The sequence below is a fragment of the Geodermatophilus sp. TF02-6 genome (assembly GCF_003319115.1).
GTDB lineage: Bacteria > Actinomycetota > Actinomycetes > Mycobacteriales > Geodermatophilaceae > Geodermatophilus.
Genome location: NZ_QOHF01000001.1, coordinates 113,624 through 170,450, shown reverse-complemented (window position 1 = coordinate 170,450; position 56,827 = coordinate 113,624). Strand labels below are relative to the sequence as shown.

At 74.1% G+C, this 56,827-nt stretch carries 52 protein-coding genes (2 of these 52 cut by a window edge); 28 read left to right on the top strand and 24 right to left on the bottom strand.

The annotated features are described in order from the left end of the window. From DQ238_RS00805 to DQ238_RS00790, 4 genes are all read right to left on the bottom strand, one after another. A protein-coding gene (locus DQ238_RS00805; protein ID WP_113779399.1) for an SMP-30/gluconolactonase/LRE family protein crosses the window boundary here: on the bottom strand, positions 1 to 807 show its 5' portion. It extends 252 nt beyond the left edge of the window; the window shows 807 of its 1,059 coding nt (coding positions 1-807); the start codon lies at positions 805 to 807; its stop codon lies off the left edge, out of view. A 43-nt stretch (positions 808 to 850) separates the two neighbouring features. Beyond that, positions 851 to 2,107 carry a cytochrome P450 gene (locus DQ238_RS00800; RefSeq protein WP_113779398.1) on the bottom strand — a complete coding sequence of 419 codons (1,257 nt, stop codon included), beginning with the start codon at positions 2,105 to 2,107 and terminating at the stop codon, positions 851 to 853. 10 nt (positions 2,108 to 2,117) lie between these two features. Then, positions 2,118 to 2,945: a mycofactocin-coupled SDR family oxidoreductase gene (locus tag DQ238_RS00795; protein ID WP_305037548.1), complete on the bottom strand. Its 828-nt coding sequence runs from the start codon at positions 2,943 to 2,945 to the stop codon at positions 2,118 to 2,120. A gap of 85 nt (positions 2,946 to 3,030) precedes the next feature. Then, positions 3,031 to 4,308 carry a cytochrome P450 gene (locus DQ238_RS00790; protein WP_113779396.1) on the bottom strand — a complete coding sequence of 426 codons (1,278 nt, stop codon included), beginning with the start codon at positions 4,306 to 4,308 and terminating at the stop codon, positions 3,031 to 3,033. A gap of 112 nt (positions 4,309 to 4,420) precedes the next feature. On the opposite strand from DQ238_RS00790, the gene DQ238_RS00785 reads away from it, so the two are divergent. From DQ238_RS00785 to DQ238_RS00745, 9 genes are all read left to right on the top strand, one after another. Next, entirely contained in the window at positions 4,421 to 4,633 is a 213-nt protein-coding gene (locus tag DQ238_RS00785) for a ferredoxin (protein ID WP_113779395.1), read from the top strand. Positions 4,634 to 4,768: 135 nt separating this feature from the next. After that, complete coding sequence (locus DQ238_RS00780) at positions 4,769 to 6,427, top strand: AMP-binding protein (protein ID WP_113779394.1); 1,659 nt, start codon at positions 4,769 to 4,771, stop codon at positions 6,425 to 6,427. A 55-nt stretch (positions 6,428 to 6,482) separates the two neighbouring features. Beyond that, on the top strand, positions 6,483 to 7,418 hold the full coding sequence (locus DQ238_RS00775; protein WP_113779393.1) for a CoA ester lyase: 936 nt from the start codon (positions 6,483 to 6,485) through the stop codon (positions 7,416 to 7,418). Position 7,419: 1 nt separating this feature from the next. Then, the gene (locus DQ238_RS00770; RefSeq protein ID WP_113779392.1) at positions 7,420 to 8,946 is read left to right on the top strand and encodes an aldehyde dehydrogenase family protein; all 1,527 of its coding nucleotides are present in this window, start codon (positions 7,420 to 7,422) and stop codon (positions 8,944 to 8,946) included. Beyond that, positions 8,943 to 10,220, top strand: a complete 1,278-nt coding sequence (locus DQ238_RS00765; RefSeq protein WP_199506046.1) for a CaiB/BaiF CoA-transferase family protein — start codon at positions 8,943 to 8,945, stop codon at positions 10,218 to 10,220. Before DQ238_RS00770 ends, DQ238_RS00765 begins: the two co-directional genes overlap by 4 nt. Continuing rightward, positions 10,208 to 10,990, top strand: coding sequence for an SDR family NAD(P)-dependent oxidoreductase (locus tag DQ238_RS00760; RefSeq protein ID WP_233495605.1), 783 nt, complete (start codon positions 10,208 to 10,210; stop codon positions 10,988 to 10,990). The genes DQ238_RS00765 and DQ238_RS00760 overlap by 13 nt, the downstream gene beginning before the upstream one ends. Next, complete coding sequence (locus DQ238_RS00755) at positions 10,987 to 11,823, top strand: amidohydrolase family protein (RefSeq protein WP_113779390.1); 837 nt, start codon at positions 10,987 to 10,989, stop codon at positions 11,821 to 11,823. The genes DQ238_RS00760 and DQ238_RS00755 overlap by 4 nt, the downstream gene beginning before the upstream one ends. After that, complete coding sequence (locus tag DQ238_RS00750) at positions 11,816 to 12,616, top strand: enoyl-CoA hydratase/isomerase family protein (protein WP_199506045.1); 801 nt, start codon at positions 11,816 to 11,818, stop codon at positions 12,614 to 12,616. Before DQ238_RS00755 ends, DQ238_RS00750 begins: the two co-directional genes overlap by 8 nt. A 14-nt stretch (positions 12,617 to 12,630) precedes the next feature. After that, positions 12,631 to 13,818 carry an NAD(P)/FAD-dependent oxidoreductase gene (locus DQ238_RS00745; protein WP_158550669.1) on the top strand — a complete coding sequence of 396 codons (1,188 nt, stop codon included), beginning with the start codon at positions 12,631 to 12,633 and terminating at the stop codon, positions 13,816 to 13,818. Between the two features lie 80 nt (positions 13,819 to 13,898). On the opposite strand, the gene DQ238_RS00740 is transcribed toward DQ238_RS00745, so the two are convergent. Beyond that, the gene (locus DQ238_RS00740; RefSeq protein ID WP_113779388.1) at positions 13,899 to 15,101 is read right to left on the bottom strand and encodes an MFS transporter; all 1,203 of its coding nucleotides are present in this window, start codon (positions 15,099 to 15,101) and stop codon (positions 13,899 to 13,901) included. 140 nt (positions 15,102 to 15,241) lie between these two features. Here DQ238_RS00740 and DQ238_RS00735 point away from each other — a divergent pair, with 140 nt between their 5' ends. After that, positions 15,242 to 16,264, top strand: a complete 1,023-nt coding sequence (locus DQ238_RS00735; protein ID WP_158550668.1) for a class I adenylate-forming enzyme family protein — start codon at positions 15,242 to 15,244, stop codon at positions 16,262 to 16,264. Positions 16,265 to 16,270: 6 nt separating this feature from the next. On the opposite strand, the gene DQ238_RS00730 is transcribed toward DQ238_RS00735, so the two are convergent. Next, the gene (locus DQ238_RS00730) at positions 16,271 to 18,058 is read right to left on the bottom strand and encodes a glycoside hydrolase family 15 protein (RefSeq protein WP_113779386.1); all 1,788 of its coding nucleotides are present in this window, start codon (positions 18,056 to 18,058) and stop codon (positions 16,271 to 16,273) included. Between the two features lie 101 nt (positions 18,059 to 18,159). Between DQ238_RS00730 and DQ238_RS00725 the strand changes: the two genes are divergently transcribed. Then, on the top strand, positions 18,160 to 19,302 hold the full coding sequence (locus DQ238_RS00725; RefSeq protein WP_233495604.1) for a thiolase family protein: 1,143 nt from the start codon (positions 18,160 to 18,162) through the stop codon (positions 19,300 to 19,302). Between the two features lie 57 nt (positions 19,303 to 19,359). Here DQ238_RS00725 and DQ238_RS00720 read toward each other — a convergent pair whose 3' ends face one another. Further along, complete coding sequence (locus DQ238_RS00720) at positions 19,360 to 20,376, bottom strand: LacI family DNA-binding transcriptional regulator (protein WP_199506044.1); 1,017 nt, start codon at positions 20,374 to 20,376, stop codon at positions 19,360 to 19,362. Positions 20,377 to 20,550: 174 nt separating this feature from the next. Between DQ238_RS00720 and DQ238_RS00715 the strand changes: the two genes are divergently transcribed. The 5 genes from DQ238_RS00715 (at position 20,551) to DQ238_RS00695 (ending at position 27,707) form a co-directional block, all read left to right on the top strand. Beyond that, on the top strand, positions 20,551 to 21,798 hold the full coding sequence (locus tag DQ238_RS00715) for an extracellular solute-binding protein (protein ID WP_158550667.1): 1,248 nt from the start codon (positions 20,551 to 20,553) through the stop codon (positions 21,796 to 21,798). A gap of 100 nt (positions 21,799 to 21,898) precedes the next feature. Further along, complete coding sequence (locus DQ238_RS00710; RefSeq protein WP_113779384.1) at positions 21,899 to 23,527, top strand: ABC transporter permease subunit; 1,629 nt, start codon at positions 21,899 to 21,901, stop codon at positions 23,525 to 23,527. Continuing rightward, positions 23,527 to 24,465, top strand: coding sequence for a sugar ABC transporter permease (locus DQ238_RS00705; protein WP_113779383.1), 939 nt, complete (start codon positions 23,527 to 23,529; stop codon positions 24,463 to 24,465). The genes DQ238_RS00710 and DQ238_RS00705 overlap by 1 nt, the downstream gene beginning before the upstream one ends. A 111-nt stretch (positions 24,466 to 24,576) precedes the next feature. Beyond that, entirely contained in the window at positions 24,577 to 25,770 is a 1,194-nt protein-coding gene (locus DQ238_RS00700; protein ID WP_113779382.1) for an ABC transporter ATP-binding protein, read from the top strand. Positions 25,771 to 25,850: 80 nt separating this feature from the next. After that, positions 25,851 to 27,707, top strand: coding sequence for a glycoside hydrolase family 13 protein (locus DQ238_RS00695; protein ID WP_199506043.1), 1,857 nt, complete (start codon positions 25,851 to 25,853; stop codon positions 27,705 to 27,707). A gap of 9 nt (positions 27,708 to 27,716) precedes the next feature. On the opposite strand, the gene DQ238_RS22620 is transcribed toward DQ238_RS00695, so the two are convergent. After that, positions 27,717 to 28,622, bottom strand: coding sequence for a hypothetical protein (locus tag DQ238_RS22620; protein WP_158550666.1), 906 nt, complete (start codon positions 28,620 to 28,622; stop codon positions 27,717 to 27,719). Between the two features lie 100 nt (positions 28,623 to 28,722). On the opposite strand from DQ238_RS22620, the gene DQ238_RS00685 reads away from it, so the two are divergent. The 3 genes from DQ238_RS00685 to DQ238_RS00675 all read left to right on the top strand — a co-directional run bounded on the left by DQ238_RS00685 (position 28,723) and on the right by DQ238_RS00675 (position 33,299). Further along, positions 28,723 to 29,565, top strand: a complete 843-nt coding sequence (locus DQ238_RS00685) for an SDR family oxidoreductase (protein ID WP_113779381.1) — start codon at positions 28,723 to 28,725, stop codon at positions 29,563 to 29,565. A 304-nt stretch (positions 29,566 to 29,869) separates the two neighbouring features. Continuing rightward, on the top strand, positions 29,870 to 31,516 hold the full coding sequence (pgi, locus tag DQ238_RS00680) for a glucose-6-phosphate isomerase (protein ID WP_233495603.1): 1,647 nt from the start codon (positions 29,870 to 29,872) through the stop codon (positions 31,514 to 31,516). A gap of 274 nt (positions 31,517 to 31,790) precedes the next feature. Next, a complete protein-coding gene (locus DQ238_RS00675; RefSeq protein WP_233495602.1) occupies positions 31,791 to 33,299 on the top strand; it encodes an MFS transporter in 1,509 nt (502 codons plus the stop codon). Between the two features lie 65 nt (positions 33,300 to 33,364). On the opposite strand, the gene DQ238_RS00670 is transcribed toward DQ238_RS00675, so the two are convergent. Then, positions 33,365 to 33,907 (bottom strand): MFS transporter, encoded by a 543-nt coding sequence (locus DQ238_RS00670; protein ID WP_113779380.1) that lies wholly within the window; start codon positions 33,905 to 33,907, stop codon positions 33,365 to 33,367. Continuing rightward, positions 33,886 to 34,500 (bottom strand): MFS transporter, encoded by a 615-nt coding sequence (locus DQ238_RS00665; RefSeq protein ID WP_113779379.1) that lies wholly within the window; start codon positions 34,498 to 34,500, stop codon positions 33,886 to 33,888. Before DQ238_RS00665 ends, DQ238_RS00670 begins: the two co-directional genes overlap by 22 nt. A gap of 230 nt (positions 34,501 to 34,730) precedes the next feature. Here DQ238_RS00665 and DQ238_RS24310 point away from each other — a divergent pair, with 230 nt between their 5' ends. Further along, a complete protein-coding gene (locus DQ238_RS24310; protein WP_113779378.1) occupies positions 34,731 to 35,687 on the top strand; it encodes an FAD-dependent monooxygenase in 957 nt (318 codons plus the stop codon). On the opposite strand, the gene DQ238_RS00655 is transcribed toward DQ238_RS24310, so the two are convergent. The 8 genes from DQ238_RS00655 to DQ238_RS00620 form a co-directional block, all read right to left on the bottom strand. Then, the gene (locus tag DQ238_RS00655; RefSeq protein ID WP_113779377.1) at positions 35,624 to 36,019 is read right to left on the bottom strand and encodes a type II toxin-antitoxin system VapC family toxin; all 396 of its coding nucleotides are present in this window, start codon (positions 36,017 to 36,019) and stop codon (positions 35,624 to 35,626) included. The two genes, DQ238_RS24310 and DQ238_RS00655, sit on opposite strands and share 64 nt — an antisense overlap. Before the next feature lies 1 nt (position 36,020). Then, complete coding sequence (locus tag DQ238_RS00650) at positions 36,021 to 36,269, bottom strand: type II toxin-antitoxin system Phd/YefM family antitoxin (protein WP_113779376.1); 249 nt, start codon at positions 36,267 to 36,269, stop codon at positions 36,021 to 36,023. A 148-nt stretch (positions 36,270 to 36,417) separates the two neighbouring features. Next, entirely contained in the window at positions 36,418 to 36,813 is a 396-nt protein-coding gene (locus tag DQ238_RS00645) for a VOC family protein (protein ID WP_233495634.1), read from the bottom strand. 32 nt (positions 36,814 to 36,845) lie between these two features. Beyond that, the gene (locus tag DQ238_RS00640; RefSeq protein WP_113779374.1) at positions 36,846 to 38,033 is read right to left on the bottom strand and encodes a S9 family peptidase; all 1,188 of its coding nucleotides are present in this window, start codon (positions 38,031 to 38,033) and stop codon (positions 36,846 to 36,848) included. 112 nt (positions 38,034 to 38,145) lie between these two features. After that, positions 38,146 to 39,114 carry a fumarylacetoacetate hydrolase family protein gene (locus tag DQ238_RS00635; RefSeq protein WP_113779373.1) on the bottom strand — a complete coding sequence of 323 codons (969 nt, stop codon included), beginning with the start codon at positions 39,112 to 39,114 and terminating at the stop codon, positions 38,146 to 38,148. 16 nt (positions 39,115 to 39,130) lie between these two features. Then, the gene (locus tag DQ238_RS00630; protein ID WP_113779372.1) at positions 39,131 to 40,069 is read right to left on the bottom strand and encodes a VOC family protein; all 939 of its coding nucleotides are present in this window, start codon (positions 40,067 to 40,069) and stop codon (positions 39,131 to 39,133) included. 110 nt (positions 40,070 to 40,179) lie between these two features. Beyond that, positions 40,180 to 41,325: an FAD-dependent oxidoreductase gene (locus DQ238_RS00625; protein WP_233495601.1), complete on the bottom strand. Its 1,146-nt coding sequence runs from the start codon at positions 41,323 to 41,325 to the stop codon at positions 40,180 to 40,182. Positions 41,326 to 41,345: 20 nt separating this feature from the next. Continuing rightward, positions 41,346 to 42,338, bottom strand: a complete 993-nt coding sequence (locus DQ238_RS00620; RefSeq protein WP_113779371.1) for a cyclase family protein — start codon at positions 42,336 to 42,338, stop codon at positions 41,346 to 41,348. 84 nt (positions 42,339 to 42,422) lie between these two features. Here DQ238_RS00620 and DQ238_RS00615 point away from each other — a divergent pair, with 84 nt between their 5' ends. Further along, a complete protein-coding gene (locus DQ238_RS00615) occupies positions 42,423 to 43,409 on the top strand; it encodes a LysR family transcriptional regulator (RefSeq protein WP_113779370.1) in 987 nt (328 codons plus the stop codon). A gap of 226 nt (positions 43,410 to 43,635) precedes the next feature. Here the strand turns inward: DQ238_RS00615 and DQ238_RS00610 are convergent, their stop codons facing one another. Then, entirely contained in the window at positions 43,636 to 45,462 is a 1,827-nt protein-coding gene (locus DQ238_RS00610) for a diguanylate cyclase domain-containing protein (RefSeq protein ID WP_113779369.1), read from the bottom strand. A gap of 436 nt (positions 45,463 to 45,898) precedes the next feature. Here DQ238_RS00610 and ppk2 point away from each other — a divergent pair, with 436 nt between their 5' ends. Next, a complete protein-coding gene (gene ppk2, locus DQ238_RS00605) occupies positions 45,899 to 46,756 on the top strand; it encodes a polyphosphate kinase 2 (protein WP_199506042.1) in 858 nt (285 codons plus the stop codon). Positions 46,757 to 46,765: 9 nt separating this feature from the next. Here the strand turns inward: ppk2 and DQ238_RS00600 are convergent, their stop codons facing one another. Together DQ238_RS00600 and DQ238_RS00595 are read right to left on the bottom strand one after the other, a co-directional pair. Then, positions 46,766 to 47,776, bottom strand: a complete 1,011-nt coding sequence (locus DQ238_RS00600) for a TerC family protein (RefSeq protein WP_113779368.1) — start codon at positions 47,774 to 47,776, stop codon at positions 46,766 to 46,768. A gap of 205 nt (positions 47,777 to 47,981) precedes the next feature. Beyond that, positions 47,982 to 48,281, bottom strand: a complete 300-nt coding sequence (locus tag DQ238_RS00595; protein WP_113779367.1) for a hypothetical protein — start codon at positions 48,279 to 48,281, stop codon at positions 47,982 to 47,984. A 149-nt stretch (positions 48,282 to 48,430) separates the two neighbouring features. On the opposite strand from DQ238_RS00595, the gene DQ238_RS00590 reads away from it, so the two are divergent. From DQ238_RS00590 to DQ238_RS00575, 4 genes are all read left to right on the top strand, one after another. Continuing rightward, positions 48,431 to 49,651, top strand: coding sequence for a Gfo/Idh/MocA family protein (locus tag DQ238_RS00590; protein ID WP_113779366.1), 1,221 nt, complete (start codon positions 48,431 to 48,433; stop codon positions 49,649 to 49,651). A gap of 184 nt (positions 49,652 to 49,835) precedes the next feature. Beyond that, the gene (locus DQ238_RS00585; RefSeq protein WP_113779365.1) at positions 49,836 to 50,825 is read left to right on the top strand and encodes a substrate-binding domain-containing protein; all 990 of its coding nucleotides are present in this window, start codon (positions 49,836 to 49,838) and stop codon (positions 50,823 to 50,825) included. Between the two features lie 65 nt (positions 50,826 to 50,890). Further along, positions 50,891 to 51,970, top strand: a complete 1,080-nt coding sequence (locus tag DQ238_RS00580; protein ID WP_113779364.1) for an ABC transporter permease — start codon at positions 50,891 to 50,893, stop codon at positions 51,968 to 51,970. 1 nt (position 51,971) lies between these two features. Then, on the top strand, positions 51,972 to 52,787 hold the full coding sequence (locus tag DQ238_RS00575) for an ATP-binding cassette domain-containing protein (RefSeq protein WP_113779363.1): 816 nt from the start codon (positions 51,972 to 51,974) through the stop codon (positions 52,785 to 52,787). A gap of 69 nt (positions 52,788 to 52,856) precedes the next feature. On the opposite strand, the gene DQ238_RS00570 is transcribed toward DQ238_RS00575, so the two are convergent. The 3 genes from DQ238_RS00570 to DQ238_RS00560 form a co-directional block, all read right to left on the bottom strand. Next, the gene (locus DQ238_RS00570; RefSeq protein WP_199506041.1) at positions 52,857 to 53,336 is read right to left on the bottom strand and encodes a histidine phosphatase family protein; all 480 of its coding nucleotides are present in this window, start codon (positions 53,334 to 53,336) and stop codon (positions 52,857 to 52,859) included. Then, positions 53,270 to 54,457, bottom strand: coding sequence for a phytanoyl-CoA dioxygenase family protein (locus DQ238_RS00565; RefSeq protein WP_113779362.1), 1,188 nt, complete (start codon positions 54,455 to 54,457; stop codon positions 53,270 to 53,272). The genes DQ238_RS00570 and DQ238_RS00565 overlap by 67 nt, the downstream gene beginning before the upstream one ends. A 113-nt stretch (positions 54,458 to 54,570) precedes the next feature. Continuing rightward, positions 54,571 to 55,407 (bottom strand): aldo/keto reductase, encoded by an 837-nt coding sequence (locus tag DQ238_RS00560; RefSeq protein WP_113779361.1) that lies wholly within the window; start codon positions 55,405 to 55,407, stop codon positions 54,571 to 54,573. Between the two features lie 74 nt (positions 55,408 to 55,481). Here DQ238_RS00560 and DQ238_RS00555 point away from each other — a divergent pair, with 74 nt between their 5' ends. Further along, positions 55,482 to 56,531 (top strand): LacI family DNA-binding transcriptional regulator, encoded by a 1,050-nt coding sequence (locus DQ238_RS00555; RefSeq protein WP_113779360.1) that lies wholly within the window; start codon positions 55,482 to 55,484, stop codon positions 56,529 to 56,531. A 98-nt stretch (positions 56,532 to 56,629) separates the two neighbouring features. Then, positions 56,630 to 56,827, top strand: the beginning of a protein-coding gene (locus DQ238_RS00550) for a Gfo/Idh/MocA family protein (RefSeq protein WP_113779359.1). It continues 825 nt past the right edge of the window; 198 of the gene's 1,023 nt are visible here — the first part of the coding sequence; it begins with the start codon at positions 56,630 to 56,632; its stop codon lies off the right edge, out of view.

Sequence of the window (56,827 nt, the reverse complement as noted above, 5' to 3'; positions counted from 1 at the left end):
CGTGAGAGAGTCCGCCAGCCCGCCGCTGTAGTGCGCGTACACGCTCACACCCGTGCCGGGTGCCCACTCGTCGACGGCGACGCCGGACTCGTCGAGGTCGAAGGTCAGCAGCCGGTTGGCGAGGTGTTCGCTCACCCACAGGCGCGAGCCGTCCGGGCTGAGGGCGATGCCGTTGGGGTGGGCCAGCCCGCCGCTGACGAGGGTCTGCGCTCCGGACGCGTCCACGTGGACGACCCGCCCCGTGGGCTCCAGGACGTTGCCCTGCATGTCGGTGTAGAAGAACCCGCCGTCGCCGTCCATCACCAGGTCGTCCGGGTAGATGGGCGTGCCCTCGAAGGCGTCGATCAGGGTGCGCACGTCGGTCCCGTCGGGGGCCATCGTGAGGATCCGTCCTGATCCGCCGGGTCCGCCGTTGTAGTCCGACAGGTAGAAGCGCCCGTCCGCGGCGACGTCGAGCGAGGCGATCACGCTCGTGTCATCGCCGTACAGCGGCCTCACCTGCTTGGTGTCCAGGTCCACCTCGTAGACCTTGTTGCCCTCGGCGTCCCCGAAGGCGCTGACGAAGACGAGGTCGCCGTCGGGCGTGAAGGCGGGACCCTCCGGGACCGGTGGCGGTGCCCCCTCGGCCGGGGCGCCGAGGATGCCGCGGATCCACGGGGTCGCGACGACCTCGGTGGGGCTCCCGGACGACGGATCCGCGGGCTGGGCCCGGCCCGGGAGGCCGGTGAGCAGGACGAGGAGGCCGGCGGCCGCCGCGACACCCAGGACGGTGCCCGTCGACCGCCGTCGTACCGAGGATGTCGTCATGGCTGGGCCCACCTCTCGTGCGGGGTCGGGGAACCGGCCGACGTCAGCCGGCCGAGGCGTCGAACTCGACCAGCAGGCGGGGGACGCTGCGGGTGTAGAGGCCCGCCTCGTGCGGGACGAAGCCCTCCTGGTACCGGAGGTTCGGCAGCCGGTCGAGGACGAGGTCGAGCGCGACGGTCATCTCGGTGCGGGCCAGCAGCGAGCCGACGCAGAAGTGCCGGCCCAGGATGAACTGGACGTGGTTGGCCGCGCCGCTGAACGCCTTCGCCACGTCGAGGTCGGGCCGGTGGACGTCGAAGGTGTCCGGGTCGCGGAAGTGCCGCTCGTCGCGGTTGGCCGCAGCGAGCATCAGGATGCAGGTGGCGCCGGCCGGGATCGTCGTCCCGGAGACCTCCACCTCCTCCTCGGTCTGGCGCATGATCATGTGCACCGGGCCGGAGTGCCGCAGCGTCTCGGCGATGACGGCGTCGGCCAGGCTCCGGTCGGCCCGCACCTCGGCCATCTGCTCGGGGTGGTCGAGGAGCTGGCGGACCATGCTGGCGATCGCCTTGTCGGTGGTCTCGCCACCGGCGACCAGGAGCAGGCTGACGAACGCCTTGATCTCCTCGTCGGACATCCGCTGACCGTCGACCTCGGCGCGGCACAGGCGGGAGAGCAGGTCGTCGCCGTCCCCGTCGCGGCGCTCGCGGATGATCGGCAGCACGTACTCGCGCAGCTCCTCGCGCGTCTGGTCGGCCCGGGCGGTGACCGCCGGGTCGCCGGCGAGGTTGTTCAGGTGCGCCATGATCGAGTGGTACCAGCGGTGGAACCGCTCGTGGTCGCTCCTGGGCAGGCCGAGCATGTCGACCATGACGTTGATCGGGAACCACGTCGTGAACTCGGCGACCAGGTCGGCCCGGCCACGGCCGGCGATGCCGTCGATCAGCTCGCCGCCGGCCCGCCGCACCACCCCGTCCACCAGCTCCGCGGCGTTGCGCGTGATGACCGGCAGAAAGGCCTCCAGCCCCTTGCCCCGGAAGAACGGGTTGAGCAGCGCCCGGTGGGTGGCGTGCTCCTTGCCCTCCATCTGCAGGATCGTCCGCCCGTGGATCGGCTCGAGCTGCCAGTCGTAGTTGCGGCTGGAGAAGGCCGGGTTCCGGAACGCGCCGGCGACGTCGGCGTAGCGGCTGATCAACCAGCTCTGCGTGGCCTCGTGGTAGACGGCCGGGTGGTGGTCGCGCAGCACCCGGTGGAAGGGGTACGGGTCGTCGATGAACTCCGGCGAGAGGATGTCCGGCGTCGGGGGGTTCAGCGTGGTCATCGGACCGTCCTCACTTGACGTAGGCGCCGGCGTCGACCGGGAAGGTCACGCCGGTGACGTAGCGGGCCTCGTCGCTGGCCAGGAAGAGCACCGCGTTGCTGATGTCGACCGGCTCGACCCAGGGCACGGGCAGCGTGTTCAGCGACAGGAACCCCGGCATCGCCTTCTCCTGGCTGGGCTCCGGGTCGCCGGGGGAGAACATCGCCCAGGTGCCGGGGTTCTGGATCATGATGGTGTCGACGTTGGTCGGGTGGATGGTGTTGACCCGGATCGAGTACGGCCCCAGCTCGTTGGCCAGGGTCCGCATCAGGCCGACGATGCCGTGCTTGCAGGCGACGTAGTGCCCGACGTTCTGGATCCCCTTGAGACCACCGATGGAGCTGGTGAACAGGATCGAGCCGCCGCGGCCGGCCTCGATCATCGCCGGGATCGCCACCTTGGCCGTGTGGAAGACGCCGGTCAGGTTGACGTCGATCATGTCCTTCCACTGCTCGCCGGTGAGCTCCCACGCCCGGCCGTAGGTGGCGATGCCGGCGTTGGCGACGACGGTGTCGACGCGGCCCAGCTCGGCCAGGCCCGCGTCGAAGGCGGCCTGCAGCCCGGCCAGGTCGCGGACGTCGGCCTTCCGCGCCACGATCCGCCGGTCGAGCGCCTCGACCTCCTTGACCGTCTCGGCCAGCTCCTCCTCGGTGGCCAGCGGGTAGTACGGCGTCACCGTGTCGATGTCGGCGCAGATGTCGACCGCGATGATGTCGGCGCCCTCCTGGGCCAGCCGGACCGCGTGGCTGCGCCCCTGCCCGCGCGCGGCGCCGGTGACGAACGCGACCTTGCCTGCCATGCGTCCTGCCATGGTCGATCCCCTCCAGGTTGCTCGCTCGGGCTGCTCTAGTCGGGTGGCTGTGTCTAGTCGGGTGGTCGTGCGGTCAGGAGCGCGCGGCCGCCGCCGAGACGCCCTCGGGCACCGCGCCCGGCGGCAGCCGGCGCTTCCCCGGGGTGAAGGTGGCCGGGATGCGCTGCCACCCGGTGTTGACCCCCTGCCGGGGATAGCGCTTCAGCGCCGACACGTCCACGACGTAGTCGGGCATGCGCTCGAGCACCTGACGCAGCATCTCCTTGGCCATCCGCTTGCCCAGGTGAGAACCCGCGCAGCGGTGGATGCCGACGCCGAAGGCCAGGTGCCGGTTCGGCCAGCGGTGGATGTCCACCTCGTCGGGGTCGTCGAACTGGGTCTGGTCCCGGTTCGCCGAGGACCACGACAGCAGCGCGCGGTCGCCCACCGAGACCGGGCAGCCGTGGAACTCGGTCTCCCCGATCACGGTGCGGGCCAGCGCCTGCGTGGGGGAGAAGTAGCGCAGGAACTCCTCCAGCGCCCGGTCGACCAAGGAGGGGTCGTCGATCAGCTCCTGGCGGACGTCGGGGTGCTGGTAGAGCCACACGAGCGTCTGGCTCACCAGCGAGGCCGTCGTCCCCACGCCGCCGCTGATGAGCAGCTCGACGATGGAGAAGGTCTCCTCCTCGGTGATCGGCCGCCCGTCGACCTCGGAGTGCACCAGGTAGCTGATGACGTCGTCGCGCGGCTCGGCCTTGCGGGCGGAGATGGTCTCGCGCATCTGCTCGGAGCACCACGGCAGGTCGACCTCGACGGCCTGCTTGTAGACCGGGCTGTCGGTGGGCTCGGCCAGCGTGGCCTGGTGCGACCGGGCGTAGACCTGCCAGTGCTCGACCGGCAGGCCCAGCCAGTCGATGGTGACGATCGACGGGACGCCGATGACCTGGGCGAGGTCGGCGTCACCGCTCTCGATGAGCTCGTCGATGAACCACGTCGTCCACTTGACGATCATGTCCTCGACCTTCTCCACCGCGGCGGGGGAGGCGATCGGGTTGACCACCTTGCGGAAGCTGCGGAACTCCGGCGGGTCGAGCTCGATCGGGATGTGCTTGTGCATGGGCGTCTTCGGGATGACCACCGACAGCCCCGGGCCGCCGTACTGGTCCAGCCGCTGCGAGGAGAAGACGTCGTCGTCGCGCGCGGCCTCGAAGACCGCGTCGTAGCTCGACAGCACCCAGAAGCCGCCGTGGGCGTCGCTCCAGGCGACCGGGGAGGTGGTCCGCAGCCGGCGGTAGGCCCCGGCCGGGTCGTCGGCGTGCTCCTGCGAGTGGTGGTCGAAGTGGACGACCGGGCAGCGGCGCTCAGCGGTCATGAGTGGTCCTCGCTCGTCTCCGTGGCCTCGATCATGTGTGATGATGCTTATCCTGTTTTGGACCTGTCAACGCTCGGGTGCGCCCCGGGCGCGGCCGACCCGAGGGGGAGCGATGCGCGTCTCTGTCGACCTGGACGTCTGCCAGGGGCACGGCGTCTGCCACATGACCGCTCCGGACGTCTTCGCGCTGGACGAGGAGGACGGCCACGCCATCGTCCAGGTGGACCCGGTGCCGGCCGAGCTCGAGGCCGACGCCCAGCTGGCGGCCGACAGCTGTCCCGAGCGGGCGATCAGCGTGCACGACTCCGAGCCCGCCGACGTCTGACCCCCGCGGCGGGCGTGGGCTGCTCCCCCGGGCCGTCCGTCGCCGCACCCGCCGAAGTGCTTGACGTCCCGGGGGTCCATGCGAAACATGTGCATGGATAGTTGGGCGGGGACAGCTCGCGAACAGGAGGGGCCCATGCGGACCTACACGGAGCTGGTACCCGCCTTCCACGACCAGGGGGACTGGACGCTGGCCGCGGTGCTGCGGCACCAGGCCGCCTCCCGCCCGGACGCGGTCTTCCTCGACCTGCCGGAGGAGGGGCTCACCCTCACCTACGCCGAGTCGCTGCAGCAGGCCGAGTCGGTCGCCGACCGGCTGGCCGAGGCGGGTGCCGCCCCGGGGGACCGCGTCCTGGTCATGGCCGCCAACTCCTCCCAGTTCCTGCGGACCTGGCTGGGCACGGGCGTCGGCGGCACGGTCGAGGTGCCGGTCAACACCGCCTACGAGGGCGTCTTCCTGGAACACCAGCTGGTCACCGCGGCTCCGCGGTGGGCGGTGGTCGACGACGTGCAGGCGGCCAAGTTCGTCGTCCTCGGCGAGTCCGCGCGGGTCGTCGAGGCGTTCTGGGTCGTCGACACCGGCAGCCGGGCCGAGGCCCTGCGGCTGCTGCGGGACGCCGGCTGGACGGCCGAGCCGTGGGAGGAGCTGGCCCGCGGCGCCCGGCCGGGGGCGCGCTCGGACCCGCCGCCACCCCACGCGCTGGCTTCGATCTTCTTCACCTCCGGGACGACCGGGCCCTCCAAGGGCGTGGCCATGCCGCACGCGCAGATGTACTTCTTCGGCCAGGAGGTGGTCAGCCTGCAGCGGCTGACCCCGGACGACGTCTACTTCACCTGCACGCCGCTGTTCCACGGCAACGCCCAGTTCATGGCCGCCTACCCGGCGCTCATCGCCGGCGCCCGGCTGGTCTGCCGGCCGCGCTTCTCCGCCAGCCGCTGGGTCGACCACCTGCGCGCCTCCGGCGTCACGGCCACCAACCTCATCGGCGTGATGATGGACTTCATCTGGAAGTCCCCGGCCCGCCCGGACGACGCCGACAACGTGCTGCGCACGGTCTTCGCGGCGCCCACGGCGACCTCGATCCTCGCCGGCTTCAAGGAGCGGTTCGCCATCGAGGCGTTCACCGAGGTCTTCGGGCTGACCGAGACCAGCGCGCCGATCCTGTCGCCCTACGGCGAGGACCGGCCCGCCGGGGCCGCCGGGCTGCAGGCCGCCGACTGGTTCGACGTCCGGCTGGTCGACCCCGACACCGACCGCGAGGTGCCGGTCGGCGAGGTGGGCGAGCTCGTCGTCCGCCCGCGGCACCCGTGGACCTGCTCGCTGGGGTACTTCGGCATGCCGGAGAAGACCGTCGAGGCCTGGCGCAACCTGTGGTTCCACACCGGCGACGCGCTGCGCCGGGACGCCGACGGCTGGTTCTACTTCGTCGACCGGTACAAGGACGCGCTGCGCCGGCGCGGGGAGAACATCAGCTCCTACGAGGTGGAGCAGGGGCTGCTCGGCCACGACGCCGTGGTCGAGTGCGCCGTCGTCGCCGTCGCCGCCGAGTCCGAGGCCGGTGAGGACGAGGTCATGGCCTACGTCGTCACCGACCGCTCCGTCGACCCCGCCGAGCTGTGGGCCTGGTGCGAGGGCCGGATCCCCGCCTTCGCCACCCCCCGGTTCCTGCGGTTCGTCGACGCGCTGCCCAAGACACCCTCGGAGAAGGTGCAGAAGGCGCAGCTGCGGGCGGCCGGGGTCACCGCGGACACCCACGACCGGCTGGCCGCCCCGGCGCCGGCCGGCGCCCGCTGAGGGGCAGGGTCGTGGACCGCCCCGCTGCCCGGCTGCTGACGGTGGAGCGCCGCTGATGGTCCCGTACCGCACCGTCCTCTTCGTCCCCGGCCACAAGCCGGCCTGGGTCGACAAGGCGCTGTCCGCCGGCGCCGACTGCGTCGTGCTCGACCTCGAGGACTCGGTGCCCGCCGACCTCAAGGAGGGGGCGCGGCGGACCGTGGCCGACTCGATCCGGGCGGTCCGCCGGGCGGAGCCCCGGGTCGGGCTGTTCGTCCGGGTCAACCCGCTGGACACCCGGACGACCGGCGCGGACCTCGAGGCCGTCGTCGTCCCCGGGTTGACCGGCGTCTTCGCACCCAAGGTGGGCGCGGCCACCGACGTCCTCCGCTACGACGCGCTGCTGGACCACTTCGAGGACCGCAACGGCGTCTCCGGCCTGGAGTACATCGTCCCGGTCGAGACGATCGGCGCCATCCAGGACGCCCGGGAGATCGCGCAGGCCTCCCCGCGGGTGGGCGCGATGATCGGGCCGACCGCCGAGCACGCCGACATCGCCCGCGCGGTCGGCTACCGGTGGACGCCGGAGGGGGAGGAGACCCTCTACCTGCGCAGCCGCGTCCTGCTGGCCTGCCGGGAGGCCGGCATCCACCCGCTCACCGGGCTGTGGGAGCGGCTGGACGACCTGGCCGGGCTCGCGGCGTTCGCCGAGCACGGCCGCCAGCTCGGCTTCCGCGGCATGGTCGTCATCCACCCCGGCCACGTGCCGGTGGTCAACGACGCCTTCACCCCGTCGGCCGAGGACGTCGCCTTCCACGAAGGCCTCGTCGCCGCCTACGAGCGCGCCGCGGCCGAGGGGTCCGGCGCGGTCCGCTACCGCGGCGTGCACATCGACAAGGCGCACGTCGACACCGCCCGCGAGTGGCTGGCCCACGCCCGCGCCCTGCCCGGCGGCGGCGGTCCGGCGCCGGCAGACGCGCTCGGCATCGACGCACCCGAAGGGGGCCACTGACATGACCGGCACCGACACGGCCAACACCGACACGACCAGCACCGACACGACCAGCACCGACACCACCGGCACCGACCTGCGGACCTGGGTCCCCGGCACCCGCGAGCTGCTCGTCGACGGCCGGCTGGTCCCCGGCGAGGGGCCGGCCGTCGAGGCGGTCAACCCGGCCACCGAGCAGGTGACCGCGACCGTGCCCACCGCCACGATCGAGCAGGTGGACCGGGCCGTCGCCGCCGCCCGGCGGGCGTTCCCGGCCTGGGCGGCGGCCAGCCCGCAGGAGCGCAGCGCGGCGATCTCCCGGCTCGCCGACGTCTTCGCGGCCCACACCGAGCGGCTGACCGCCTCGATCGTCAACGAGGTCGGCACCCCCGCCGCCTTCGCCGAGGTCATGCAGGTGAAGCTGGGGATCGCCCACCTGCGCTGGCAGGCCGAGGCGGCGCTGGTCGACCGCACCGTGCAGCTCGGCGCCTGGCACGACCCGGTGCTCAGCTACTCCGAGGTGGCCTACCGGCCGGCCGGCGTGGTGGCCTGCATCACCGGCTACAACTACCCGATCAACCTGGCGGTCTTCAAGTTCGGCGCCGCCCTCGCCGCCGGGTGCACCGCGGTGCTGCTGCCCTCCCCGCGCACGCCGCTGACCACGCTGTGGATGGGCGAGCTCTTCCGCGAGGCGGGCATCCCCGACGGCGTCCTCAACGTCGTGATCGGCGACGGGCCGTCCGTCGGGCAGCACCTGACCACCCACCCCGGCGTCGACCGGGTGTCCTTCACCGGGTCGGACGCGGTCGGCGCCCGGATCATGGAGCAGGCCGCCCGCGGGTTGAAGGGCGTCACCCTGGAGCTCGGCGGCAAGTCGCCGAACATCCTGCTGCCCGGCGTGGACGCCGCCGGGCTGGCCCGCGACATCCACCTGCGCTGGGCCCGCAACGGCGGCCAGGGCTGCGCCGCGCTGGCCCGGATGCTGGTGCACGAGAGCCTGGTCGACGAGTTCCTCGCCGCGTCCAAGGACGCGTTCACCGCGCTCAAGGTCGGCGACCCCTGGGACCGCGGCGTCAACATCGGGCCGATGATCCGCGAGGACCACCGGGCCCGGGTCCAGGGGTTCATCGACGACGCGCTGGCCGACGGCGGCGAGATCGTGCTCTCCCTGGACGCGCCGGTGCCGGACCGGGGGTACTTCGTCAACCCCGTGGTCTTCGCCGGCCTGCCGCACGACAACCGGCTGGTGCAGAACGAGGTGTTCGGGCCGGTCGGCGTCGTCGTCCCCTTCGCCACCGAGGAGGAGGCGGTCCGGCTGGCCAACGACACCGCCTACGGGCTGGCGGCCAACGTCTACACCCCCGACGTGGAGCACGGCCGGGCACTGGCCGCGCGGATCCGCGCCGGGACGGTGTGGGTCAACGGCGGCGGCAACATGCGCCCCGACGCGCCCTTCGGCGGCTTCGGGCTCTCCGGGGTCGGCCGGGAGATCGGCGAGTGGGGCATCCGCGAGTACCTCGAGCCGCAGCACGTGCAGTGGCGGCCGTGACCGGGCAGGGGGAGACGATGACCGGCACCGCAGGAGGCGCCCCGCCGTTGGCGGGGGTCACCGTCCTGGAATTGGGCACCATGTACGCCGCGCCGACCGCGGGGCGGATGCTGCGGGACTTCGGCGCGCGGGTGGTCAAGGTCGAGGACCCGGGGACCGGCGACTTCGCCCGCCAGTGGACCCCGCACCACGAGGGGCTCTCCATCGGCTTCGCCCGGCTCAACGCGGGCAAGGAGTCGATCGGCATCGACCTGCGCCGGCCGGAGGGGCGCGACCTGGTCCGCCGGCTGGCCGCCCGGGTCGACGTCGTCGTGGAGTCCTTCCGGCCCGGCCGGCTGGAGGACTGGGGGCTGGGCTACGACGTCCTGTCCGCCGACAACCCGGGGCTGGTGCTCGCCCGGGTGTCCGGGTTCGGGCAGACCGGGCCCTACCGGCAGCGGCCGGGCTTCGGCACGGTCGCCGAGACCGCCAGCGGGTACGCCTACGTCAACGGCTGGCCGGACACCCCGCCGACGTCGCCACCGTTCGGCTTCGCCGACTCCATCGCCGGCCTGTCGGCGGCGTTCGGGACGACGACGGCGCTGTTCAACCGCTCGCGCACCGGCCGCGGGGACGTCGTCGACGTGGCGCTGTACGAGCCGCTCATGTTCATCCTCGGCGACCTGGTGCTCAACTACACCGCCACCGGCCACGTCCAGCAGCGGGTGGGCAACGGCTCGGGTGCGGCGTCCCCCCGCGGCATCTACCAGGCCGCCGACGGCGGGTGGCTGTCCATCGCGGCGTCCAACCAGACCATCGCGCTGCGGCTGTTCGAGGCGATGGGCCGCCCGGAGTTCACGGACGACCCGAAGTTCGCCACGAACGTCGCCCGCATGGCCAACAACGACGAGCTGCAGGAGCACGTCAAGGCGTGGGTGGCCCAGCGGCCCCGCGACGAGGTGCTGGCCGACCTCGAGGCGCACGAGGTCGTCGCCGCCCCGGTCAACGACGCCCGCGACATCGTCGCCGACCCGCACTTCCTCGAGCGCACGCTGGTCGAGCTCACCGGGACGGCGCTGGGCCGGGTGCTCGTGCCCGGTCCGGTGCTGCACATGGGCAGCTACGCCGGCCCGCTCTACGGCGGCGTCCCGGCGATCGGCGAGCACACCGACGCCGTCCTGGCCGACCTCCTGGGGATGTCGCCGGCCGAGATCGCCGCGCTCGACGGCGTCGTCGCCTCCGCTACCGGCGACGCGAAGCCGGCCAGGACGCTGAGCTCGGCGTGGGCGGAGTGACCGGGCCGGGGCGCCGACCCGGCCCCTCCGTCGACCTGGCGGGCAAGGTCGCGCTGGTCACCGGCGGCAGCCGGGGGCTGGGGCGGGAGATGGTGCTCGGCCTGGCCGCCGCCGGCGCCGACGTGGTCATCGCCAGCCGGGACCTGGACAGCTGCGAGAAGGCGGCCGCCGAGGTGCGCGAGACCACCGGCCGGCGTGCCCTGCCGGTGTCGGCGCACGTGGGCCGCTGGGACGCCCTCGACGGGCTCGTGGACGCCGCCTACGCCGAGTTCGGGCAGGTCGACGTGCTGGTCAACAACGCCGGGATGTCGCCGCGCTACGACACCGTCGCCGACGTCAGCGAGGCGCTGTTCGACAAGGTGATCGGGGTCAACCTCAAGGGCCCGTTCCGGTTGGCCGCGCTGATCGGCACCCGGATGGCCGCCGGGGACGGCGGTTCGATCATCAACGTGTCCAGCGCCGCGGCGGCCCGGCCGCGGGCCGACGTGGTGCCCTACGCCGCGGCCAAGGCCGGGCTCAACGCGGTGACCGTCGGCCTGGCGCACGCGTTCGGACCCACGGTGCGGGTCAACGCGATCATGTGCGGCACCTTCCTCACCGACGTGTCCGCCGCCTGGGACATGGACGCCTTCGCCCGGCGGGCGGCGACCTTCGCGCTGCGCCGGGGCGGTCAGCCGGCCGAGGTCGTCGGGACGGCGCTGTACCTGGCCGGCGACTGGTCGTCGTTCACCACCGGTTCCATCATCACCGTCGACGGAGGGCAGCCGTGATCATCGACGTGCACTGCCACGCGTGGCCCGACGCCATCGCCGAGCGCGCCCTCGGGCCGCGGGTGCCGCAGCTGCCCCGGGTCGGCGACGGGAAGATCTCCTCCCTGCCCGGCGTGCTCGAGCGGGCCGGCGTCGACCGCGGCGTCCTGCTGGGCATCGCCGACACCGCCAAGTACGTCGACGGCGTCAACCGGTTCGTGGCCCGCTCCCGCGGTGGGCCGCTGTACGGCTTCGGCACCGTGCACCCCGACCTGCCGGTCGAGGACAACCTCGCCTCGCTGCGCCGCAACGGCATCCCCGGGGTGAAGCTGCACTCGCTGTTCCAGGGGTTCGCCTACGACGACCCCCGGGTGTGGGAGCTGCTGGAGGCGTTCGGCTCGGACATCGCCGTCATCGCGCACGTCGGCCGGGGCGGGGACGCCGAGAGCAACGAGCGGGCCACGCCGCGGATGGTCCGCGACATCGTCCGGCGCTTCCCCGACCTGCGGCTGGTCGCCTGCCACTTCGGCGGCTACCACCGGCTGGAGGAGGCCGAGGAGGAGCTGCTCGGCGAGGACGTGCACCTGGAGACCTCCTGGCCGCCGACGATGGCCGAGCTGGCGCCCGAGCGGGTCCGCGCGATCGTCGACCGGCACGGCGCCGACCGGATCGTGTTCGGCTCGGACTGGCCGATGGCCGACCCGGGCCGGGAGATCGCCGCGGTCCGGGGGCTCGGCTACGACGAGCAGACCACCGCCGGCATCCTCGGCGGCAACTTCGCCCGGCTCATGGGCTGGGACCTCGGCGCGCCCACCCCCGGCCCGCTCGTCGCGGAGGAGGCCCCGCGTGGCTGAGCCGGCCGCGGGGGGCCCCACCCTCGGGGACGACGTCCTGGTCGACCAGCGCGGGGACGCCACCTGGATCACGCTCAACCGGCCCGACCGGCGCAACGCCTACGACCCGCAGATGGCCGAGGCGCTCGTCGCGGCCCTCGACGGCAGCACCCGGAGCCGGGCGGTGGTGATCACCGGGGTGCCGGGCAGCTTCTGCGCCGGCGGGGCGCTGGGCACCCTCTCCGAGCCCGACGTCACCACCATGCGCGGGCTCTACCGCGGCTCGCTGCGCCTGTTCGACGCGGTCCGCAACCACCCGCGGCCGGTGATCGCCGCGGTCAACGGCCCGGCCGCCGGCGGCGGCAACGAGCTGGTGATCGCCTGCGACCTGGCCATCGCCGCGCAGTCGGCGACCTTCGGACAGACCGGCCCGCGGGTGGGCAGCGCCCCGGTCACCGGTGCCACCAACGTGCTCGGGGTGCAGATCGGCGAGAAGCGGGCCAAGGAGATGGCCTTCCTCTGCCGCCGCTACACCGCCGCCCAGGCGCTGGAGCTGGGCCTGGTCAACACCGTCGTCCCCGACGACGAGCTGGTGGGCGCGGTCGACGCGCTGGTCGCCGAGCTGGCCGCCCTCTCCCCGCGCTACCTGGAGATCGCCAAGGTCAGCTCCAACGTCTGGTGGAACGCCGCCCGGGACTCCTTCACGACCGGCCTGGGCATGCTCGTGCAGGCCATCGGCAGCCCCGACATGGCCGAGGGCGCCCAGGCGTTCCTGGAGAAGCGCCGCCCGCGGTTCCCGCCGCCGGACGCCTGAGCGGGAGGGACGACGTGCGGATCGTGGTGGTGGGGGCCTCGCTGGCCGGCGTCCGGACCGTGCAGGCGCTGCGCCGGCGGGGGAGCACCGACGAGGTCGTGCTCGTGGGCGCCGAACCGGGCGCCGAGGACGGCGTGGCCACCGACCGCCCCCCGCTGTCGAAGAAGTTCCTCGCCGACCCCGCGACTCCCGCGCCCCCGCTGGTCTCCGCCGCCGACCTCGCCGGCCTGGACGTGCGGCTGGTGACCGCACGGGCCACCGACCTCGACCTGGACGCGCGCCGGGTGCTGCTGCACGGCGGCGACGAGCTGCCCTTCGACGCCCTGGTGGTCGCCACCGGGTCGACACCGCGGTCGGTGCCCGGCCTCGAGCCGCGGCCGGGCGTGTACCAGCTGCGCGGCGCCGCCGACGCCGCCGCGATCCGGGCGGCGGGCGCCGACGGCGCCCGGGTCGTGGTCGTGGGCGGCGGGTTCATCGGCGCCGAGGTGGCCTGGACGCTGCACCGGCTCGGGCGGGAGGTGGCCGTCGTCGAGCCGCTGCCGACGTTGATGGTGCGCGGGCTGGGCCCGGAGGTCGGCGCCGCCCTCACCCGGCGGCACGCCGCGGCGGGGGTCGCCCTGCACCTGGGCGCCGGGGTCGCCGGCATCGAGGGCGCCGAGCGGGTGAGCGCGGTCCGGCTGACCGACGGGTCGGCCCTGCCCGCCGACGTCGTCGTCCTGGGCCTGGGCGCGGCGCCGGAGACCGGCTGGCTGACCGGGTCGGGGCTGGACCTGCGCGACGGCGTGGTGTGCGACGAGCACCTGGCCGCGCGCGGCGCCGAGGGCGTGTACGCCGTCGGCGACGTCGCCCGCTGGTACCACCCGCGCTACGGCGAGGACGTCCGGGTCGAGCACTGGACCAACGCCGTGGAGACGGCCACGGTCGCCGCGGCCAACCTGACCGGGTCGCCGACCGTGCACGAGGCGGTGCCCTACGTGTGGACCGAGCAGCTCGACGGGCGGCTGCAGGTCTTCGGCCGGGTGCGTCCCCAGGACGAGCTGCGGGTGGTGCACGGCGACCTGACGGGCGACTTCGTGGCCCTGACCGGCGGGGACGGCCTCCTGCAGGGGGTCGTCGGGTTCGGGGCGGTGCGGCCCACCATCGCGTTCCGCAAGCTGCTCGGCGCCGGCGTCACCTGGGACGAGGCCCTCGCCGCCGCCTGAAGGAGGACCCCGTCCTCCCCACCCCTCGCGCGCTCGGGGCGGTGCCCTGGACGGGGCCGGGCGGGCGCAGGGGGTCCTTTCTACGGTGACGCCGCCACCGGCACGGGCGGGCGCACCCAGCGGTCCACGGCGAGGAAGCACAGCCCGCAGCAGGCCAGCGCGGCCACCGTCGCCGCCCAGGACGCGTCGTAGCCGCCGGTGAGGTCGGCCAGCACGCCGAACACCAGCGGGGAGACCAGCGCGCCGGCGTAGTAGCCGCTGGACATCACCGCCGTCGCCCGGCCGACCGCGAGCGGGGCCCGGTCGATCGCCACGCCGTGGGTGAAACCCGCGCCGACCAGGTTGGCCAGCAGGCCCACCACCGCGCCGCCGGCCAGGACGGCCAGGCCGACGTGGGAGCCCAGCCACACCAGGAGCGTCCCGGTCAGCGAGGTCGCCACCACGCCCGCCGCCAGCAGGGCGCGCCGGCCGGGACCGGCCCGGTCGGCGCGGCGGGCGGCCAGGACCATGGCCGCCGCGCCGAGCGCCGTCCCGGCGGCCGACACCGCACCCGCGGTCCCGCGCGGGACGCCGGCGTCGACGAGGCTGAGCACCAGCCAGGACATCAGCGGCTGCGAGCCCAGCACGTAGAGGAACGCGGCCAGGACCACCCACGGGAACCGGCGGGGGAGGACCTGCCCGCCGCTCCGCCCGGCGACCGCCGCGCGCCCGCGTGCGGAGGGCAGCAGGAGCGCGCCCGCCCCCGCGTTGACGGCGGCCAGGACGGCGAGCCCGAGCGCCACCCCCTCCCAGCCGACCGCTGCCGCGGCCGGTGGGCCGGCGAGGGCCAGCACGGTGGCCCCGATCGGCACCCCGGCCGTCTTGACCGCCACCGCCGTCCCCGCCTGCTGCGGCCGGGACACCGCGGTGACCGCGAGGCTCGTGCCGGCGTTGGCCAGGGCGTAGGCCGCTCCGCAGAGCACGCTGGCCAGGCCGAGGGTGGCCAGGGCCGGCCAGCACGCGACCGCGGCGAGGGCGAGCGCCACGAGCAGCTGGTCCCCGGCGACGCACCAGCGGGCCCCCAGCGGCTCGACCATCCGCGAGGCCAGCAGCGACACCGCTCCCGTGGCGCCGTAGAACAGGCCGACCAGCAGCCCGAGCTGGGCCCCCGACAGGTCCAGCGCCGCCCGCACGTCCGGCCCCAGGTAGGCGAGCAGGAAGGGCGGCGCCGCGCCAAGCCCCATGGCGGCGGTGCTCACCACCAGGACCGGTGGACGGACCGCGCGGCCGCGGGTGCCCAGCACCGAAAATGCTTAGCATGTTTTCGGCCCCGCGGGAACTCGGTCGCCCGAGCTCCCGCCGCAGACCCCTGCCCGGCCCTGCGGCGCCCCGGCCGGGTGCTAGCGTGCCGGCGCCGGTGCTCCGGACCCGTGCGGGAGGTGCGATGCCGGACGCGGTCTGCGACGTCGCCGCGGCCGCCGACCCGGTCGCCGCGGTGCTCGAGGCGCACGCCCGCGGCGGGCTGATCGCGCTGCGCACGTCGGGTACCACGAGCCGGCCCCGGTCGGTGGTGCGGACGGTGGCCTCGTGGGTGGACTCCTTCCCGGCGGTCTCCCGGCTCACCGGGATCGGCGCGGCGTCGCGGGTGTGGGTCCCCGGCCCGCTGTCGGCGACGATGAACCTGTTCGCGGCGGTGCACGCCCGCGCCGCCGGGGCCGCCCTCACCCCGGTCCCCGACGACGCCACCCACGCGCACCTGACCCCGGCGGTGCTGGCCCGCTGCCTGGACGCCGGGACCGACCTGCGCGGGCGGCACGTGGTGGTGGCCGGCGACCGGCTGGCCGACGCGCTGGCCCGCCGGGCGGCCGCGGCCGGCGTCCGCACCAGCCACTACTACGGCGCGGCCGAGCTGTCCTTCGTGGCGTGGGGCAGCCACGCGTCGGACCTGCGGGTGTTCCCCGGCGTGGCGGTCCGCGTCCGCGGCGGGGAGATCTGGGCGCGCTCGCCGTTCCTCGCCCGGGGCTACGCCGGGCGGCCCGGGCCGCTGCGGGTCGCCGCGGACGGGTTCGCCACGGTCGGTGACCGCGGGTCCCTGGCCGGCGGCGTCCTCACCGTGGCCGGCCGCGGCGGCGGCGCCCTGGTGACGGCCGGGGCGACGGTGCTGCTCGCCGACGTCGAGCAGGTCCTGGGGCGGGCGACGGGCGGGGAGGTGGTCGTCGTCGGCGTCGAGCACCCTCGGCTGGGCGCGGTCGTCGCCGCCGTCCTGCCCCACCCCGGCGTCCTCCGGCGGGCCCGCGCCGCGGCGCGGGCCGAGCTGTCGCGGGCCCAGCGGCCGGTGCTGTGGTTCGTTGAGCCGGACCCGCCGCTCACCGCGGCCGGCAAGGTGGACCGGGCGGCGCTGGGCGAGCGGGCGGCAGCCGGCCGCCTGGCCCGTCTGCCGGGGGCGGAGCCGCCGGTCGAGCGGTGAGGGCCCTCACGGTCCCGCGGCCGCCGCGGGGGCGCCGGAGAGGTGGCGGGCGGTGTTGACCAGGCCGACGTGGCTGAAGGCCTGCGGCGTGTTGCCGACCTGGCGCCCGGCGGTGACGTCGTACTCCTCGCTGAGCAGCCCGAGGTCGTTGCGCAGCCCGAGCAGCCGCTCGAACAGCCGCTCGGCCTCCGCCGTCCGGTGCAGGCCGGCCAGCGCGTCGGCCAGCCAGAACGAGCAGGCGAGGAACGCCCCCTCGCCACCGGGGAGCCCGTCGACGCCGCCGTCGGCGTCGGGCCGGTAGCGCAGCAGGAACCCGTTCTCGGTGAGCTCGCGGGCGACGGCGTCCACGGTGCCCCGGACCCGCGGGTCGTCCCAGGGGAGGAACCCCACCCGGGGGATGAGCAGCAGCGCGGCGTCGAGGCCGCGGGAGCCGTAGAACTGGGTGAAGGTGCCGCGGTCGGCGTCGTAGCCCTTGGCGCAGACGTCGTCGTGGACCTCCTGGCGCAGCCGGCGCCAGCGGTCCACCGGGCCGGGCAGGCCGAAGCGCTCGACGGCCTGGACGGCGCGGTCCAGCCCCGCCCAGGCCATCACCTTCGAGTGCACGAACGGCCGGCGCGGCCCCCGGACCTCCCACAGGCTGTTGTCGTCGGAGTCCCAGGCGCCCTCGAGGAAGTCCAGCAGGGCGCGCTGCACGTCCCAGGCGTCCTGCTCGGCCGGCAGCCCGGCCAGCCGGGCCAGGTGCAGCCCGACGAGCACCTCACCCCACACGTCGAGCTGGAACTGGCCGGCCGCGGCGTTGCCCACCCGCACCGGGGCGGAGCCCGCGTAGCCGGGCAGCCAGGGCAGCGAGGACTCCGGGATGCGCCGGGCGCCGTCGAGCGCGTACACGATCTGCAGGTCGGCGGGGTCGCCGGCGACGGCCCGCAGCAGCCAGTCCCGCCAGGCGCGGGCCTCCTGCAGGTACCCCGTGCCGAGCAGGGCCTGCAGCGTGAAGGTCGCGTCGCGCAGCCAGCAGAAGCGGTAGTCCCAGTTGCGCGAGCCGCCCAGCTGCTCCGGCAGGGACGTGGTGGCGGCGGCGAGGATGCCGCCGGTCGGGGCGTAGGTCAGCGCCTTGAGGGTCACCAGCGAGCGGCGCACCGCGTCGGCGTAGCGGCCCCGGTAGGTGCACCGGCGCGTCCAGTCGGCCCCGGCCCGCACCGTGTCGGCCAGCGCGCGCTCGGCGTCGGTCGGCCGGGGACGGCGCAGGTGGGAGGCGGCGTAGGTGAGCGCGAACGGCACCCGCTGCCCGGCCGTCACCTCGAACCGCGCCTCGATCCGCTGGTCCCGGTGCGTGACCCGGGCCGGGGTGGTCAGCCAGACCGCATCGGGGCCGGCCAGGGCGGCGAGGTCGCCGTCCACCGTCCGGATCCACGGCGCGACGTGCCCGTAGTCGAACCGCAGGACCAGCTCCATCTCGACCGGCACCCGCCCGGAGACGCCCTCCACCACGCGGACCACGACCGGCGCCTCACCCCGCGGCGGCATCAGGTCGACCACCCGCACCGTCCCGTGCCGGGTCTCCCACTCCGACTCCAGGACCAGCGAGTCCCCCTGGTAGCGCCGGCGGGTGCAGGGCCCGGCCCCGGCCGGCGCGAGCAGCCAGCGGCCGGCGGTCTCGTCGGCCAGCAGCGCGGCGAAGCAGGCCGGGGAGTCGAACCGCGGCAGGCACAGCCAGTCGATCGACCCGTCCCGGCCGACCAGCGCCGCGGTCTGCAGGTCCCCGAGCAGGCCGTAGTCCTCGATCCTGCCGACCATGCCGGTCCTCCTGTCGCGGGGATGGCACCATACGCCTCCGGTCCGCCGTCGCCGGCCGGTCGCGCGCCGGCCGCCGGACCGGTGCGCGGGAGGGAGTGCGGGTGCCGGACGTCGACCTGCCGGTGGTCGTGGCCGCCCGCCGCACGCCGATCGGCACGGCGGGGATGTCGCTGGCGGCCCTGACCGCGGCCGACCTGGCCGCACCGGTCCTCACCACCGTCGCCGCAGACCTCGCCGGGCGGGCCGGACCGGTGCGCGAGGTCGTCCTCGGCAACTGCACCGGCCCCGGCGGGGACGTGGCCCGGGTCGCCGCGCTGCAGGCCGGCCTGCCCGTCGACGTCCCCGGCCTGACCGTCGACCGGCAGTGCGGCAGCGGGCTGGCCGCGATCGTGCTGGCCTGCTCGGTGCTGCGCGGCGAGGAGGGGGTGGTCCTGGCCGGCGGGGTCGAGTCGGCGTCCACCGCGCCCTGGCGGTTCTGGCCGCCGGCGCCGGGCGGGGAACCGACCCGCTACACCCGGGCCCCCTTCGCCCCGGCCGCGCTCGGGGACCCGGACATGGGGCCGGCCGCCGACCGCCTCGCCGCCGACCTCGCCGTCCCCCGCGCCCGTCAGGACGAGTACGCCGCCCGCTCGCACGCCCGCGCGGTGGCCACCCGGCGCGCCGGCGGCTACGCCGCGGAGATCGTCCCGGTCGGCGGGGTGGACCGCGACGAGCGGCCGCGCGACCGGCTCACCGTCGAGCGGCTGGCCCGGCTGCGCCCCGCCTTCGGCCCCGGCGGCACGGTGACCGCCGGCAACTCGTGCGGGGTCAACGACGGAGCCGCCGTCGTCGCGGTCACCGACGCCGCCACCCACCGGCGCACGGGGCTGCCGGGGCTGCGGGTCCTGGCAACCGCGACCGCCGGGGTGGACCCGGCCCGGCCGGGCCTGGGCATCGTGCCCGCCACCCGGGCGGCCCTCGCCCGCGCCGGGCTGACCCTCGACGACCTCGACGTCGTCGAGTTCACCGAGGCCTTCGCCGGGCAGGTGCTGGCCTGCTGCGCCGTCCTGGGCCTGGCGCCCGAGCGGGTCTGCCCCGAGGGCGGGGCGCTCGCGCTCGGCCACCCCTGGGGCGCGTCGGGCGCCGTCCTCGCCGTCCGGCTGTTCTCCCAGCTGGTCCGCCGGCCGGGCGGCCGGTACGGCCTGGCCGCCGTCGCGGTCGGCGGCGGGCAGGGCGTGGCCGTGGTGGTCGAGGCCTGCCGCTGAGCAGCCCGCAAGCGCGGGCACCGACCGGGCGCGGGCGTGGTCCGCGGCGGCGTCGGGTCAGGCGCTCGCCGCCGGCCGGACGGACTCGCGCAGCCGGACCGGCATGGGCACCCGGACCTCGAGCTCGGTCGGGGTCTGCCGGCCGAGCAGGAGCCGGACGGCCCGCGCGGCCATCTCCCGGTGCGGCAGGGCGACGCTGGTGAGCGGCGGCTGCAGCCAGACGGCGAGGTCGGAGTCGTCGAAGGACACCACCGAGACGTCCCCGGGCACGGACAGGCCCCGCGCGGTCAACGCCTGGTACACGCCCATCGCCACGCGGTCGTTGAGGCAGATCACGGCCGACGCGCGTCCCCCGCCGTCGAGGAAGGCGCCGAACTCCTCGTACGCGGACTCGGGCCACCAGGTGCAGTGGACGGTGCCGGCGAGCGCCGTACCGGCGGCGCGCAGCGTCTCCTGGATGCCCGCGGTCCGCTCCAGGCCGGCGACCACCTGCTCGTTCGGTTCCCCGACCAGCCAGATGCCCTCGCGGTGCCCGGTCTCCAGCAGGATTCGGGCGGCGTCGCGCCCTCCGCGGCGCTCGTCGGGCACCACCCACGGGCACTTGCGCTGCGAGGTGCGGCAGTTGAGCAGGGCCACGCGCTGGGTGCGCAGCCCCGCGGGCAGGGAGACGTCCCGGGTGAACATGCTCGCGTAGAGGTAGGCGTCGACGTGCCGGTCGGCCAGCTCCCCGACCAGGCGCTCCTCGAGCGCCGGGTCCTCCTCGGTCTCGCACACGAACAGCAGGTGACCGTGCCCGGCCGCGGCGGCCAGCGCGCCGTGGACCAGCCCGCCGGCGTAGGCCTCCGTGGCGATCGTGTCGGTGATCAACGCGATGGTGCGGGTCACGCGGGTGCGCAGGCCGCGGGCCATGAGGTCGGGCCGGTAGCGCAGCTCGTTGGCCGCACGCAGCACCCGCCGGCGGGTCTCCTCGGCGATGCGCATCTCGCGGTCCCGTCCGGTCAGCACGTAGTGCGCCGTCGTCCGCGAGGTGTCGGCGCGAACCGCGACGTCCTGCAGAGTGACCCGGCTGGGCACGGCGGGAGTCTGCCATGGAGGTCCCGGTCCCCGCAGCCGCGACGAGCCGGGCGCGGCCCGTGCTTGACAGGGGGGCCGCGAGCCCGTTGACTGCTGCTGAATCCATCCAGTTGTGACCCAGGTCACGGTCTCCGTCGAGGCGCACCGATGGCCGGCGGTCCCCGAGGGGGTCCGATGCGCGGGTGCAGGTGGAAGCTGGCGGTCGGTGCGATCGTCGCCACGACGACGCTCGGCGCCTGCGGGGGCGGCACCGGGGACGCCGGCGGTGGGGGGGACTCCGGCCTGCTCATCTGGGCCGGGTCCGGCACCGGCGGTGACGCCCTGAAGCAGGTCGCCCAGAGGTTCGGCGAGGAGAACGGCGTTCCGGTCGACGTCGAGCTCCTGCCCGGGGACGAGCTGCAGACCAACTTCGTCACCGCGTCGCAGGGCAACAACGCACCCGACGTCGTGTGCGGAGCGCACGACTGGATCGGCAACCTGGTGCAGAACGGCACCATCGACCCGATCCAGCTGCTCCCGGCGGTCCGGGAGGACCTGCAGCCCCTGGCCGTCCAGGCCGTGACCTACAACGGCCAGGTCTACGGCATGCCCTTCACCATGAACAGCCTGGTGCTGTACCGGAACACCGACCTCGCTCCCGACGCGCCCGCGACCATCGAGGACCTGGTGGCCACGGGGCAGCAGCTGCAGGCGGCCGGGCGGGTCACCGAGGTCCTCGCCCTGCCGGTCAGCGACACGGGCAACGCCTACTTCATGTACCCGCTGTTCACCTCCGCCGGGGGCTACGTCTTCGGGACCGCGCCGGACGGCAGCTTCGACAGCACCGACCTCGGCCTGGCCGCGCCCCAGGCGGTGACGGCCTACCAGCAGATCGGGGCCCTCGGCGAGAAGGGCCAGGGCGTGCTCAAGCGCTCGATCAGCGCCGAGAACGACCTGAGCCTGTTCACCGACGGGCACACGGCCTTCATGGTCGAGGGGCCGTGGCAGCTGCCGAACCTGGCCAAGAGCAGCGTGCCCTACGACATCTCCCCGGTTCCGGGTTTCGCCGACGGCGGGCCGGCGTCCCCCTTCATCACCGTCGACGCCTGCTACGTGGCCAGCCGCGGAGAGCACCGGACGCTGGGTCAGGAGTACGTGGCCAACTTCTGGTCGCGGCCCGACGTCCAGGCCGCCTACCAGAAGGCGGCCGAGGCCGTGCCCGCCTCCCTGACCGTCCTCGACCAGATCCGGGACACCCAGCCGCTGGTCGCGGAGGCGGCCGACATCGCCGCCCAGTCCGGCCAGATCATGCCCAGCATCCCCGAGATGGCGGCGGTGTGGGACCCGTGGGGCAAGGCCGAGGCGGCGGTCGTCGCCGGCGCGGACCCCCGGACGACGATCACCGCGGCGGCCACCACCATCCGGGGGGCCATCGGCGGGTGACGCGGGCAGCGGCGGGTCGACGCGCGGGCGCAGCCGCCGTCCCTTCCGCCGGCCTCCCCCTTCCGCCCGACACAGCCAGCCCCAACCCGAGGAGGTCGACATGGCCCGCTCCACCGTGGACGTCGACACGGCCCGCCCCACCGGCAGCCCGCCCGGCGGCCGGGGCAGGGCGGGGCTGGGGGTCGGCTCGGACGGGACCAGCAGCCCGCTCGGCCTGGTCCTCAAGATCGCCGCGCTGGCGCTGCTGGCCGCCGTGGCCGTGTGGGGCGCCGTGCCGCTGGTCAGGACGCAGAACTGGATCGGGCTGGCGGTCCTGGTCGCGGTCACCCTGCTCGGCTTCTACGTCTACCTCTCGCCGCGGACGATCCCGTTGAAGTACCTGCTGCCGGGCACGCTGTTCCTGATCGCCTTCCAGATCCTGCCCATCGTGTACACCGTCGCCACCGCCTTCACCAACTTCAGCGACGGGCACCGCGGCAGCAAGGAGGAGGCGATCGCCGCCATCGAGGGCGCCTCGGTCCAGCAGGTCCCCGGCTCCCCGGTCTACGACCTGACCATCGCCGCCGACGGGGACCCCTCGACGGGGGACCTGGTGTTCCTGCTCGCCGACCCGACCACGGACCAGGTGTTCGCCGGCACGTCCGACGGGCTGGCGCCGCTGTCCGCGGCCGACGTGCAGCGGTCCGACGCGGGGCGGATCACCGCGGCCGAGGGGTACACCGTGCTGGACGTCGCGCAGATCAGCGACCGGCAGGACGACCTCACCGCCTTCACCGTGCCGACCGACGACGGCGCCATCCGCAACCAGGGGCTGTCGTCGGCGTTCGACGGGGCTCCGCAACGCGCCTACGACGCGGGCTGCGACTGCATCACCGACGCCGCGTCGGGCCGGACGTGGACCGCCGACGACGGCAACGGCGCGTTCGTGGCCGACGACGGCCAGACCCTGGCGCAGGGGTGGCGGGTCGGCGTGGGCCTGCGCAACTTCGGCGCCATCTTCACCAACGACGTCATCCGCAGCTCGTTCCTGCGGATCGTGGTCTGGAACTTCGCCTTCGCGTTCCTGACCGTGCTCATCACCTTCGGGCTGGGGCTGCTCGTCGCCCTGGCCCTGAACAACCCGATGCTCAAGGGGAAGACGTTCTACCGGTCGCTGATCATCCTGCCCTACGCGATGCCGGCCGTGGCGATGTACCTGGTCTGGCGAAACATGTTCAACACCGACTTCGGGCTGATCAACCGCATCCTGGGCACCCACGTCAACTGGCTGGGCAACACCGCCAGCTCGATGGTGGCCATCCTGCTGGTCCAGCTGTGGCTCGGCTACAACTACATGTTCCTGGTGATCACCGGGGCGCTGCAGTCGATCCCCAAGGACCTCACCGAAGCCGCGGGTGTGGACGGCGCCAAGCCGTTCTACGCGTTCCGCACCATCACGTTCCCGCTGCTGCTGGTGGCCCTCGCGCCCCTGCTGATCTCGTCGTTCGCCTTCAACTTCAACAACTTCAACGCGATCTACCTGGTGACCCAGGGCGGCCCGTTCTCGCCGGACAACCCGTCCGCCGGGGGCACCGACCTGCTCATCACCTACACCTACCGGCTGGCGTTCGGCGGCGCGGGCGCCGACTACGGGTTCGCGGCGGCGATCTCGGTGGTCATCTTCCTGATCGTCGGGGTCATCTCGGTCCTCGCCTTCCGCCGCACCCGCGCTCTGGAGGAGGTCAACTGATGGCCATCACAGGCAACCAGGCCGGCCCGCAGACGATCGCGGCCGTGGGGGAGGGCCCACCGACCGAGGTGGTGCGGCTGGGCACGGCCAAGGGCAACTGGTTCCGCCGCGTGGGGTGGAGCCACCTGGTCGGCGTCCTCGCCCTGGTGTTCTCCCTCTTCCCGATTCTCTTCGTGGTCTCCGCGGCGCTCAACCCGGTCGGCACGCTGAGCTCGTCGCAGCTGCTGCCGACCAGGATGAGCCTGGACAACTTCGGCGCCATCCTGTCGGGGTCGTTCCCGCGGTGGTTCTGGAACAGCCTGCTCATTGGCGTCCTGTCCGCGGCGCTGTCGATGTTCATCTCCGCCTGCGCCGCCTTCGCCTTCTCGCGGTTCCGGTTCACCGGGCGCCGTGCCGGCCTGCTCGCCGTGCTGCTGATCCAGCTGTTCCCGCAGTTCCTGGCCATCGTGGCCCTCTACCTGATCTTCGCCGACATCACCAACCTGTGGCCGGCCATCGGCCTCAACTCGATCTGGGGCCTGCTGCTGCTCTACCTCGGCGGTGCCCTGGGGGTGAACACCTGGCTGATGAAGGGCTTCTTCGACACCATCCCCAAGGACCTCGACGAGTCCGCCAAGGTCGACGGGGCCAGCCACGCGCAGGTGTTCTTCGGCATCATCCTGCCGCTGGTCCGGCCGATCCTCGCCGTCACCGGCCTGCTGGGCTTCATCGCCGCGGTCAACGAGTTCCTCATCGCCAGCGTCTTCCTGACCGACGACTCGGTGAAGACCGCCGCGGTGGGCCTCTACGGCCTGGTGGCCGACCCGCAGACGGCGAACGCCAACTTCGGCCTGTTCGCGGCGGGCGCGGTCATCCTCGCCGTCCCCACCGTGGCCCTGTTCCAGTTCCTCCAGCGCTACATCGTCGGCGGGCTCACCGCCGGTGCGGTGAAGGGCTGAACGAAGGACCCCCTGCCCCCCACCGCTCGCGAGCTCGCGGCGGGACCCTGCAGGGGGCCAGCGTCCCCGGGTCGCGCGGCGACCCGTCCCTACGAGCACGGAGGAGTGCCGGTGGCCGAGGTGGTCCTGGACAAGGTCAACAAGCTCTACGAGAACGGGTTCCACGCCGTCCAGGACCTCGACCTGGACATCGCCGACGGCGAGTTCCTGGTGCTCGTCGGGCCGTCTGGGTGCGGGAAGAGCACCGCGTTGCGCATGGTGGCCGGGTTGGAGGACATCACCACCGGCACCCTGCGCATCGGTGACCGGGTGGTGAACACGCTCTCCTCCCGGGACCGCGACATCGCCATGGTGTTCCAGTCCTACGCGCTCTACCCGCACATGAGCGTCGCCGACAACATCGCCTACGGGCTCAAGCTGCGCCGGATGGACAAGCAGGAGATCGAGCAGCGGGTCCACCGGGCCGCCGGCATGCTCGAGCTCGGTCACCTGCTCGACCGCAAGCCCAAGCAGCTGTCCGGCGGTCAGCGGCAGCGGGTGGCGATGGGGCGGGCCATCGTCCGGGAGCCTCAGGTGTTCCTCATGGACGAGCCGCTGTCCAACCTGGACGCCAAGCTGCGGGTGCAGATGCGCGCCGAGATCGCGCAGATCCAGCGCGACCTGGACGTCACCACCATCTACGTGACCCACGACCAGACCGAGGCGATGACCATGGGGGACCGCATCGCCCTGATGAAGGCCGGCGTCCTGCAGCAGGTCGGCAACCCCCAGCACATCTACGACTCCCCGGACAACATCTTCGTGGCCGGTTTCATCGGCTCCCCGCCGATGAACATGGCGATCGGTTCCGTCGAGCGCGGCGCGACCGGCTACCTGCTGCGGCTGGGCAGCGCGGTCCTGTCCCTGCCGGAGTCCGTGCTCGCCGACCGCCCGGCTCTGGCCGGGTACGCGGGGCGCGACGTCGCCGTCGGCGTCCGCAGCGAGGACATGGAGGACGCCTCGCTGGCCCGTGACGCCGCACCCGACGCGCGCATCCGGGCACGGGTGACCTTGACCGAGGCGCTCGGGTCGGAGATCGTGGTGCACTTCTGCGTCGACGCGCCCAAGGTCGAGACGGCCGACACCAAGGAGCTCGAGCGCGACGCCCGCACCGAGGACCTGCCGGCGTCGCAGCAGGGGACCCCCTTCGTCGCGGCCTTCGCGCCCCGGTCGCGGGTCCGCCCCGGCGACGACATCGAGATCGCGGTCGACCGGGAGCGGCTGCACTTCTTCGACCCGCAGACCAACCTCGCCATCCGGTCGTAGTCGCCGGCGGTGCCCCCGTCCGGTGCGGCTCGGGAGCGGCGTCCCGGCCCGTACCGGACCCGAGCAGCGGAGGTGACCGTGTGAGCGAGGTCGTCCCGGAACAGGCCCTGTCGTGCCCGCACCACGACGGCTCGGCCCTCTACGTCCCCGACGACGCCCCGGAGCTCGGCCGGACGGTGCCGGTCTTCCTCCGCGTCCCGCACGCCGACGGGGCGACCGACGTCCACGTGCGCTCCACCCCCGACGCCGAGGCCGAGCTCTTCCCCGGCGTCGTCGACCGCAAGACCGAGACCGAGACGTGGTGGCGCTGCGAGGTACCGGTGCGCAACCCGGGGACGCACTACCGGTTCCTGCTGATGGGGGGCCCGCGGGGGTACCGCTGGCTCGACGGGGCGGGGCTGCACGCGCACGAGGTGACCGACGCCGCCGACTTCCGCCTCACCGCCGCGGCGACGCCGCCGGAGTGGACCCGGGACGCGTTCGTCTACCAGGTCTTCCCGGACCGCTTCGCCCGGTCGGCCGCCGCGGACGGCCGGGCCACGCCGCCGTGGGCGCACCCGGCGGGCTGGGACGACCCGGTGGACGCGCTGGGCCCCACCGTCGCCACCCAGTTCTACGGCGGGGACCTCGACGGCATCGCCCTGCACCTCGACCACGTCGCCGGCCTGGGCGCGGACACCCTCTACCTGACCCCGTTCTTCCCGGCCGAGTCCAACCACCGCTACAACGCCACGGACTTCACCGTGGTCGACCCGCTGCTCGGCGGGGACGAGGCGCTGGTCCGGTTGTCCGCGGCCTGCCACCGCCGCGGGCTGCGCCTGCTCGGCGACCTCACCACCAACCACTCGGGGGACACCCACACCTGGTTCCGGACGGCGCTGGCCGACCGCACCTCGCCGGAGCGCACGTTCTACTACTTCGCCGGCCCGGACTCCGACGTCTACGAGACGTGGCTCGGGTACTCCACGCTGCCCAAGTTCGACCTCGGGTCGGCCGAGCTGCGCCGCCGGCTGGTCGATGGCCCGGATAGCGTGGCCGGCCGCTGGCTGCGGCCGCCGTTTGCGCTGGACGGCTGGCGGGTCGACGTCGCCCACATGACCGGGCGGCGCGGCGCCGACGACCACAACGCCGAGGTCGCGCGGACGCTGCGGCGCACCCTCGCCGGCGTCGGCGGGCAGCCGGCCCTCATCGCCGAGCACAGCTTCGACGCCACCGCCGACCTCGGGGGCGAGGGCTGGCACGGGGTCATGGACTACGCAGCGTTCACCACCCCGGTGCGCTCCTGGCTGCGCGACCCCTGCAGCGACGAGCACCGCCACCCCGGTCTGCCACCGCTGGTGCCGCGCCTGCCGGCCGAGGCCGCGGTGGCCACGGTGCAGGCCTACGTGGGGACGCGGCCGTGGCGGGCGACGGCGACGTCCTGGTCGATCCTGTCCAGCCACGACACCGCCCGGATCCGCACGATCGTGCGGTCCCGGGAGGGGCACGAGGTGGCGGCCGGGCTGCTGTTCACCATGCCGGGCGTCCCGATGGTCTTCGCCGGGGACGAGATCGGCCTGCGGGGGACGTTCGGGGAGGACGCGCGCACGCCCTTCCCGTGGAACCGCCCCGACAGCTGGGACCGGCATACCCTGGCGACCTACCGGGAGCTCGCCGCCCTGCGCCGCGGCTCGCCGGCCCTGCGCCGCGGCGGGCTGCGCTGGGTCGCCGCCGCCGGGGACACCCTGTGCTACCTGCGGGAGAGCGCCGACGAGCGGCTGCTCGTGCTGGCCCGCCGCGCCGCCGCCCCGCCGCTGCGCGTGCCGGCCGACCTGCTCGGATTGGCCGGGGAGGCGCCCAACGTGTCCGGTGGCGGGGCGCCGCTGCGGGTGCGCGACGGCAGGGACGTCGTCCTACCCGGGGACGGGCCCACCTTCCAGGTGTGGCGTCTGCCCTGACCCGGCCGGTCAGCCGCTGGCCCGCTTGTAGGGGTCGGTCGGGGCGAGGCCGGAGGCGACGACGTGCGCCGACCACTCGTCCAGCTGCCGGGTCAGCTCCGGCAGGTCGGGTCCGACGGCGTCGAGCGCCGGCGCCAGGGCGGCCTCGGTGCGCGCCTCGACGTCCTCGCGCAGCCGGCGTCCCTCGGCGGTGAGCCGGCCGTCGGCCACCAGGCCGCGCGTGACCAGGTCGGCGTCGGCCGCGGCCATCGCCTCGGGCGACCACCCCCGGGTCGCGGCGTAGCTGGTCGGCTCCCAGCCGACCCAGTACTCCGTCATCAGGTTCATCTGCAGCCCGGAGAGCCCGGCGGCCACGTTGGCGGCCACGTGCACGTCCCCGCGGTACTCGCGCAGCAGCGTGACCGCGTGCCACAGCCGGCCGAGGGGGGTGGCCGGTTCCGGCAGGGACAGCAGCCCGGCGAACAGCGGTCGCCCGGCCACGTCGTCGGCCAGGGCGTCGACGGCGCGGCGCAGCAGGGCGACCGCGGGGTCGACGTCGGCGTCGGCGAGCAGCTCGGCCAGGGCGGCGACCGAGCCGTCCTCCCGGGCGGCCAGGACGTCGGCCCGGGAGGCGGTGCCGCGGGCCTGCTGGTAGAGGGCGGTGACCATCCCGGGCTCGAAGACGCCGAAGGCGGCGACCACGACCGACGCGGCCGGCTCGCCCAGCGCGGCCGCGCGGGCCCAGACGTAGCCGGTCAGGAAGTCCAGGCCGAGGGCGGCGAACCGGTCGTTGGTCTGCCGGCTCCAGAAGCTGATCGTCGCGATCGGTTCGGCCGCGTCGCGCAGCCTGCGGGCCGGCGTGTCGGGCAGCTGGGGCGGGGGCCGCTCCGCGGTGCGCGGGGTGAGGAAGATGCTGCGGGCCTCGGCGTAGTCCACCGCGGCATCGTGGCGCCTGCGCGCCGCCGCGACCACCACTGCGCGCACGCCACCCGGCCCGGACCGTCGCCGTCGGCGGGGCTCGGGCACGCTGGGCGCCGTGGACACCGAACCGATCGCGGTCACCGGCGCGACCGGCCGTCTGGGCGGCCGGGTCGCGCGCCGCCTGGCCGACGCCGGCGTGCCGCAGCGGCTGCTGGTGCGCGACCCCGCCCGGGCGCCGCGGCTGCCCGGCGCGACCGCCGTCCCGGCCCCGTACGGCGACGGCGAGGCGATCCGCCGGGCGCTCGACGGCGTCGGCACCGTGCTGATGGTCTCGGCGTCGGAGAGCCCCGACCGGGTCGCCCAGCACCTCACCTTCGTCGACGCCGCCGCGGCCGCCGGTGTGGCGCACCTGGTCTACGTCTCCTTCTACCGCGCCGCGCCGGACGCCATCTTCACCCTGGCCCGCGACCACTGGGCCACCGAGCAGCACGTCCGGGCCAGCGGCCTGCGCTGGACGTTCCTGCGCGACGACCTGTACGCCGACTTCCTGCCTGGGATGGTCGGTGCGGACGGCGTCATCCGCGGCCCGGCCGGGAACGGGCGGGTGGCCGCGGTGGCCCAGGACGACATCGCGGACGTCGCCGCGGTGGTCCTGCGCGACCCCGCCGCGCACGCCGGGCGCACCCTCGACCTGACCGGCCCGCAGGAGCTCACCCTCGCCGAGCTGGCCGACGTCCTCACCGCCGTCACCGGCCGGACGGTGACCTACCGGCCGGAGACGGTCGAGGAGGCGTACGCCTCCCGCGCGGCGTACGGGGCGCCGGACTGGCAGGTGGACGCCTGGGTGTCGACCTACACCGCGATCGCCGCCGGGGAGCTGGCCGGCGTCAGCCCCGCCGTCCCGGACACCACCGGCCACCCGGCGCGGACCGTCGAGCAGGTCCTGCGGGCCCGGTGAGAGAGGACCTCCCTGCCCCCCGCCACTCGCAGGCTCGCGGCGGGCCCCTGCAGGGAGGCCGCCGTCCTCCCCTTGAAGGACCCCCTTGCCCCCCGCCGCTCGCAGGCTGGCCTCGCCCGGAGGCTCAGCCCGAGCTCGCGAGGGTTGAGAGGGGCGAGGTCCTTCTACCGGCAAGGGGGCCGTCAGGGCTCGGGCCGGTGCCCTGGACGGGGCCGGGGCCCGGGACGGGGCCGTCTTCCGGGTTTGTGCCGGGCGGCCGGTCCGGCCAGGGTGGAGGGGACCCCCCGACCGTCCGGAGGCACCCGTGCAGACCACCGCGATCGACATCACCGCGACCCCGGAGTGGGCCGCTCTGGCCGAGCACCACCGCACCGTTGCCGACCGGCACCTGCGCGACCTGTTCGCCGAGGACCCCGACCGCGGGCGGCGGCTGACCGCGCGCGCCGGCGACCTGTACCTCGACTACTCCAAGCACCGGGTCACCGACGAGACGCTGCGTCTGCTGCTCGCGCTGGCCGAGCGCGCCGGGCTGCGGGAGCGGATCGACGCGATGTTCCGCGGCGAGCACGTCAACCCCACCGAGGACCGTGCCGTCCTGCACGTGGCGCTGCGCGCGCCGGCGTCCCAGGAGCTGGTCGTCGACGGGCAGGACGTGACCCGCGACGTGCACGCGGTGCTGGACAGGATGCGCTCCTTCGCCGACCGGGTGCGCTCGGGGGAGTGGCGCGGGTACACCGGCCGGCCGATCCGGGCCGTGGTCAACATCGGTATCGGCGGCTCCGACCTCGGCCCGGCGATGGCGTACACGGCGCTGCGGGCCTACAGCGACCGGGACATCACCGCGCGGTTCGTCTCCAACGTCGACCCGACCGACTTCGCCGAGGCCACCCGCGACCTCGACCCGGCCGAGACGCTGTTCGTCGTCTGCTCCAAGACGTTCACCACCCTGGAGACGTTGACCAACGCCAAGGTGGCCCGCGACTGGCTGCTCAAGGGCCTGGGCGCGGACGAGTCGGCGGTCGCCCGGCACTTCGTCGCGGTGTCGACCAACACCGAGGCGGTGCGCGAGTTCGGCATCGACCCGGAGAACATGTTCGAGTTCTGGGACTGGGTGGGCGGCCGCTACTCCTACACCTCGGCCATCGGCCTGTCGCTCATGGTGGCCATCGGGCCGCAGCACTACGACGAGATGCTCGCCGGCTTCTCCACCATCGACGCGCACTTCCGCACCGCGCCGTTCGAGGCCAACCTGCCGGTGCTGCAGGGGCTGGTCAACGTCTGGTACACCGACTTCTTCGGCGCCCAGACCCACGCCGTGCTGCCCTACAGCCAGTACCTGTCCCGGCTGCCGGCCTACCTGCAGCAGCTGACGATGGAGAGCAACGGCAAGTCGGTCCGCTGGGACGGGCAGCCGGTGACGACGTCGACCGGCGAGGTCTACTGGGGCGAGCCGGGCACCAACGGCCAGCACGCCTTCCACCAGCTGCTGCACCAGGGGACGACGCTCGTGCCGGCCGACTTCATCGGCTTCGGCGAGCCCAACCACGACATCGGCGACATGCACGACCTGCTGATGGCCAACCTGTTCGCCCAGTCGGCGGTGCTGGCCTTCGGCAAGACCGCCGAGGAGGTCGCCGCCGACGGGACCCCGGCCGAGCTGGTGCCGCACAAGGTCATGCCCGGCAACCGGCCGTCGACGACGATCCTCGCGCCCGAGCTGACGCCGTCCACGCTGGGCCAGCTGGTCGCCTTCTACGAGCACACCGTCTTCACCGAGGGCGTCATCTGGCAGATCGACTCGTTCGACCAGTGGGGCGTGGAGCTGGGCAAGGTCATGGCCCGCCAGCTGGAGCCCGCGCTGACCTCGGCCGACGCCCCGGAGGTGGACCAGGACTCCTCCACCACCGCCCTCGTCGAGCACTACCGGCAGCTGCGCGGCCGCCCCGTCTGACCACCGGAGGGATCAGCGGGTCCTCGGGGGCTCGTGTGACGCCGGATGATCAGCTGACCTGGTCGTGCGGCGTCCGAGCTCACCGTCGACCGTGAGCCAGGACGCGCCACGGTGAGCCAGGACGCGATGCGGTGAGCTCAGCTGATCATCGTCGGACGGCGTGGGGCGTCATCGTCGGACGGCGCGGGGGCGACGCGCCGCGGACGGTCGGTTGCACGCGACACATCCCGGGTAGGGCCCGGCGCGGCCGGCACCGGCGGCGCAGGGGAGAGCAGTGGCAGGGACACAGCAGCAGCAGACGGTCGAGCAGCCGAGCGAGAGCGCGGAGCAGCCCGATCCCCGCCGGTGGAAGGCGCTGGGCGTCTGCCTGGTCGGCGGCTTCATGGTGCTGCTCGACGTCTCGATCGTGAACGTCGCGCTGCCGTCGATCCGCGGGGGGCTGCAGGCCTCCGAGAGCGAGCTGCAGTGGGTCGTCTCCGGCTACGCGCTGACCTTCGGGCTGTTGCTCGTGCCCGCGGGCCGGATCGGCGACGTCCGCGGCCGGCGCACCGTGTTCGTGGCCGCCCTCGGCCTGTTCACCCTGGCCTCGCTGGCCTGCGGGCTGGCGCCGGGCAGCCTGTTCCTGGTGCTCGCCCGGCTGGTGCAGGGGCTGGCCGGCGGTCTGCTCACCCCGCAGATCACCGCGCTCATCCAGCAGCTGTTCCGCGGGCGCGAGCGGGGCACCGCGTTCGGGGCGTTCGGCACGGTGGTCGGCATCTCCACCGCGATCGGTCCGCTGCTCGGCGGGTCGCTGATCGCCGCCTTCGGCACCGAGTCCGGCTGGCGGTGGGTGTTCTTCATCAACCTCCCGGTCGGCCTGGTGGCGATGCCGCTGGCCTGGCGGCTGCTGCCGCACCGCGGCGAGGAGCGCAGCCGGCACGACTACGACCCGGTCGGCGTCGGGTTGCTCGGCGCCGGCATCGTCGTCCTGCTGCTGCCGCTGGTGCAGGCACAGCAGTGGCAGGGCAGCGGCAAGTGGCTGCTCGTACCGGTGGCCGTGCTGCTGCTCGCGGCGTTCCTCGGGTGGGAGGTGCGCTACACGCGGCGCGGCAGGGAGCCGCTGGTCGACCTGGCCCTGTTCCGGCTGCGCTCCTACACGTTCGGCAGTGGGCTGATCACGTTGTTCTTCGCGGGGTTCACGCCGTTGTTCTTCGTCTTCACCCTCTACCTGCAGATCGGCCTGCGGTACAGCGCGCTGGAGGCGGGTCTGGCGATCACCCCGTTCGCCATCGGCTCGGCGGCCGCTGCGGCGCTCGGCGGGCGGATCGTCCACCGCCTCGGCCGCCGTCTCGTGGCGCTCGGTCTGCTCATGGTCGTCGTCGGGTTCGTCGGCACCCTGCTCGCCGTCCACCTGGTACCGCGGGACGGCACCGGTTGGGCGACCCTGGCCCCGCTGCTCGTCGCCGGCCTGGGCTCGGGTCTGGTGATCGCCCCCAACCAGACGCTGACGCTGTCCCAGGTCCCCGTCGAGCGCGCCGGCACCGCGGGCGGCCTCCTGCAGGTCGGCCAGCGGATCGGGGCGGCGGTCGGCATCGCCGCCGTCGGGTCGGTCTTCTTCGCCCGGGTCGCGTCGACCCGGGGGGACTTCGCCGGCGCCTACCAGCAGGGACTGCTCGTGGCGACGGCGTTCGTCGTCGCCGCGCTCCTCCTCGCCGTGGTCGACGTCGTCGTCGACGCGCGGTCCCGTGCCCGGTCGGCTCGGGAGGCGCCCGCACCGAGCGGGGCGGCCGAGCAGCGCGCCTGATCCACCCGCGCGGCGGGCCCCGGCGTGGTGGTGGAGAGCATCGGCGGTCAGCCAGTCGGCGGCGGTCAGCGGGCCGACCGGACCGGCCTGATGGCCAGCGCACCCAGGGCGGCGAACAGGCCGCACGCGGCGAACAGCGCGACGAAGTTGCCGTCGTCGCCCCGGCCGAGGAAGGGGATGGCGAGGAACAGCGGCGCGACCGCCGGCGCCAGCGCCGGGGGCAGCGCGCTGGCCACGTTGAACACACCCATCTCCTTGGCCGCCTCGGCCGGGTCGGGCAGGACGTCGGCGACCAGCGCCAGGTCGACGGCCAGGTAGGCGCCCTCGCCGATCCCGGTGATCGCCATCCCCACCAGGAAGACGCCGAACGACCCGGCGACGGCGATGACGACCAGGCCGACGGCGTACCCGCCGGCGGCGACGCCGATGAAGACCTCCCGGCGGTCGAGCCGGTCCGACAGCCAACCGCCCACCGGGCTGGCGACGAAGACGAAGACGTAGTGCACGAACGTGGACAGGGCGACCAGCGTGGCGACCCGGTCGAGCGCGACCCCGAGCTGGCCGAGCAGGTAGAACGCCTGGAAGGTCACCAGGGTGGCGATGCCCATGAAGACGAGGAACCGGGAGAGCCAGGTCCACCCGAAGTCCGGTGGCGGCGCGGGCTCACCCAGTAGCTGCCGAGGAACTCGCGCGGACCGAACGCGGGCAGCTGCCGCGCCTCCTCCCGGCCGAGCCGGCGGTCGGGACAGGACGGCAGGAGCAGCCCCACGCCGACCACGAGGACGACCGCCGGCGCCAGGAACATCAGCAGAGGCCTGGTAGTGAACGCCTGGGCCAGCAGCGCGCCGCCGACCGCGCCGACGGGCAGGCCCATGCCCAGGATCCCCGAGACCCTCCCGCGCTGGGAGTGGGGCACCTGGTCGGGCAGCAGGGAGACCAGCGCGGCGATCGTCGCGTTCAGCCCGATGGTCGCGACGCACCAGCCGAGCAGGATCAGCGCGACGGTGGTGGAGCTGGCCATCACGGCCAGTCCGACGACCGCGAGGACGACGCCGGCGATCATCCACGGCTTGCGCATGCCGAGCCGGGACGTGGTGCGGTCGCTGAGCTTGCCCACCACGCAGCCGGCCGCGGCCGAGCGCACGGGCAGGGTGTCCGGACAGCACAGCTCCCGGGCCGGCGGGGCGGAAGTCGTCGCCATCCACGTCTGCACGCGGCCGGACGAGGGCCGGACGGCCCACGGCGGGAGTTGAGTCGGTCGTCACCGCTCCGCCAGCCGTTCTCCGGACCTTCCCAGCTCTCGGCTGCCGCAGGTGCTGTCGGTCGCGGCCGGTGCGGTGGTGACCGCGGCCGTGGCGCTGGCCCGCCGCGGCGTCGAGGTCGTCGTCGTGGAGCTCGCACCGGCCGTCCGCCCGACCGGCTGTCGGGCTGATGCTGCAGAACTCGCCGCTGCGCGCGCTGGACTCCCTCGGCCTGGTCGAGGCCTGCGCCGAGCGCGGCCACGTGCACCGCGGGATCGACGTCTGCGACGCCCGCGGCGCCGTGCGGTGCGTCAGTGCACCGCCGTCCCTGGTCGAGGGCGGACCCGCCATGGTCGCCATCTCGCGGGCCGACCTCGCCGACGTGCTGCTGGTCGCCGCCCGGGGGTGCGGGGCGCAGCCGCGGCTGGGGACGACGGTGACCGCGCTGGCCGACGCCGGCGACGGGGTCGAGGTGGAGCTGTCCGACGGCGGGACGGACGAGTGCGACGTGGTCGTCGGCGCCGACGGGTTGCACTCGCGCACCCGTGCCCTCGTGCTGCCGCAGGCACCGCGGCCGCAGCGCACCGGCCAGCTGATCTGGCGGGCGGCCGCGCCGCGACCACCGCAGGTCGACCGGTGCACGATGCTCGACGACGGCCCCGCAGGGACGCCGTCCACACGACCACCCCGCACGTCGCCTACGGGGTCGGCATGGCGATCGAGGACTCCGTCGTCCTGGCCGGCATGCTGGCCGGGGACGACGTGCCGGCGGTGCTGGCCCGCTTCGGCGAGCGGCGGTTCGACCGGTGCCGGCTGGTGGTCGAGGCGTCGGCGCAGCTGGAGCAGTGGGAGCAGCACCCGCCGGCCGATCCCACGCTGCCCGGGCAGCTCACCGGCCGCCCGCTGGGCACGCTGGCCGCGCCGTGCCGATCATCAGTCGATGACGTGCAGCCGGTCCAACCAGACGGCTCCCGGACACCGTCGTCCACTGAGGTCGCCGACGGGTTCGTCCGCGTCGATCCCGGGCTTCAGGACCCGCTCGTCCGGCTCGGCCAGGACCGTGCGCCGCAGCGGTGTCGCGCATCAGATGGCGACGACCCGGACGAGGTCTTCGAGCCCGGTGAAGTCATCACCGTTGCGGGTGTAGAGATCCAGGCCGTTGGCGTGGGCGGTAGCCGCGGTCAGCAGGTCTGCGAGTCGGCTGCGCGGCCGCCCTCCTCCACGGACGATCGCGGCGACCACGAGGCCGTAGCTGCGCGCCGCCGCGGCATCGAACACCAACGGCTCCACCTTCGCCTCGACCTCTTGCAGCCGCGCCTGCCGCCTGGCTGCTTCGGCTGGGGTCGCGGCCAGGTGTGGCCCCGCCGCCAACTCGGCCGCGGTGATCGCAGAGATCGTCATCTCGTCGGGTAGTGCGGCGACGACGACCGGATCGTGCCAGTCGATGACGACCGACGTGTCGAGGAGACCGGCCGTCACGTCACAGGTCCTGGTCGATCGCTCGGTCGAGGTCGGCGCGGAACTGGTGCGGGTCGATGCGCAGGCCGACCGTCGCCAGCGCCGCGACCTCCTCGCGGGAGACGAAGGTGCGCCGCCCCGGTCGCAGTGGCCGGAGTTCGGCGACCGGTTCCCCGTTGCGGGTGACGACGAAGGTCTCACCGGCTGCCACGGCCTCCATGACCTTCGCGTTGTCGTTGCGCAGCTCGCGTTGGGCGATGGTCCTCGTCATGGCAGCAATGTAGCATGACGTGCTACACCTTGCTACGGAAGAGTCGGGTCGTGCCGGCGCACGGGGTCCGTTCTGTCAGACTCGGGCTCGCGTGCACGGACCGATCAGCAGCTCGACGGAGCAGGCCCACCCGTTGCAGCGGTGCCGATCAGTTGACCACGTGCAGCTGGTCCATCCACACGGCCTCCCAGACGTTGCCGTCGGGGTCGGTGAAGCTGCCGGTGTACCGGGACTCCTCGTCCCGGGCGGGCAGCCACGGCTTGCCGCCCGCCTCGAGCGCCCGGGCGACCAGCCGGTCGACCTCGGCGCGGCTGTCCACGGTCAGGCCGTGCACCACCGTCGTCGTCTGCGCCGGGTCGCCGGCCTCCCCGACCACCAGGTCGGCGAACCGGTCGCGGGCGTGCAGCATCACGGCGATGTCGTCGCCGACGACCACCGCGGCCGTCCGGTCGTCGGAGAAGTGCGGGTTGAGGCTGAAGCCCAGGGCGGCGTAGAACTCCCCGGCGGCGTCCGGGTCCGCCACGGGCAGGTTGACGAAGATCATGGGCACGGGATGCGCTCCTGTCGTCCGGCGGGTCAGGCGGAGGTCGCTGCCGGCCGGGAGCGGCCGAGCTCGGCGAAGGTGTCGGCCACCCAGTCGGCGATGAAGGTGCTGACGTGGGGCAGGTGGTCCAGGCCGATGTGCTCGGTGGCGCCCTCCTCCGGGGTGAACACCCGCAGCTCGCGCTTGGCGGAGTTGACCGCCTGCTCGTAGGAGCGGTGCGCGTACTCCAGCGGGATCTGCCGGTCGCCCTCGCCGTGGGCGATCAGGAACGGCACGGTGATGTTCTCCACCACGCCGTCGAGGTGGACGTCGTCGGCGAAGTCGAGGAACTCCTCGAGGTCGGTGTGCCCCCACACCCACAGCACGTGCTCCCAGTAGTGGGACACCGGCCGCTCGCCCTCGCGCTCCTTGCGGCGGCGCTGGACGGCGCCCCAGTCGTGGTTGGCGCCCCAGGCGACGCAGAGGGCGAAGCGCTTCTCGTGGGCCGCGGCGCGAGGGGCGTAGTAGCCGCCCAGCGACCAGCCGACGATGCCGATCCGGGCGGTGTCGACGTCGTCGCGGGTCTCCAGCCAGTCCACCGCGGCGCCGGCCCAGGCCTCGGTGTCGATGCGGGCGGTCAGCCCCTGTAGCCGCAGCGCCTCGCCGGTGCCGGGCTGGTCGAGCATCAGGCAGGAGATGCCGCGCGCGGCGAGCTCCACCCAGTGGTTGGAGGAGTACATGTGCTCCTTGGTCGAGTCCAGCCCGTTGACCAGCACGATCACCGGCACCGGGCCGTCGTCCGCGGCCGGCGCCTGGCTGAGGTAGGCCGGCAGCGTGGTGCCCTCGTAGGGGATCTCCACCCGGGACACGCGCGGGCTGTGCAGCGCGAAGGCCCGCTGCGCCAGCTCCAGCAGCCGCTGGTAGGTGGGGATCCGGTTCGGGTCGGAGGAGGCCAGCATCCGCTCGGCCTGGGCCAGGTAGTTGCTGGCGCGGAAGTACAGCTGCCCGGCGGTGCGCAGGTGTGCGGCCTTCTCCTCCGCTTGGGCCTGGCCGACCAGCTGGTCGGTGAGCGCGGTCCAGGCGCGCAGGAAGTCCGGCGTCCCGGCGTCCTCGCCGGCGTCCGCGGCGTCCTTGATCGGCCGGCAGGCCCGGTCGACCTCGTCGACCAGCCCGCCGGAGTTCAGCGTCGCGACGACGCTGAGGTTCCAGGTGTAGGGACCGGTGGGGAAGTACTCGAACACGGCTCGTTCCTCTCCTCGGGACTTCAGCGGGCGCCGGGCAGGACGGCGGACCAGCCGCTGTCCACCACGAGGTCGGCGCCGGTGACCACGACCCCGCCCGCGACCCGACCGGTCACCGGACCCGCTCGCGGTGCCGCGGCCGCGGCCGGGCCGGGCGCACCGGGGGCAGCTCGAGTCCGGGGACGACGCGGTTGCGGATGGTGCCGATGCCCTCGACCGTCATCTCCACGACGTCGCCGGGCCGCAGCGCGGGAGGGGACAGTTCGCCGCGGCGTCCCCACAGCTCGGCCAGGCAGCCGCCGTTGCCGCAGGTGCCCGAGCCGAGCACGTCCCCGGCGCGGACCCGCGTACCGCGGGAGGCGTAGCTGACGAGCTCCTCGAACGGCCAGCCCATGTTCGACAGCAGGTCCTGGCCGACCGGCACGTCGTTGACCGACACCCGCACGTCCAGCGCCAGGAACCCGTCGGCGTCCCGGTAGGGCTCCAACTCGTCGGCGGTGACCAGCCACGGTCCGAGCGTGGTCGCGGAGTCCTTGCCCTTGGCCGGGCCCAGCTGCACCTTCATCTCCCGGCGCTGCAGGTCGCGGGCGGACCAGTCGTTGAGCACCGTGTAGCCGAAGACGTGCTCGCGGGCCTGCTCCGGGCTCAGCGAGGCGCCGTCGGCGCCGACGACGACCGCGACCTCGCACTCGAAGTCGAACAGCTGCGAGCCCGGCGGGACCGGCACGTCGTCGTGCGCGCCGACGAGCGCGTAGGGGTTGGTGAAGTAGAACGTCGGCGCCTCGTACCACTCGGGCACCACCCCGCCGCCGCCGGCGACGCTGGCCACCACGCCCTCGACGTGCTCCTCGAACGCCACGAAGTCCCGCACCGTCGGCGGCTGCAGCGGCGGCAGCAGCCGCACCTCCCCGATCGGGACCGGCGCCGCGGACAGCGCCGCCAGCCCCGCGTCGAGGGCCGCGGGCAGCCCGGCGCGGACCAGGTCCAGCACGGCGAGGCCCGGCGGCAGGGCGTGCAGCCCGTGCTCGCCGACGACGCCGGCGGAGACGGTCCCGCCGTCCTCCCAGGTGGCGAAGCGCATCGGACCGGCCCCACGCTCAGACCGGCGGGGCCACGAACAGGCCCTTGTCGGGGTCGTTGAACGAGCGGGAGGCCACGAACTCGTTCATCTGGTTCGCCGTCCCCCACTGGTCGCTGACCTCGGGGTTGCTGAAGTCGTACAGGTGCGGGTGCCAGGTGTCCTCGTCGACCTGCTCGAGCTCGGTCGTGTACTCGATGGTGTTGCCGTGCGGGTCGAGGAAGTAGGAGAACGTGTTGTTGCCGGCCAGGTGCCGGCCCGGGCCCCAGATCTTCTCCACGCCGGCCCGCAGCAGCCGCCCGGTGCCGCGCATGTACTCGTCGATGCCGCGCAGCTCGAACGACGCGTGGTGCAGCGACGGGTGGGGGCAGCGGGCGATCGCCATGGAGTGGTGCCAGGCGTTGACCCGCATGAACCACATCATCTCGCCCATCCGCGGGTGCATCAGGGTGTCGGACAGGGCGAAGGACAGGTGACGCTCGTAGAAGGCGCGGGTGCTCTCCGGGTCGGCGGAGTTGACGACCACGTGCGACAGGCGCACCGGGATCGACTCGCCCGGCTCGACCTGCCGGTGCTGCCGGACGGCGACGTCGGAGCTGATCTCGACGGTCCGGCCCTCGTTGTCGAAGAACCGGAAGCCGTAGCCGCCGCCCGGGGTGTGCAGGTCACCCGGCTCGCTGACCAGCCGCACGCCGTCGGCGGCCAGCCGCTGCGCCAGGGTGTCGACGTCGGCGGCGTCCGCGGCGCCGAAGGAGATCAGGTCGATCCGCTTGTCGGCGGACTCGCGCAGCCGCACGACGTACTGCTCGGGGCTGCCCTCGGCGGCGAGGAAGGTGATCCCGGTGTCGGTGTGCTCCTCGGCCAGGCCCCAGGTGTTGGTGTAGAACTCGCGCTGCCTGGCCAGGTCCGGGACGGCCAGGTCGACGTGCCGCAGGTGGGTGATCAGGCGCTGGGTCATCTCGTCTCCTCTGTTCTGTGCGAGATCGGCTCTGTGCGAGATCGGCGATGTGGTCGGCATGAGGCGCTGGTGGCGACCAGATCGCCGATCTGGCTGGGTGCAGCGGCGGGTCACGCCGGCTCGCTGACGAGGACGGCGATGCTGCGGAACAGCCCCGGCGCGTCACCCTGCTCGTGGTCGAGCAGCCACTGGCCGAGCTGGTTGGAGGCGTCGACCACGGCCTTGGCGCGGTCGAACCTCCGGGCGGAGAAGGCGTCCCACAGCTCCTGGTCGAGCGCGTTCCGGGTGAGCAGGAGGTCGGTGAGGACGGCGGCGTCCTCCAGCGCCTGGGCCCCGCCCTGGGCGATGGTCGGCGGGCAGGAGTGCGACGCGTCGCCGATCAGCACGACCCGGCCGCGGTTCCACGGAGCGGGCAGCAGGTGCGTCTCGAACCAGGTGTAGTTGACCTTCGACGGGTCGGTGAGCGTCTCGCGGATCTCGTCCCACGGACCGTGGTAGGCCGCGGACAGCTCCTTAATGGTGGCCAGCTGCTGCTCCGGCGTCATCCCCAACCGGTCCTGGGCGTCCTCGACGATGTAGGCGTAGAGGGAGTCCTCACCGGTGGGGCAGTAGCCGGCGATGTAGGAGGGGCCGCCGTAGTACAGGTCGGTGCGGGTGACGCTGGCCGGTCGCGGGCCGAACGCCCGCCAGATCCCCATCCCGGTCGGGCGGGTCTCCAGCTCGACCCCGAGGGCCCGGCGGACGGCGGAACGGATGCCGTCGGCGCCGACGACCAGGTCGTAGCGGCCGCGCCGATCTCCGATCGCCTGGGTTCCGGACCCGTCGGTGAAGACGACGTCGACCCCGGCGTCGTCCGGGGTCAGCTCGCTGAACGTCGTCCCGAACCGGGCCTTGACGCCGACCTCGGCGGCGCGGTCGTGCAGGATCCGGGCCAGCTCCGGGCGGGACATGCCCATCACCGCCGGGTAGTCCGGGCCGCCGGTCCGCGCGTCCGGGATCTCGGCGAGCACCGTGCCGTGCGGGTCCGGGGCACGGATGCCGGTGACGTCGAACGAGTACCCGCGCCCGCGCGCCCGCTCCCAGACGCCGAGCCGGTCCAGCTCGCGCAGCGCGTTGCCCTGCAGGGTGATCCCGGAGCCGATGGCAGAGACGTCGGGCTTGACCTCGACGAGGTCGACGGCGACGCCGGCCTCGGCCAGGCGGATGGCGGTGGCGGTCCCGGCCAGGCCGCTGCCGACCACCAGGGCGCTGCTCACGGCGGGCACGATCGGCTCCCTCACTTGACGGCGATCGGGTTGACCGGGGCGCCGACGGCGCCGGTCACGGGCAGGGGGGCGGCGGTGAGGGAGAAGTCCCACACGCCGTCGGCGGCGCAGTCGGCCGCGAGGACGTCGAGGTCCCACATCTCGCCGATGAACAGGCCGATGTGCGGGATGGCGACCTGGTGCAGCGGCTGGAAGGCGACGTCGAACTCGTTGGGGCGCACCTCGAAGCCCCAGGTGTCGGTGGCGATGCCGGCGATCTCGGTGCCGTGCAGCCAGTCGGCGGTGGTGAACGACAGGCCGGGCGACGGACCACCGGCGTAGTCGCCCCAGCCTTCCCGCCGGGCCCGCGCCAGCCGGCCGGTGCGCACGCACACCAGGTCGCCGCGGCCGACCCGCGCCGTCTCGCCCTGGACGGCGATCGTCGCCTCCAGGTGCTCCGCGGTGATGGCGAAGCCGTCGGGCAGCTCGCCCTCGGTGCCGATCGCCCGACCCACGTCGAGCAGGACGCCGCGCCCGGCGATGTGCGCCGCCGCGGTCTGGATGCCGGTCACCCGGTCGCCCTCGCTGGTGACCACGTCGCCGGCGCGCCGGCCGTTGTACGCGGTGCCGTGGTCGAAGATGTGGCCCAGGCCGTCCCACTGGGTGGAGGCCTGCAGCGGCATGAAGACCACGTCGTCGGCGCCACCGAGGCCGTGCGGGAACCCCTGTCCCCGCTCGGCGTCCAGGCCGGTGTCGAGCATGGTGTGCACCGGGTTGGTGCGCCGCCGCCAGCCCTTCTGCGGGCCGTCGCCGTCGAACGCCTGCGCCAGGGAGAAGCTCACGCCGCGCCGCACCAGCCGCGCCCCCTCGACCCGCTTGGCCTCGTCCAGGAGGTTCAGCGTGCCCAGCACGTCGTCGACCCCCCAGCGGCCCCAGTTGGAGCAGCGCGCGGCGGCCGCGGCGATCGCCCCCTCGGGATCGGTGCGGTCGAGCGCCGGCGGAACCGGTGCCGCGGTGTCGGTCACGGGACCTACGGTCCACGGACACGGATCACCGGGGAAGACGAGATGTCTGATGCGGGTCATCGACGCGGTCGATACCGTGTCGCGGTGAACCTGGCCAGCCTGGACCTCAACCTGCTCGTGTCCCTGGACGCCCTGCTGCAGCAGCGCAGCGTCACCCGCGCCGCGGCCCAGATGGGGCTCTCCCAGCCGGCGCTCTCGGCGTCGCTGGCCCGGCTGCGCCGGCACTTCGGCGACGAGCTGCTCACCCGGGTCGGCAACGAGTACCGGCTCACCCCGCTGGCGGTCCAGCTCAGGGACCTCGCCCGCCTGGCGCTCACCGGGGTGGAGCGGGTGTTCACCGCCCAGCCGGAGTTCGACCCGGCGTCCTCGACCCGGGAGTTCTCCCTGCTGGTCAGCGACTACGGGATCGCCGTCCTGGGTGACGCCATCGCCGCCCTGCTCGCCGAGGAGGCGCCGGCCAGCCGGCTGCGGTTCGCGGTGAACACCCCGGAGGTGGTCGACCGGGCCCAGCAGGTCCTGCTCAGCAGCGACCTGCTGGTGCTGCCGCACGGCTTCGTCACCGACCTGTCGCACCGCGACCTGTACCGGGACGAGTGGGTCTGCGTCCTCGCCTCGGACAACGCCGCGGTCGACGACGAGCTGACCGCGGCACACCTCGAGTCGCTGCCCTGGGTGGTCTCCTACCACGGCCCGACCGCGTCGACGCCGGCCGCCCGGCAGATGCGGATGCTCGGCATCGAACCCCGGGTGCAGGTGGTCACGGAGAACTTCCTCACCGTGCCCGCCCTGGTCGCCGGCAGCGACCGGATCGCGCTGCTGCAGCGCCGGCTGGTCGACCTGCTGCCCCTGAACAGCGGCATCCGGGCGCTGCCGTGCCCGTTCGCGGCCGGCCCGCTGGTCGAGGCGATGTGGTGGCACCCGGTCTACGACGACGACCCCGAGCACTGCTACCTGCGCGACCTGGTGGTGCGGGCGACCGAGCTGGCGGTCGGCCCTCCTGCCGATGCGGGTATCGAGCTGATCGATACCACCTCCGCGGCGTCGTTCCCCTCCCCGCACCGGCGACCCTGACCGCCTCGTAGGTCGTGACGCCGGCGCAGGCGAGCGGCGCCGCGTCGGAGGAGAGCACCGCGTCGGGCACCTCCGCCACCGGGCGGGCGCAGCCCAGCACCCACCCGGCGCGGGAGCCGTCGACTGCTCACCGTTTCGAGCCGCGGGGTCGAGACGCCACGTCCACGGGGCGGCTGCCGGGCCGGTCCCGGCCGCACGGCGAGGGGCCGGGGGTCTCGCGGACCGCTCAGCCGGCCGGCGCGGCGGCCACGGGGTGCCGCAGTTCGAGGTGGTCCTTGCCCTGGCGCTTGGCGGTGTACATGGCGGTGTCGGCGCGGTGCAGCAGCGTCTCCGGGCTGTCGTCGGGGAGGGCGATGGCGCCGCCGATGCTGGCGGTGACGGTGACGCCGTGCCCGCAGAGGTGCACCGGCTCGCGCAGCTGCCGCAGGACCCGGTCGGCGACCCGCTGCGCCCGGGCGGCGTCGGCGGTGCCGAGGAGGACGGCGAACTCGTCGCCGCCCAGGCGGGCCACGCAGTCGCCGGCACGCACCGCGTTCGACAGCCGGCCGGCGACGGCGACCAGCAGCTCGTCACCGGCCGCGTGCCCCAGGGTGTCGTTGACCGTCTTGAACCCGTCGAGGTCGACGTAGAGCACGGCCGGCAGGGCTGCGGGGTCGAGCCGGGCGGTGGCCCGCACGAGGCGGTTCCAGAACTCCGACCGGTTGACCAGCCCGGTGAGCGGGTCGGTGCCGGCCTGCCGCCGCAGCTCCTCCTCCAGGAGCTTGCGGTCGGTGACCTCGCGGACGTTGACCACCCAGCCGTCGACGCCGGGCGCGTCGACCCGGCCGCTGACCTTGACCTCGACCCAGCGGGTGCTCCCGTCGCCGTGCCGGAGCCGGATGTCGGCGTCCACGACCCGGACGGCGTCCGGCCCGTCGCCGGCGACGGCCCGGTACAGGCGGGCGCGGTCACCCGGGTCGACCACGGCCAGCGCCGGGCGGCCCAGGCAGTCCTCGGGGGTGCGGCCGAGCAGCGCTTCGACCGCCGGGCTGACGTAGCTGGTCCGGCCGGCGCCGTCGACGATCGCGATGACGTCCGCGGCGTTCTCCAGCAGCACCCGCAGCCGCGCCTCGCTGGCGGCCAGGGCCCGCTGGGCGCTCTCCCGCTCGCTGCTGAGCCGCCCGAGCCGCCACAGCGCCAGCGCGGTGAGCAGCCCGATCCCGGTGCCGAGCACGTAGCCGTTGCCGCCGTGGCGCACCGTCCACAGCAGCACCAGCGCGGGGCTGACCAGCAGCGCGGCGCCGAGGCCGACGACCCGGCCGGCCGTGACCGATCCCTGCGGGTCGGGCGCTGCGCCCACGGTGCGGCTGGACGGGTGCAGCGCCGCGAGCGCGACCGGCGCGACGGCCAGCAGCGGCAGGGCGTCGAGGACCGGCGACACGGTGCCCGACAGGCGCAGGACCTGCGTGGCGTAGCCGGTCACGGCGAGCCCGCCGGAGACGAACAGGGCCACCCCGCTCACGGACCGACCGGTGCCGGGCAGGGCCAGCCGGACGCCGGCGACGATGACGACGGCGCACAGCAGGGGCAGCCCGATGCCGAGCTCGGCCGGGCCGTGCGGGTTGCGGACGGTGCCGCTGACGAACGTCACCACGGCCAACCCGGCGGCGAGCAGGAGGGAGGCGGTGTCGGTCCACGCTCCCGGGTCGCGGCGTCCCCGGCCGGCCACCAGCGCCGCCAGGGCGGCGACGACCAGGGCGCCGTAGCCGGCGACGTCCAGCCCGGCCTCGACGGCGCCGGTGACCCCGGGAGCGACCCCGGCCAGCTCGGCGGTCTCCGCGGCGCTGCTCAGGCCGAACGCGAGGAGCGCCGTGGCGAGGGCCCGCCAGGCGGTCCCCGCGCCGGGCCGGTGGCGGCGCAGTCCCCGTCCGACGGCCAGCACCCCGAGCAGGTAGACCCCCACCTCCACGGCCGGTCGCCCCGGCCCGGGCGGCAGGCACACGACCACGACGACGCCGGCGACCGCGGCCGCGACATGGCCCCAGCTGCTGGGCTCGCCGCCGGCTCTGCGCATCGCACGTCTCTCCCTGCGAGGGGCCGGTCGCGCCGTCGGGCCGGCCCGGACTGTCGGTGTCGGGCGGGCCGGCGCGCCACCCGGCGACTCGCCGGCCCGACCCCAGCATCGACCGCCCGGGCCGGGTCCTGAACGCCCGGCCCCCCGTGCGGGTGACGTGGCGGGAAGCCTCGGGGACCGCGGCTCCACCGCTCCAGGCCTGGGCTCGGCCCGGAGCGGGGAGGGGGCCGGATCGGATGCGGTCCCGAGTGCGGGGAGCCGGTTGTTCGACCTCCCGCGACGACCGGGCCCTCGTCCGGCCCCGGTGACCGGGAGTACCCGTTGCGCCCCCCACCACGCGCGGGCGGTACGCATCCGTGACAGTCGGACCCGGCGGCTCCCGGGTCGGTGCGCCGACCTCTTGTCGCACCTCGACCCGGCGGACGATGCTGCCGCCGTGGCCCCTCCGCGGACGGCGACCGGTGTCCCCTCGACCTCGTCCGAGGAGGTACCACGGGCGACGGCGAAGGTCGACAACGCCTACTACGAGCGGGAGCTGGCCCGGCTGCAGGAGGAGCTGGTCAAACAGCAGGAGTACATCCGGGCGGAGGGGCTGCGGGTCGTCGTCGTCTTCGAGGGCCGCGACGCCGCGGGCAAGGGCGGGGCGATCCAGCGGATCACCGAGCCGCTCAACCCGCGGGCCGCCCGCGTGGTCGCGCTGGCCGCGCCGACCGAGCGCGAGCGCGGCCAGTGGTACTTCCAGCGTTACGTCGCCCACCTGCCCGCCCGCGGCGAGATGGTCCTGTTCGACCGCTCCTGGTACAACCGCGCCGGCGTCGAGCGGGTCATGGGCTTCTGCACCGACGAGGAGTATTGGGACTTCCTGCGCTCCTGCCCCGAGTTCGAGCGGATGCTGGTCCGCAGCGGCATCACGCTGGTCAAGTACTGGTTCTCGGTGAGCGACACCGAGCAGGAGAAGCGGTTCCAGGCGCGGCTCAAAGACCCGACCAAGCGCTGGAAGCTCAGCCCGATGGACCTCGAGGCCCGCAACCGCTGGGTGGAGTTCTCCCGCGCCAAGGATGCGATGTTCGCCGCGACCGACATCCCCGAGGCGCCGTGGTGGGTGGTCGAGGCCGACGTCAAGAAGCGCGCCCGGCTCAACGTCATCACCCACCTGCTGGGCCAGGTCCCGTACGAGGACCTCACCCCGGCCGCGCCGCCGCGGCTGCCACCCCGGCCACCGGTCCACGACGACTACGTCCGGCCCCCCAAGGAGAGCCAGCACCTCGTCCCCGACGTCGTCCCCGGGCGCTGACCGGCCGCCCTACCGCTGCTGCGCGGCGTCGTCCCGGGTGCCGGTGGCGCGCAGGGACCCGGCGTGCGCCCGGGCTGCGGGCTCCTTGCGCGTCTTGACCAGGCTGGCCACGGTGACGACGGTCAGCACGACGGCGATGACGACGAGGCTGAGCGGGGTGCTGATCTCGGGCACGCGCGGGTCGATGTCGACGTGCGCCCAGTGCAGGATCAGCTTGACGCCGATGAAGGCGAGGATGACCGCCAGCCCGGCGGAGAGGTAGACCAGCCGGTCGAGCAGGCCCTTGACGAGGAAGAACAGCGCCCGCAGCCCCAGCAGGGCGAAGGCGTTGGCGGCGAAGACGATGTAGGCCTCGTCGGTCACGCCGAAGACCGCCGGGATCGAGTCGAGGGCGAACAGCAGGTCCACGCTGCCGATGGCGATCAGCACGATGAACAGCGGCGTGACCACGCGGCGGCCGTCGACGCGGGTGACCAGCCTGCCGCCGACGTAGTCGTCGGTCACCGGCAGGACGCGGCGGGCGGCCTTGACCACCGCGTTGTCCTCGATGTCGGGATCCTCGTCGCGGTGCCGGAACAGCTGGACGGCGGTGTAGACCAGCAGCAGGCCGAAGACCAGGAACATGAACGAGAACAGCGACAGCAGCGTCGCGCCCAGCGCGATGAACACCGCCCGCATCGCCAGCGCCAGCACGATCCCGAAGGTCAGCACCTTGTGCTGGTGCTCCTCGGGCACCGAGAAGGTCGTCATGATGATGACGAAGACGAACAGGTTGTCGACCGACAGGCTCTTCTCGACGACGTAGCCGGCGAAGTACTGGGTGCCGTACTCGCCGCCGTGGCGCGCGGTGAACCACACCCCGAAGGCCACCGCGACCAGGATGTAGAAGACCGACCAGGCGCTGGCCTCGCCGAACCCGACCCGGTGGGGCCGGGCCGCGGCCAGGACGAGGTCGACGCTCAGCAGTCCGAGGACGAGCGCGATGGTCAGCGCCCACGTCAATCCGCTGATCTCGAGCATGGTGCGTCTCGCTTCCGTGTCCGATGCGCTGTCCGTCGTGGTGCACCGGGTCGTCGTCCGGGGCTGGGGCGGGTGCGGCCGCGCCCGGTCGGGAGCGCAGACCGCGGGTGCCGGTGGCGGCTCCGGAGCAGGCGGTCCGGCGTCCATCGTCGCCGCGGCGGGCGCCCGGGGCCACTCGGGCGGACCGGCGCCGCGCCGTCGCGGGTCAGCCCGGCGGCCGCTGCTCGCCGCAGTCGCGCTCGTACCGCGCGAAGTCGCGGGCGTGCCGCGCCTCGCCGCGGAGGCGCTCGGCGGCCTCGGGACGGTCGGCGGCCAGCCGGTCCAGGGTGTCGGCCAGCCGGTTCTCGGTCTCGGCGATGGTGCGCGCCGTCGCGGCGATGGTGCGCGCGGTCTCCTCGATCGCCGACCGCAGCCGTCTGCGCTGGACCTCGTTCTGCTCGACCTCTCCCTTCAGCCGGGCCGCCTCGGCGGCGAGCTCGTCCGCACGTCCCGCAGAGTCGGCCATGTGCCCTCCCAGCCGCCGGTCCCGGCACGTCCAGGGTGGCCCCTCTCCACCCGCGCGGCCAGCGCCGCCACCCCTCGACCGCGGGCCGCTCCGCGGCCGGTCCGCCCGAGGTCCTACGCTCGCGCCCGCCTCGACGACGGGAGGTCGACATGGACGGGACGACGCAGCCGGTCCGCAGCGGGACGCTCGGGGTGGGCGTCATCGGGTTCGGCTGGATGGGGAGGGTGCACGCCCAGGCGTACGCCCGGGTGCGGCACCACTTCCCCGACCTCGGGCTCGTCCCGCAGCTGGTCGCGGTCGCCGACGACGTGCCCGGCCGGGCCGAGCAGGCCGCCGCCCGGTTCGGGTTCGCCCACGCCACGAGCGACTGGCGCGAGCTGCTCGCCGACCCCCGGGTGCAGCTGGTGTCGGTCACCGCGCCGAACTGGCTGCACCGGGAGATCGGCGTGGCCGTCGCCGAGGCCGGCCGGCACCTGTGGATCGAGAAGCCGGTCGGGCTCACCGCCGACGACGCCCGGGCGGTCGCCGCCGCCGTGACCGGCGCCGGCGTGCAGGGCGTCGTGGGGTTCAACTACCGCAACGCCCCCGCGGTGGCCCTGGCCCGCGAGCTGGTGACCAGCGGCGCCATCGGCCGGGTCACCCACGCCCGCTTCGCCTTCCTGAGCGACTACGCCGCCGCGCCGGAGGGGGCGCTGACCTGGCGCTACGAGCGGGCCCGCGGCGGCACCGGCGTCCTGGGCGACCTCGCCTCGCACGCCGTCGACCTGGCCCGGTACGTGCTCGACGCCGACGTCGCCTCGGTCCTGGCCGACACCGCCGTCTTCGTGCCCGAGCGGCTGCGCCCGGCGGGCCCCACGTCGGGGCACGCGTCGGGGGCCGGCGGGGTCCCGGGGCAGGTGGAGAACGACGACTACGTCGGCGCGCTGCTGCGCCTGACCTCCGGGGCGCGGGTGGTGCTCGAGGCGAGCCGGGTGGCGGTGGGGGAGCAGAACGCCTACGGGTTCGAGATCCACGGCACCGCCGGCCGGCTGGCCTGGGACTTCCGCCGCCTGGGCGAGCTCGCGGTCAGCCGGGGGCCGGCCGCGCAGGACCAGCCGGTGAGCACCGTCCTGGTCGGGCCGGGGGCGGGGGAGTACGCCGCCTTCCAGCCCGGCGCCGGCAACGCGATGGGCTTCGACGACCTCAAGGTCGTGGAGGCGCGCGACGTCCTCGAGTCGATCCGGCAGGGCCGGCCCCTCGGCGCCGGCCTGGCCGACGCCGTCCGCGCGGCCGACGTCCTCGACGCCCTCGTCGCCTCGGCGGCCCGGGGCGGGCGGGTCGACGTCCCGGCGGGCGCGCCCGCCGGGGACGCCGCTCCCCGGTCGGCGTGAGGACCGGGAGGACCCTTGACGCCCTCTGTAAGGCGTGTCACATTGCCCCTTGTCACTATGTCCGGACATAGGGACGGCGAAGGGGCGCCGCCTCCCGCCCGTCCGACCGCACCACCCGCACCACGTCCTGGACCGAGCAGGCCGGCGGCCACCAGCACGGTGGCCCATCCACGAGGAGAGATGCATGAGGACCACCCGTAGGTCGCTGCGAGCGGTGGTGGCCGTGACCGCCACCGCCATGGCGCTGGCGGCGTGCAGCAGTCAAGGGGGTGCGCAGAACACGTCAGGCGGCGGCGGCGGTGGGGGTGGTGGTGAGGACTACACCATCGCGATGGTCACCCACGAGGCTCCCGGCGACACGTTCTGGGACAAGATCCGCAACGGGGCCGAGGCGGCCGCCGACAACCTCGGCGTCACGCTGAACTACTCGCAGGACCCGGACGCCGGCAAGCAGGCCACGCTCATCCAGAACGCGATCGACAGCAACGTCGACGGCCTGGCGGTCACCCTGCCCACGCCCGACGCGATCGGGCCGGCGGCGCAGGCGGCGGTGAACGCCGGCATCCCGACGGTGGCGTTCAACGCCGGCAAGGACCAGTACCAGCAGTACGGCATCTCGATGTACTTCGGCTCCGACGAGGACCTCGCCGGCCAGGCCGTGGGCACCAAGCTCGGCCAGACCGGCTCCGCCGGCAAGGCCGTCTGCGTCATCCAGGAGCAGGGGCAGGTCCAGCTGGAGACCCGTTGCGCCGGCGTGAAGAAGACCTACCCCAACACCGAGGTCCTCTACGTCAACGGCCGCGACCTGCCGTCGGTCCAGCAGACCATCGGGGCCAAGCTGCAGCAGGACTCCTCGGTCAGCGCGGTGGTGACGCTGGGCGCGGACATCGCGCTGGCGGCGCAGAAGGCCCAGACGGACGCCGGCAGCCAGGCCACCGTCGCGACGTTCGACCTCAACAACGACGTCGCCAAGCAGATCCAGAGCGGCGGCATCGCGTTCTCGGTCGACCAGCAGCCCTACGTGCAGGGCTACATGGCCGTGACCGCGCTGTGGCTGAACCTGACCAACGGCAACGACATCGGCGGTGGCGGCCCCGTCCTGACCGGCCCGTCGATCGTCGACCAGTCCAACATCGACGTGATCCTCCCCTACACGGAGAACAACACCCGGTAATCCCGCCCGGGGGGAGCCGGGCTCCGGGGCCCGGCTCCCCCTCCACACCCTCCTGGGAGCAGGCCATGAGCTCGTCCGTGGCGACACAGTCCTCATCGCAACCGTCCCCACCCGCCGCCGGCGCACCCACCGCCCCGGCGCGGCCGCAGCGCTCGCTGGTGTCCCGGGTGCTCGCCCGTCCCGAGGTGGGCGCCCTGGCGGCCGCGATCGCGATCTTCCTGTTCTTCTACGCGGTCGCCCCCACGTTCCGGACCCTCCCGGCCGCGTCGACCTACCTGTACGCCAGCTCCACGATCGGCATCGTCGCCGTCGGGGTGGCGCTGCTGATGATCGGCGGGGAGTTCGACCTGTCCTCCGGTGTCGCCGTGACCACCGCGGCGCTGTGCGCCGGCATGCTCTGCTACCAGCTGAGCCTCAATGTGTGGGTCGGCGTCGTGGTCAGCCTGCTGCTGGCGCTGGCCATCGGCTTCGTCAACGGGTGGCTGGTGGTGCGCACCGGCATCCCGAGCTTCCTGGTCACCCTGAGCACCTTCTTCGTGCTGCAGGGGCTCAACCTCGGTGTCACCAAGCTGATCACCGGCGCGGTGGCCACGCCCAACATCAACCAGCTCGACGGCTTCGACTCCGCCCACGCCGTCTTCGCCGCCGACGTCGACCTGGGCTTCATGACCCTGAAGATCACCGTGCTGTGGTGGATCCTGTTCGTCGCCGTCGGCACGTGGGTGCTCCTGCGCACCCGGGTCGGCAACTGGGTCTTCGCCTCCGGTGGCAACGAGGCCAGCGCCCGCGCGGTCGGCGTCCCGGTGCGCAAGGTCAAGATCGGCCTGTTCATGGCCGTCGGGTTCCTCGCCTGGTTCCTCGGGATGCACCTGCTGATGAACTTCAGCACCGTGCAGGCCGGCATCGGCGTCGGCAACGAGTTCGTCTACATCATCGCCGCGGTCGTCGGCGGCGCGCTGCTCACCGGCGGCTACGGCTCGGCGGTCGGCTCCGCGCTCGGCGCCCTGATCTTCGGCATGACCACCCAGGGCATCGTCTTCGCCGGCTGGGACCCGAACTGGTTCCGGACCTTCCTCGGCGTCATGCTGCTGCTCGCGGTGTTGGTCAACCTCTACATCAAGAACTACGCGGCCCGGAGGAAGTGACGTGACCGACACGCTGGCTCAGCACGCCGCTGCAGACCTGCACCGGGGGCGGCCCCTGGTGGAGATGGAGGGCGTCGGCAAGACCTACGGTGCGATCCGGGCCCTGGAGGGCATCAACCTGCGGGTCAACGCCGGTGAGGTCACCTGCGTCCTCGGCGACAACGGCGCCGGGAAGTCCACCCTCATCAAGATCATCTCGGGGTTGCACCCGCACTCCGAGGGGACGCTGCGGGTCGACGGTCAGGAGCGGCGCTTCTCCTCGCCGCGGGAGTCCCTGGACGCCGGGATCGCGACGGTCTACCAGGACCTCGCGGTGGTCGGCCTCATGGAGGTCTGGCGCAACTTCTTCCTCGGCTCGGAGATCCGCAAGGGCCGCTACCCGATGGCCCCGCTGGACATCAAGGCCATGCGGGAGATCGCCGACGCCGAGCTGCAGAAGATGGGCATCCACGTCAAGGACATTAACCAGCCGATCGGCACGCTCTCGGGCGGCCAGCGCCAGTGCGTCGCCATCGCCCGGGCGGTGTACTTCGGCGCGCGGGTGCTGATCCTCGACGAGCCGACCGCGGCGCTGGGCGTCAAGCAGTCCGGCGTGGTGCTGAAGTACACGGCCGCGGCCCGCGACGCCGGCCTCGGGGTCGTCTTCATCACCCACAACCCGCACCACGCCTACCTGGTGGGTGACCACTTCATCATCCTCAAGCTCGGCCGCCGGGTGCTGGACAAGCGGCGCTCGGAGGTCTCCCTCGAGGAGCTCACCACCGAGATGGCCGGCGGCCAGGAGCTCGCCGAGCTCTCGCACGAGCTCAAGCGGTGAGGACCCGCCCGCCGTCCGGGACCCCTCGGTCCGGGACGGCGGGCGCCGGCGTGCGACCACCCCGGCCGGTCAGGTCAGGGGGACGCCGACCCGGGAGAGGTCGTCGGCGAGGTGCGCGGTGTCGTTGAACCGGCGGACCACCCAGCGCTCCCCGGCGCGGACCGCCTGGGACAGCGAGCCGTTGCCGCTGCTGAGGAGGAAGGCGAACGGCGCGGAGCCGGTGGCCAGGGCGAGGGCCTGGGCGATCACCCCGCCGTGCGTGACGACGACGACCCGCCCGCCCGCGTGCTCCGCCGCGATCCGCTGGAGCGAGTCGCGGACCCGGGCGGCGAGGGCCTGCCCGGACTCCGCGCCATGGTGCCGCGCCCTCTGGACCGGCGCCCCCGGCCCGCCCCGCCCGCGCGCGGGACGGGACCCGGTCCGCGGTCGACGTCCCGACCCCGAGCGGCAGGTCCGCCGCCCGGGGTCGGGACGTCGGTCGATCAGAGGGCGCTGCCGCGCCGCGCGGCCTGGGCGGAGAGCTCCCGGTCGAACGCCTCGGCCGGCCACTGCTCGGCGAGGGCTCGCCAGACCAGCTCGGCCTGGGTCTCCGGCGCCAGGCCGCCGGTCGGTTGGTCGCGGTCGAGGTTGGTCGGGAACGCGTAGCCCTCGGCCGAGGCGGCGACGACGTTGCGCAGGGTGCGCTCGTCGGCACCTGCGGCCGTCAGCTCTAGCAGCGTCGGGTAGAGCGCCCGGCACATCGCCGTCCGGTCGACGGTCTCCATCGCCCGGCCGAAGGCGGAGGAGACCTGCAGCAGGTTGGCCATGCGGCGTACGTCGGCCGAGCGGTTGGTGCCGGCGCCGTGGAACAGCGCCGGGTTGAAGAACGCGGCGTCCCCCTTCTGCAGCGGGAGCTGCACGAAGTGGGCGTCGAAGTAGGCGGTGAACGCCGGCTGGTGGAAGGCGACGTAGCCGGGGGCGTACTTCTGCGAGTGCGGCAGGTACATCGTCGGGCCGGTCTCGACGGGCATGTCGCAGTGCGCCACCGCGCCCTGCAGGGTCATGACCGGGGAGAGCCGGTGCACGTGCGCGGGGTAGGCCAGTGCCTGCTCCTCGGACATGAAGCCGAGGTGGTAGTCGCGGTGGGCGACCTGGGCCTTCCCGCCGGGGTTGACCACGTTGACCTGGCTGGTGACCTGGTAACCGCGGCCGAGCCACGCCTCCGAGACCAGGGCGACGACGTCGTTGCCGTAGTAGGCGGCGAAGGCCTGCGGGTCGCGGACGGCGAACTTGTCCAACGCCCCCCAGACGCGGTCGTTGGCGCCGGGTGTGGCGAAGTGGTCGCCGCCGACGACGCCGGCCGCCTTCTGCTCGGCGATCATCGCCGCGAACACGGCGGTGGCCCGGTCGACGACGCCGGTGTCGGGGAAGGCGCCGGCGAAGACGACGATGCCCGGGCCGTCGGTGAGCGCGCGGGCCAGCTCGGCCTGCACGTCCCGGCGCCCCTCGGGGGTGGCGACGTGGTTGCGCAGCCGCGAACCGTAGACGAGGACGTTCTGCCGCACCTCGTCGGCATAGGGGTACTCGGCCAGGTCGGTGGACGTCTCGACGACGGCGCGGAAGTCCTCCAGGCGGCAGTCGTCCGCGGTGAACCAGCCGGGGGTGGTGCGGGTGGCGGCCAGGGTGGTCATGGCGGTGTCCCTCCTTCCTTCCTGCCTGTGCGGGTGGGTGCTGTCGAGCCTGACGGGTCCGTGCCGGGCCGACAAGGCCACGGATCCCTCAAGAACCCGTCAGCCCGCGGCGCTCAGAACTCCTCCCAGGTCTCGGGGTACTGGCCGTCGACCCGGGTGCCGTCGGCGAGCGTGGCGATGCCGGCCAGGTCCTCGTCGGTGAGGGCGAAGTCGAAGACGTCGAGGTTCTCGACCAGCCGGCCGCGGGAGGACGCCTTGGGGAAGGTCACCAGGCCCTGCTGGACGTGCCAGCGCAGCACCACCTGCGCCGGGGTCCGGCCGTGCCGTTGCCCGATCTCGGCGAGCACCGGAGCTCGCAGCAGCTCCCCGCCGTTGGCCAGCGGCGACCACGACTCCGTGACGATGCCGCGGCGGGCGTCGTCGGCCCGCTGCTCGAGCTGCGGCTCCCGGGGGTGGCACTCGATCTGGTTGACCGCCGGCACCGTCTGGGAGGCGGCGGCGAGCCGGTCGAGGTGCTCGGGCAGGAAGTTGGAGACGCCGATGGCGCGGGTGAGGCCCTCGGCGAGGAGCTCCTCCATGGCCAGCCAGGACTCGACGTAGCGGTCGAGCCGGGGGAGCGGCCAGTGGATCAGGTACAGGTCGACGGAGTCCAGGCCGAGGCGCTCCAGGCTCGACCGCAGCGCCTCCTTCGCCGAGTCGTACCCCTGGTCGCGGCCGCGCAGCTTGGTGGAGACGAACACCTCCTCCCGGGGCAGGCCGGAGTCGGCGATGCCCCGGCCGACGCCGCGCTCGTTCTCGTAGCTGGCCGCGGTGTCGACGAACCGGTAGCCGACCTCGAGGGCCTCGCGGACGATCCGCCGCGTCTCCTCGTCGGGGAGCCGGGCGGTGCCCAGTCCGAGCTGGGGGATCTGCACGCCGTTGTTCAGCGGCACGGAGGGGACAGCGGTCACCCCGTCAGCCTGGTGAACCGTCGACGAGCCGGTCAACCTCGGCGATCCCTCGAGAACCCCTCAGACTGGTCGACGTGCCGCACCCCTATCCGATCCGCGAGATCGCCCGCCAGGCGGGACTGTCCGAGGCGACCGTCGACCGCGTCCTCAACGCGCGGGGCGGGGTCCGCGAGAGCACCGTCCAGGAGGTCCACCGGGCCATCGCGGACCTGCACCGGCAGCGCTCCCAGGTGCGGCTGACCGGGCGCACGTTCTTCCTCGACCTGGTCGTCGACGCGCCGGCCCGGTTCTCCTCCGCGGTGCGGGCGGCGCTGGAGTCGCAGCTGCCGCTGGTCCGGCCGGCGACCTTCCGGGCGCGGTTCCACCTCGCCGAGGCCCCGCCGGTCCCGGAGCTGGTCGCCACGCTCGACGGCATCGCCCGGCGGGGCTCGCAGGGCGTCGTCCTCAAGGCCCCGGACCACCCCGGGGTGGTGGCCGCGGTGGAGCGGCTGGCCGAGGCCGGGATCCCCGTCGTCACCCTGGTCACCGACCTGCCGACCAGCCGGCGGGTCGCCTACGTCGGGCTGGACAACCGGGCGGCCGGGGCGACCGCGGCCTACCTGCTCGACCAGTGGCTGCCGGACGACGCCGCCGTCCTGGTCACCCGGGGCACCGGCTCCTTCCAGGGGGAGGACGACCGGGAGATGGGCTTCCGGGCGACCACCCGCGCGCTGCACCCGGGCCGGCGGCAGGTCGACCTGGTGGACGCGACCGGGGACGGCGAGGTCCTGCGCCGCCTGGTCCGGGACGCGCTCACCGCCGCCCCGGACGTCGCCGCCGTCTACTCGATGTACGCCTCGGGCGGCAACGCCGCGACCGTGGCCGCCTTCACCGACGCCGGACGGCCCTGCCGGGCGTTCGTCGCCCACGACCTGGACGCCGAGAACCTCGCGCTGCTGCAGGACGGGCGGCTCTCGGCCGTCCTGCACCACGACCTGGCCCTCGACCTGCGCCGCGCCTGCCACGTCGTCATGCAGGCCCACGCTGCGCTGCCCGGCGCGCCGCGCTCCTGGTACTCGGGCGTCCAGGTCGTGACGCCGCACAACATCCCGGCCGAGGCCCGGCTGCCCCTGAGGGCTCCTTGAGGGCTCCCCGAGGTTGACCACCCCGTGGTGCAGGCCACAGCCTCAAGCCACGGCACGGTCCCGCGACGGGGGCCGCAACGACAGGCGGGGAGAGCGTCGTGGCGCTGGACGTGGGGGTCATCGGGGTCGGCACGATCGGCCAGGAGCACATCCGCCGGCTGGACGGCGGTCCCGGGGGCAGCCGGGTGGTCGCGGTCGTCGACGCGGACGCCGAGCGCGCCGCGACCGTGGCCGGGCAGCTGCCGGCGGCCAAGGCGTTCCGCCGCGGGGAGGAGCTGATCGCGTCGGATGCGGTG

Coding starts and splice junctions, on each gene's coding strand:
- DQ238_RS00785 (WP_113779395.1), top strand. CDS start 4,421: ATGCGCGTCTCTGTCGACCTGGACGTCTGCCAGGGGCACGGCGTCTGC.
- DQ238_RS00715 (WP_158550667.1), top strand. CDS start 20,551: ATGCGCGGGTGCAGGTGGAAGCTGGCGGTCGGTGCGATCGTCGCCACG.
- DQ238_RS00565 (WP_113779362.1), bottom strand. CDS start 54,457: ATGACCACCCTGGCCGCCACCCGCACCACCCCCGGCTGGTTCACCGCG.
- DQ238_RS00800 (WP_113779398.1), bottom strand. CDS start 2,107: ATGACCACGCTGAACCCCCCGACGCCGGACATCCTCTCGCCGGAGTTC.
- DQ238_RS00585 (WP_113779365.1), top strand. CDS start 49,836: ATGAGGACCACCCGTAGGTCGCTGCGAGCGGTGGTGGCCGTGACCGCC.
- DQ238_RS24310 (WP_113779378.1), top strand. CDS start 34,731: ATGCTGCAGAACTCGCCGCTGCGCGCGCTGGACTCCCTCGGCCTGGTC.
- DQ238_RS00610 (WP_113779369.1), bottom strand. CDS start 45,462: ATGCGCAGAGCCGGCGGCGAGCCCAGCAGCTGGGGCCATGTCGCGGCC.
- DQ238_RS00650 (WP_113779376.1), bottom strand. CDS start 36,269: ATGACGAGGACCATCGCCCAACGCGAGCTGCGCAACGACAACGCGAAG.
- DQ238_RS00795 (WP_305037548.1), bottom strand. CDS start 2,945: ATGGCAGGCAAGGTCGCGTTCGTCACCGGCGCCGCGCGCGGGCAGGGG.
- DQ238_RS00635 (WP_113779373.1), bottom strand. CDS start 39,114: ATGCGCTTCGCCACCTGGGAGGACGGCGGGACCGTCTCCGCCGGCGTC.
- DQ238_RS00705 (WP_113779383.1), top strand. CDS start 23,527: ATGGCCATCACAGGCAACCAGGCCGGCCCGCAGACGATCGCGGCCGTG.
- DQ238_RS00790 (WP_113779396.1), bottom strand. CDS start 4,308: ATGACCGCTGAGCGCCGCTGCCCGGTCGTCCACTTCGACCACCACTCG.
- DQ238_RS00775 (WP_113779393.1), top strand. CDS start 6,483: ATGGTCCCGTACCGCACCGTCCTCTTCGTCCCCGGCCACAAGCCGGCC.
- DQ238_RS00630 (WP_113779372.1), bottom strand. CDS start 40,069: ATGACCCAGCGCCTGATCACCCACCTGCGGCACGTCGACCTGGCCGTC.
- DQ238_RS00780 (WP_113779394.1), top strand. CDS start 4,769: ATGCGGACCTACACGGAGCTGGTACCCGCCTTCCACGACCAGGGGGAC.
- DQ238_RS00730 (WP_113779386.1), bottom strand. CDS start 18,058: ATGGTCGGCAGGATCGAGGACTACGGCCTGCTCGGGGACCTGCAGACC.
- DQ238_RS00735 (WP_158550668.1), top strand. CDS start 15,242: ATGCCGGACGCGGTCTGCGACGTCGCCGCGGCCGCCGACCCGGTCGCC.
- DQ238_RS00595 (WP_113779367.1), bottom strand. CDS start 48,281: ATGGCCGACTCTGCGGGACGTGCGGACGAGCTCGCCGCCGAGGCGGCC.
- DQ238_RS00710 (WP_113779384.1), top strand. CDS start 21,899: ATGGCCCGCTCCACCGTGGACGTCGACACGGCCCGCCCCACCGGCAGC.
- DQ238_RS00665 (WP_113779379.1), bottom strand. CDS start 34,500: ATGGCGACGACTTCCGCCCCGCCGGCCCGGGAGCTGTGCTGTCCGGAC.
- DQ238_RS00670 (WP_113779380.1), bottom strand. CDS start 33,907: ATGGGCATCGCCACCCTGGTGACCTTCCAGGCGTTCTACCTGCTCGGC.
- DQ238_RS00645 (WP_233495634.1), bottom strand. CDS start 36,813: ATGATCTTCGTCAACCTGCCCGTGGCGGACCCGGACGCCGCCGGGGAG.
- DQ238_RS00770 (WP_113779392.1), top strand. CDS start 7,420: ATGACCGGCACCGACACGGCCAACACCGACACGACCAGCACCGACACG.
- DQ238_RS00600 (WP_113779368.1), bottom strand. CDS start 47,776: ATGCTCGAGATCAGCGGATTGACGTGGGCGCTGACCATCGCGCTCGTC.
- DQ238_RS00590 (WP_113779366.1), top strand. CDS start 48,431: ATGGACGGGACGACGCAGCCGGTCCGCAGCGGGACGCTCGGGGTGGGC.
- DQ238_RS00580 (WP_113779364.1), top strand. CDS start 50,891: ATGAGCTCGTCCGTGGCGACACAGTCCTCATCGCAACCGTCCCCACCC.